The following is a 57,413-nucleotide window of genomic DNA, read 5'->3' on the forward strand; positions in this document are numbered from 1 at the left end:
GTCAGGCACCGTTGCTTGCTCCTACGTCGCGTACGCAACGGCACCTGACCGGCGGGACGGCCGCGAACCGCCGCTGACGCGGCGGCCCCTCCTCGAGGTCGGGGCGTGCGGGGCCGGGAAGGTGCTAGGCGGATTCCTGTGGCCGCAGGCGCAACGCGATCGAGTTGATGCAGTAGCGCTGGTCGGTGGGGGTGGCATACCCCTCGCCCTCGAAGACGTGGCCGAGATGGCTGTGGCAGTTGGCGCACAGCACCTCCACCCGGCGCATGCCGAGGCTGTCGTCGGCGCGCAGGATCACCGCGTCGGAATCGGCGGGGTCGAAGAACGACGGCCAGCCGCAGTGCGAGTCGAATTTCTCTGTGCTGCGGAACAATTCGGCATCGCAGGCGCGACAGGTGTAGACGCCTTCGGTTTTGGTGTCGGTGTATTCGCCGACGAACGGGCGCTCGGTGGCGGCCTCACGAAGGACGGAGTATTCCTGCGGATCCAGTTTCGCCCGCCACTGCTGCGGCGTCAGCTGGATGCGCGGCGTGGGCAACGATGAACTCATCACTCCACGCTAATGGTTTCGGCCGGTGCGCGCCGCGAGCGTCACCGGCCGATCCCTACTTCAGCGCGGGCTCCCGGTTGTCGGCGGGTTCTTCCGGCGCGACCGGATCGTCGCGATCCGGCGCGGGGGAGACCGCCGCCTGCTGCTCGTCCTCGGTGCCGTCGCGGGAGTCGGGCGCGCTCGCCATCCACGCCGGGTCGATCCCGAACTTCAGCCTGCCCTCGCGCCGGGCGGCCAGGTAGCGGTCGCCGAGCACACAGAACACGACGAGGAGCAGCAGCCCCCAGCCGAAGGTCACCCGCAGGTACTCGAGGGTGCGTCCGGTGGCCTGCCAGCGATCCGACAGCCACTTGTCGTAGGTCATGAACCCGAAGATCGCCAGCCAGGCGGGCCAGTTGCGCAGCACCGAATTACGCAGCACCACCGACATCAGGAACGGGAACAGCATCATCGAGTAGTACATCTGGCCCAGCGAGAGCAGCAGGAACGACGCGGTGAGCAGCACACCGGAGAAGGTGGTGACGAAGAAGAGCTCGTCGTGACGGTAGTAGCGCCACAGCAGCCACAGCGTCACCGCGACGACACCGATCATCAGACCCTGGATCAGCAGGATCATCCAGTGCGGCAGCCCGAAGTAGAGCCCGTTGCCACCGACCGAACTGTTGAAGTAGTCGCGCGTCTCAGCCAGATACGGCACGACACGGGTGAAGAATTTCTCGGGGTCCGCCGACAGCGGCCAGGCGATCGCGGTGAGCGTCAACGGCACACCGAGCGCGGTGATGAAGACCTTCCACTGGCCGCGAACGGCCGCGACGAGCAGCAACGGCGCCAGCGTCGGTTTCACCGAGATACTCAAACCGAGTGCGACACCGGCCCACAGGTCTCGACGCGCCAACAGCAGGTGGATGAACACCAGCTCGGCAAGCAGCAGACAGCCGTTGACGTTGGTGAAGACCAGCGTGTTGGTCACCGTCTCGGAGGCGAACATCGCCAGCAGCAGCGCGGGCGCGGCGATGGAGCCGAGACCGAACTTGAACAGGCGGAGCAGCAGGTACCAGGCGAGCAGGATCGCGACGGCGTTGAGCCCGATGAACAGCCAGCGCGACAGTTCGTATTCGATGATCGCCACCGGCGCGATCAGCAGTGTTCCGCTCGGGTAGTAGAGGTAGTGCGGATCGACCGACGAGAAGTCGGCGGTGTACAACGGCCTGCCGTTGAGGAATTCGAACGAGGCGTTGTAGACCGGACGGTAATCGTCGGTGACGAATCCGTTGATCGCCTTGATGAAGACACGATTCAGCACGGTCATGACCGCGAACGGCCACAGAGCGAACTTGATCACATCCGCGGTCGTGCGCGCGGTACGGGGCTCGAGCTGTCGGAACAACACTGGGGCACGGTACACCGGATCCGGTAGCGATGGTGTCGCCGGACCCGTCGGACGCGCCGCGACCACCTGGTCGTCCGACCGGGATCAGGCGGGGCAGGCGCCGCCGTCGGCGGGCAATTTCGCCTCGGCGAGGTAGTCGGCGACGGCTTTCTGCGCGCACCCGGAGTGGGCGACGACCGGATGCCCCCAGCCCTGCCAGGTCATCGTGGCGTGCCGGGCGCCCGCCGCGCCGAGCGCACCGGTCACCGAGGCAGCGGCACCGCCCACGATCGGGTCGGCGGCGCCGGCGAACACCAGCACCGGCAGCTCGAGCTCGGTCGGCAGTGGTGGGGCGGTGGAGACCGGCCAGGCGGAGCACACCATCAGGTCGATCGCGGCGGTCCGCCCGAAAACCGGATATTTGCTCGCCCAGGTTCCGGTGAGCTCGCGCGCCTTGTCCGGCGTCGGTGGCTGCTGGCTGTCGGTGCAGCGGTTGACGAACTCGCCGTCGGAGTTGATCGCGGCGGTTTCGCGGGTGACCAGCGTGGCCAGCGGTGCGCGATCACCGCGGTCGGCGGCGGCGAGGATGTCGGCCAGCGCGGTCACCCGGCTCGCCTGGTCACCGCGCGGGCTGGACAGGAAGCCGGTGAGCGCGGTGGCGAGGTCGGCGGCCGAGATGTCGCCGAGCGCGCCGGTGGTGGCCTTGTTCATCAGCGCGATGACCGCCGCGCGCGGGTCGGGGCCGAGCGCGCAGTTGGCGGCCTTGCAGCGCTGGGCGAAGGCGGTCAGGGCGGCCTCGGCGCCGGTGACGGCGGCTTCGGCCATCGTGGTCGCGTCCGCGCCGACCGGCTCGGGGGCGTCGAGCACGAGCCGGGCCAGGTGGTCGCCGTAGCGGCGGGCATAACTGAGCGCGACCTTGGCGCCGTTGCCGGTGCCGATCAGGTTGATCTTCTCGACCTGCCACTGCTTGCGCAGCTGCTCGATGTCGTCGGCGGCGTGCGGGGCGTCGAAGGTGCCCTCGTAGGGCTGCAGGAAGTCACGGCAGGCGATGGTCGCGTCCTGGCTGTAGCCGGCGACCGCGCCGACCTGATCGTCGCTGCCGACCCCGAACTGGCCGAGATCGGCCATCACCGCGCGCAGCTGGGCGGGAATGCAGTCGATGGGCTGGGAGGCGCCGATCCCGCGCCGGTCGACGGCGACGATCGGCTGTGCGGCCAGCAACGCGCTGTTGGGGCCGACGGCCAGACCCGCCAGCGTCGAGGCCGACGAGCGGTCGGCGCCGGAGGTGAGCACCAGCGGCGCCGCGTCGGCGGGGGTCTGCGGCAGCCGGGCCCGCAGGGCGCCCGCCCGGAACGTGCCGAGCACGGTGCCCGCGGTGTCGATCGGGGTCGCGAAGTCGGCGCACTCCAGGACCAGGCCTGCCGGAGCCGCGCCGAAATCGAGCGAACCCAGGGTCGACGCGGTGCAGTCCTTCCAGGCCAGGTCGGTTTTCGGGACCTCGGCCTTGGCGAGATCCGGCACAGCGGGTTCCTCGGTCTGCCCGCCGCCAGCCCCGGGGCGCTCGACGGCGACGACGGGCCGATCCGACGGTCCGGCTCCGCAGCCCGCGAGCATGATCGACAGTGTCGCGGCCGTCGCCGCGGCCCGAGTCCAGCGCATGGGCTACACACTGCCAGGTTCGGCGCCAGGTTTCATCGACGGGCCCACCGGGCCAGCACGGTGCCGTCCTCGGCGAGCACCAGCTGTTTGCGGCTCATCGGGGTGTCGAAAGTGGTCGCCGACAGCGAGATTCGCCCGCCGGCCCCGCCGACCAGCATCGGCGCGGTGCTCAGGCACAACTCGTCGACCAGATCCGCCTCGGCCAGCTGCCCGAACAGATGCGGCCCGCCTTCGCACAGCACCCGGTGCAGGCCGCGCTCGGCGAACACCCGCACCAGCGCGGACGGCATGATCGCGGCCTCACCGGCGATGACCACCTGCGCGCCCGCCTGCTCGAGCGCGGCGACCTGGTCGGCGCCGGCGCTGGCGGTGGTGATGACCAACGGCGCGACCTCGGCGTCGGTGAAGAACTTCGACGCCGGATCCAGCCGCGCGCTCGCGGTGACCACCGCGATCGGCGGCGGCGTTCCGTCGGCCGATCCGCCGATGCCGTGCCGGAAGTGCGCGCGGCGCCGATCCGGATCCGGGTGCGCGCCGCCGTAGTTCTCCGCGCGCACCGTGCCCGCCCCGATGACGATCACCTCCGCCAGCTCACGCAGCAGCGTGAATACCCGGTGGTCGGCATCGGTGCCGAGCCCGGCGGACACGCCGTCCACGGTGAACGCGCCGTCGATACTGTTGACGAAGTTGGCCCGCACCCAGGGACGCTCCAGGTGCCGGGGATAGGCATAGCACCTGGCCAGTGCGTCGTCGTCGAGGTCTGCGAGCTGGGTCACATTGTGGATACGCTGCATAGGAACCGATGCAACCACGTCCGTACGATTTGTCCATGCAAGAACGCCTCGTCGATCGCCATCCGGAGGTCCCGGCCGACCAGCTCGTCGCGCAGATGGTGCCCCCGCCCATGTTCGACGAGGTCAGCTTCGCCTCCTACATTCCCGACCCCAAGGAACCGAGCCAGGCGGCCGCGGTCCGCAAGGCCGAGGAATTCGCCGGTCAGGTCGCCAAGATCCACAAGGCCGGCTCCAAGAAGAGCCTCTTCGGCAAGAAGAAGGCCGTCACCGGCGCGGGCCTGTACCTCGACGGTGGCTTCGGCGTCGGCAAGACCCACCTGCTCGCCTCGACCTTCCACAGCGCGCCCGCGCCGAAGTCGTTCGGCACCTTCGGTGAGCTGACCAACCTGGTCGGCGCGCTGGGCTTCGTCAACGCCGTCGAGCGTCTCTCCGGCAACAGCCTGCTGTGCATCGACGAGTTCGAGCTCGACGATCCGGGCGACACCACCATGGTCTCGCGCCTGCTCACCGAGCTCTCCGCCGCAGGCGTCTCCATCGCGGCCACCTCGAACACCCTGCCCAGCCAGCTCGGCGAGGGTCGTTTCGCCGCCCAGGATTTCCTGCGCGAGATCAAGAAGCTCGGCTCCATCTTCGAGCCGGTGCGCGTCGACGGCCCCGACTACCGCCACCGCGACCTGCCGCCCGCCCCCGAGCCGACCTCGCCCGACATCCTGGCCGAACGGGCCGCCACCACACCGGGTTCCACCCTCGACGACTACGACGCGCTGCTGAAGCACCTGAGCACGCTGCACCCGTCGAAGTACGGCGCGCTCATCAACGGGGTGTCCTCGGTGTTCATCTCCGGCGTGCACCCGGTCACCGATCAGGCCGTCGCCCTGCGCATCGTCGTGCTGGCCGACCGCCTCTACGACGCCAGCATCCCGGTGACCGTCTCGGGTGCCAAGCTCGACGAGATCTTCTCCCAGGAGATGCTCGACGGCGGCTACCGCAAGAAGTACCTGCGCGCGATCTCGCGTCTGCTGGCGCTCTCGCGCTTCGAGGCCGCCGCCGCGTAGGACGCGGGCGCCGGGTACGTTCTGCCGTGACCCGGCGTCGTCGAAGGAGTTTCACCGTGACCCGTAGTCGTGCCGCGCGCGCGAGCCTGGCCGCCGCGACCGGAGTGGCGGTGCTGCTCGGTCCGGTCGTCGGCCAGGCCGCCGCCGCGCCGGCGCCCAGCAGTGACACCGGGACCGTCGATCGGCTGATCGGCCTGTCCGGTGTGCAGAACGCCAGGGACGCAGGCGGTTACCGCACCACCGACGGACACCGGGTCCGCACGGGGCTGGTGTTCCGCTCCGGCGCGCTGGACAAGGCGACCCCCGATGACCTGGCCAGGCTGAGCGCACTCGGCGTGCGCGTCGTCGACGACCTGCGGACCGGCTACGAACGCGACCTCGCCGCCGACCGGCTCCCCGCCGGCGCGACCGGCAACGCCTACGACGTGATCGGCCAGGCGCCGCCACTGGTCCTGGCCGGTGCCCTGTTCGGCGGCGAGGGCATGTACCGCGCGTTCATCGCCCCCGGCGCGAACGCGGCGTTCGCCGCGGTGCTGCGCGACATCATCGCCGCCGACGGCGCCGGCGTGCTCTATCACTGCAGCGCGGGCAAGGACCGCACCGGCTGGACCTCGGCGGTCCTGCTGACGCTGCTCGGCGTCGACCGGGACACCGTCACCGCCGACTACCTGGCCTCCAACGCCTACCGCGACGCCGCGCCTGCCGACCCGCTCAACGGCGTGCAGCAGAGCTGGCTCGACGCCGCCTTCGACCAGGCGACCCAGTCCTACGGCAGCTTCGACGGCTACGTCCGCGACGGCCTCGGCCTGACCGGCACCGAGGTCGCCGCGCTGCGGTCCGCACTGCTCAGCTGAGCAGCTTCCGCTCGAACACATAGTCGGCGTGCACCTGATTGCCGACGGTATTGGTCTTGGTGCCCACCCGCACGAATCCGTGCTTGGCGTAGAAGTTCTGCGCGCGCTCGTTGACCTGGTTGACGCCCAGCCACACCGCGCCCGCGCCCGACTCGCGTGCCGTGGCGACCGCGGCCTCCATCAGCGCACCGGACACGCCGCTGCCGTGATGACCCGGCAGCACATACATCTTGCTCAGCTCGACCACCGCACCTGCGCTGACCTGGGCCGCGACCTCGGGATCGCTCGGCCTGCCCGCGACGAGCATGGCGTAGCCGACGATCTCGTCGCCCTCGACCGCCTTGAGCACGATCCGGTCCGGGTCCGACAGGTATTCGCCGAACCGTTCGCCCGAGAGCATCTGGTCCAGGAAGATCTCGATGTCGCCCGGGGTGGCCTCAGGGGGACAGGCCAGCGGAAAGGTGGCCGCGGCGACATCGCTGAGCTCCTCGGCATCCCAGAGCCCGGCCCGATCGACGACGACGGAACTGTTGGTCATCTTTCCAGTACAGCACGGGTCGGCCCGGCGGCGGTGGCAGGTTTACCGCGGTGCCGAGTACTCTCCTCGCCATGACGAGCGGTAGCCGCATCGGGATCGTCGGTGCGGGAGTTGCGGGTTTGGCCTGCGCGAAAGTGTTGAGTCGGGCGGGATTCCCGGTCGAGGTGTTCGACCGGGCCCCTGATGTCGGAGGTGTGTGGAGCGCCACCCGTCGCTATCCGGGTCTGCGCGCGCAGAACAGCAAATTCACGTACCACTTCAGCGATCACCCGATGCCGGACGACTTTCCCCGCTGGCCCGACGGTCAGCAGATCCAGGCCTACCTCGCCGGGTACGTGCACGAGTTCGGCCTGGCCGAGCACCTGCGCCTCGGCACCGAGGTGATCGCCGCCGACCCGGTTGACAGCGGCTGGCTGCTCGAGGTCCGCGACGGCAACGGCGTGCGGCGCACCTCCTGCGATCACCTGATCGTCGCCAACGGCGTGTTCAGCGACCCGGTGATGCCGACGCTGTCCGGCGCGGCGGCCTTCCGCGCCGCGGGCGGACGGCTGTGCCACGTCTCGGAGTTCCACGACCTGGAACAGGTGCGTGACCGCTCCGTGGTCGTCATCGGCTACGGCAAGTCGGCCACCGATGTCGCCGAGGCGATCAGCCACTTCGCCGACGACACCAGCGTGGTCGCGCGCAGGCTCACCTGGAAGATGCCGCGCACGTTCGGCGCGGGCATCGACTACGAGCGCCTGCTGCTGACCCGGATGGGCGAGGCGCACTTCCGGTCGAGGGAACCGCGCCGGGCCGAACGTCTGCTCGACCGGCTCAGCCTGCGCGAGGCCGATATGGACCTGGTGCAGGAACGGGTGACCCGCAAGCTGCGGCTGCGTGAGCTCGGTCTGCTGCCGGAAGGAAAATTCGAGGACATCGCCACCAGCAGTGCGAGCCTGGCGACCGAGGGCTTCGCCGAACAGGTCGAGGCGGGCCGGATCACCGTGCACCGCGATACCGACGTCACCGATCTGATCGGCGGGCAGCACGGGCCGGCGGTGCGCCTGTCCGACGGCACCCTGAAACTGGCCGAGGTCGTCGTGTGCGCCACCGGATACCGCCAGGAGGTGCCGTTCCTGACCCCGTTCGTCCGGCGCGGCCTCACCGACGAGGTCGGCGACTTCCGGCTCTACCGCAACATCCTGCCGGTGGAGATCCCCAACCTGACCTTCGCTGGCTACAACAACTCGAACGTGAGCACCCTCAACGCGGAAGTCGGCGCGCACTGGATCGCCGGACTGCTCACCGGGAAGTTCGTGCCGCCCATGCCCGAGCAGATGAACTCCGAGATCGACGAGCGGCTGTCCTGGTCGCGGGAACGCACCGGGGGCAACCACGCCCACGGCGCGACGGTGATCCCGTTCTCGCTGAGCAATATCGACGAGATGCTCGATGATCTGCGCACGCCGCTGCCGTTGGCCAGCAGGCTGGCGCAGTGGGTGCGTCCCGTACGTCCCGCGTCCTACCGCCGGGTCCTGCGTGATCGCCCGCTGGCCGTCCCCGCGGCGCCGGCGCCGGTTGCCGAGGGGTAGCCGACACGCCGGAGCGGTGCCGTCGCGACACTTGGCGGCGATCATCGCGTTGGTGATAATCCTGGCGTGGATGCGCTGGATCTGAACCTGCTGCTCGCCCTCGACGCGCTGCTCGACACCAACAGCGTGACCGAGGCGGCCCGACGTCTCCACACGTCGACCTCGGCGATGAGCCGCACCCTCACCCGGTTGCGTGCCGTGCTGGGCGATCCGTTGCTCGTGCGCTCCGGCAGGCAGCTGGTGCCGACACCACGCGCACTGGAGTTGCGCCACGATGTCGCGGGCCTGGTCGATCAAGCGCGGTTGCTGCTGACCACCCGCGACGGCAACGGGGCAGGGCGGCATCGGGATTTCGTTGTCCGGGTGGCCGATTCGGTGGTCGCGCGGCTGACCGGTCCGCTGCTGGCCGCGGTCCGTGCCCAGCTACCCGGCGTGACGGTGCGGCTGCTGGCGGCCGACGCGGGCGATGCCGCGGTAGCGCTGCGGGACGGGCGCGTCGACGTCGAGGTCGGCATGATCGGCCAGACCGATCCCGAGACGGTCGTCAAGCGCCTGTTCGCCGACCGCTGGGTCGGCGTCGCCGCCGCGGGCCACCCGTTCGGCGCCGACCGGCCCACCGTCGCCGCCTACGCCTCCGCCCAGCACCTGGAAGTCTCGGCCACCGGCCGCACCCACAGCCCCATCGACGACCGGCTGGCGCTGCACGGGCGCACCCGGCGCGTGCTCGCCACGGTGCCCGACCTGGCCACCGCCCTGTTCACCGTCGGCTCGACCGAACTGGTCTGTCCCGTACCGGAACTCCTGTCCCGGCCCGCCCGCACCGCCCTCGGCCTGACGATGTTCGAAATCCCCCTCCCGCTGCCCGCCCCCGTCGTCGCGATGGCCTGGCATCCGCGCAACACCGCCGACGCGGGTCACCGTGCCCTGCGCGACCTCATCGGCGCCGTCCTGCACGACACACCGAAACCCGACCCGGTGCCCGTGGCGGCACCGGCCTAATCGGCCTCCGTCGTCGGCGGACCGAACACGTCCCGCCGCCCCGGCGGCAATCCGGCCGACCGCTTCAATTCGTCGAGCATGGCCTGCAACTTGTCGACATGCGCGCGCTCGATATCGAACGCACGGAAAGTCCCGGTCACCGTGATCCCCGCGGCATCGGTCGCGGTCGGCGGAGCCGGATCGGCGACCACTCGATCGAGCGGACTCGTCGCCGGCGCGACATCACCCGCGCTCGCCGGGAAACCGGACGGCGCACCGTGGTTCACCGTGGGATCGAAGGACGCGCGCCCGTTGGCGGAACCATTCGGGCTCGTCGGTTCGCCGAAGCCGGTGCGCGCACTGTGCGTGAGCTCGCCGTGGCCGTTGGTGGTAGCGCCGAGGTTGGGCGGTGTGCCGAAATCAGCGGGTGTGCTGGGAGCGGCCGCGGGGTCGAGGCCCGCGGGCCGCCGGTCGTCGGCGGTCGCGTCGAATCCGCCGTGGTTCGACGAGCGGCCGATATCGGCGAGTCCGCCGATATCGGTAGGTGTGCCGTAGGTGGGTGCGGGATCGAGGGCAGGTCCGCGGCCGTTGGTGGCAGCGGTGACACCGGCGGGCGTGCCGAGGTCGGGGAAGTTGCCGTGGGGGAGAGTGGAATCGGGGCCAGGGGTCGCGGCGTCGACACCGCTGGTGCCGGTCTCGGCGTGGCTCTTGGGCGCGGATAGGCGGGCCGGCGGGCCCGCGGGGGTGGGCGCTTCGTCGCCGGACGGGCCGGTGGTGAGGTGTTCGCGGGGAGTGAAGTCGTCGAAGATCGACTCGGTGCGGTGCGCGGCGTCACCACCGGTGAATCCGTTGCGGGCGTGCCCGTTCCGGCTCGGAGGCGGGAGTGTCGCGTCCTCGTCGGTGAATGTCCAGTGGATGCCGTTGGCGGTGGAACCCGAGGTGGGGGTCGGTGCCACGGTCGCCGGCGCACCGAATCCGTTGGCCGAGTAACCGTTCGTCGCGGGCTCGGTACGGCCGCCCGCGGTGAGACCGGCCGCCCGCGGGTCACTCACTGCCCGGGTGGTTTCGCCCCCGGTGGCGTCGATGCCGGTGCCGGACTGGGCATCCGACGACCCGGCCCGCGCTCCGGCATCCCCGACCGGTGCGGCCGTGGCCTCGGCGGGCCTGCCCACCGGCCGCGCCCGCTCGACGTCGGGGCGCTGTCCGACGCCGTCCCGTCTCTCCGGCACCGCATGCATGGCAGCGGTATTCGCCTGATCGGCGGTGATGCCGGACAGCGACACGTCACCACCGCGCACGACGTCACCGACCTCCGCGCTGCCAGGAAGCGAGGACGATCCGAGCGTCGCCGAATCGTCGGACCTCGTTCCCGAGGAGGTGCCGTCACGCCCGAGCGCCGAGATCGACCCGGCACGGTCTCCGGAGTCGGCATCGCGCCCCGCACCGGCCGTCCGGTCACCCCGGCCGGACCCAGTGCTCGACAACCGCTGCGTGACTTGCCATTCGAGAGCCTGGATCACACTGTCATCCGAGACCTCAACACCCTGACGTCCACCCACCGTCCCCGACTGCGCGGCAACCCTGCCGGGCACGGTGATCTCGGCATCGTCGAGTTCCCGTCCGCCATCCACCGGATTGCTCTCGGCCACTCCGATGCCGTTCCCCGATGTCGAATTCGCCGTGCTGTCCGCTGCGGTGGAAGTCTCAACGCCGTCGGCCTCCGCCACCGGTAGGCGGCCATGCTGCGCGGCCGAGAGCTGGTCGGCACCCGCCGACCTAGTGCCCATGGCCGCTGGCGCGCCGGTCGGCGCTGGAACGCCGACAGGCGATGACGCCGGGACGGGGGTGGCACTCGGCAAAGAGGCGCCGACCGGACCCGATCGGTGACCGAGGGACTGCCCGTTCCGGGTGTGCCCGGCTTCTGTGGAGTCAGCCCCGCCGACTACGACCGACTGTGTGCCGCCGTCCTGCGCCGACACCGCATCGCGGGCGGGGGAGGACACCGCATCGCCGATCTGGCTCGGCGCATGGTTCAGCGACTGCGCCTCGACCGCCTCAGCGCCGTCGATCGCCGAAACGCCATTCACCGCTCCTGCGCCGTTCGCAGCCTGCGTATTGCGCAGGGGCGCCGCACCGTTAGGCCACGGGGCGCCGTTGGACGCTACGCCGTTCAGTGCGGAGCGGTCCGCTGCCTGCGCGCCGTTCATGGCGGCGGCCGCGGAACGTGCTCCATTCAGCCGCTGCGCGCGATCGCCAGCCTGCGCGCCGTTCGTCCGCGCATCAGCTCTGTCGTCCGACACGGCGACCTGCGCGGCCACACGACCGGCACGCGACTCGACCTCCGGTGCCGTGAACGGCGATCGCGGAGCGCCCTCGGACCCCAGCAGTGCCGCGACCCCCGCGACCTCACCGGCCGGCTCGAACGCGGCCGAGGGCCGGGGAACCGGGGCGACGGAGATAGGCCAGGTCGGGTCGCCAAGGTGATCGGTGCGGGAGTGGCGGCGTTCCAGCGGGGGCCGAGGGGCGTCGACGGCGCGGTTCGGCTCGGCCACCCCCTCGTCCCGATCGGCGGCCGCGCGCTCGGCGGCTTCCGCGGCCTCACGGACTTCCCGGCGGCTGCGACCTGCCCGCGGCGGCGCCTGCTCGGTATCTCCGCCGTCGAGTGCGTCCAACCGGGAACTCAGGCGCGAAATGTCCTGTGACGCATGGAATGCCCAGGATTCGAGCCTGCGGATCCTGGTCTGGTCGGGGAGGTCCTCGTCGGCGGGGAAGGGCGGAACTTCCTGCTGCACCCGGGCGGCGACGATATCGAGCTTGTCACTGACCTCACGCAGCGCCGCGGCGATACTCGCCAGCATCGACCCGATGGATTCGTCGTGCTCAGCGTGGTTCATGCACACCCTACTTCCCGTGCTCGGCGAGCGTGCCCGCCCCGGCCGCAGCGATCATATCCACCGGTGGCCCCGATCGCGTCCCCGCGATGTCCCGGTGACCGGATCGGCGACGCGCCGAACCGATCGGTAATCGGGATGAAACGGACGGGCAACAGGCCCGGTTTTTGTATCGAAATGATCAAGATCTCAGCGACGTTCTGCGACGTTGGCACAATGAAATAGCTTGATATACAAGCAGAGTCGCTGGTGTGATCTCGATCACCAGCCGGTGACGCACCCGAGCGCGGGTCAAGGGGGCTGGCGGTGTGTCGGCGGCTGCGTCAACCTGGAGACCACGGCGTGGGCGCTGGTACACGTCAGGGTGCTCGGTGAGGAAGTGATGGTGTGAGGACGAAGCGGCGAAGTGACACGCAGGTGGTATGCGGACGACGGGCGCTGCTCGACGAACTCGGCATCTCCGAGGGCACCAGGCGCGCGGCACCCGAACGAACCGGGTACGGCTGTGGTTGCCCCGAATGTGTGGCGACGCAGTGGAATACCCAGCGACTCGAACACTGGATCTGCGGCAGGCTGACGGCGGCGGGCGCCGACGAGGCCGAGGTGGACGCCCGGGTCGGCGACATCCCCGTCGACATCTACTGGCGGCGCGGCGACCGCCGCTGCGTCGTCGAGGTGCACAGCGGTCCGCTCGACATCACCGCGGCCAAGGCGCACCGGAAACGACTGCAGGCCGCCGGAATCGATGACGTGCTGTGGGTGTGCCCGCAGGGCTACTGGGTGCCGCTGGTCCCCGCGGTCGGTATCGCCGACTTCGCGCCCGCGGCCGCCGACTACCGGATCGACCAGGGCATCCTCGCCGCGGGCGAGACGGGTTTCGCCGCGCCGACGCGGGCGAGCTGGGAATTGCGTGACTTCCTCGAGGGCTGGGTAACCGGCGAGATGCAGTGGGGTCACGCGGATCTGACGACAGGAGGGTGGGCCGAGGTGGGCACCTGGGAACGGCATACCGCGGCGCAGGCCGCCATGATCGAGCATCAGCGCAGGGAGCTGCGGGACCAGCGGGTGGAGCTGGCGGTGTCGCGCCAGACCGTGCGGGACAAGCAGAAGCTGGTCACCCGCCTGCACCACCGGATCGACCGGGCGGGCGTGAACGCCGACGCCGAGGCCATCACCATGGCCGGGGTGCGCAGCGAACTCCTCGCCCAGCAGCGGATCGCGATGGGCTTGCGCGCGACGATCGGGCGGATGGATCGCACGATCAATCAGTGGCAGTGGCTCACCTGCTGCGCGATGCTGCTGGTGATCACGGTGATGGCGGGCGCCCTGGTGACGCGCTGAGCCGCAGGGGCGTGCGGTCCCATTGCCAGTCGTTGCGCAGCACGAGCCCGGCCAGGTCGAGTAGTTCCAGGCCGGTCTCGGCGCGCACGGCTGCCAGCGCGCGCCGGTCGTAGGGACCTCGCGCCAGATCGGCGGCGATGCGCGCCTCGATCGCCGGGTCGGTCGCCCGCGCGCGCAGCCGGGCGGGGTCGAGGGCACTACCGGTCCAGGTCAGCCAGCCCCAGCCGTGCTCCTCGGCGTAGGCGCGACCCAGTTCGCTCTGGATTCGGGTGTGGTGGAAGGCGATCCGGCCCAGCGGGACGACGTCGACGAGCACGATCCGGCCGTCGGTGAGCTGGGCGGCGACCGCCGGATAGTGCACGTGGTCCTCGCCGCCGAAGCGGTAGGTGAGCGCGGCAGGCTCCTCTTGGAACGCGGTCACCAGCGGGTCGGCGTCGAGGGTCCGCAGCAGGCGCGCCGCCAGGGCGGAGTCGTAGGCGACGTCGCGTCCGACGGTGGCGAGGTAGAACCGGCCGCGTCCGTCGTCGTCACCGTCGGCGACGCGGGCCGACGCGGCCGGCAGGGGAGCCGCGGCGCCGGCCGACCACTCGACGTCGTCGAGCAGCGGCCCCAGCTCGCCTGCCTCGTCGAGTGGCTGCAGTTTGGCCAGGATGCTGGCGGTCTTCTTCTGCCAGCCCAGGATTCGCTGCATCACATACCCGGCGACGCGCTTGGCATCGGCCTGATCGTGCCCAGCCAGGCGCAGCTTCAGGTACGACCATTCCATCGCCACCAGATCGGTGTCGGTGGCATAGGTCTCGGCCAGCAGTTCCCGCACCAGGCGCAGATCACCCGCGTCGCGCGGGTACCTGTGGCCGAACACCTCGGCGCAGCGGTGCCCGGAGCGGGCCGCTTCCCGCACGATCTGCCCGATCGCCTTGGCGTAGAGCTGCCGGACCCGATCGCGGGCCAGGTCGTAGCGGGCGCCGATGCGGGTGAGGGTTTCCGGTCGCTGCCCGCCGATGCCGAGGCGCAGGGCGACGATCCGCGCGTCCCTGGCGGCGCGTTCGGCGTGCTCGGTGAGCAGTTCGGCGACCAGTTCGTCGAGTTCCTCGAGCTCGAAGGAGACATCGGCGGCGATGTCGTGATCGAGTTCCCGCCCGCTCCCGGCACTCAACTGGGCAACCTCCCGCTCGGCTCGCTGTGTCGGGTCAGCGTAGCGGGGCCCACCGACAGTCCCGGGCTAGAGCGCGGTGATGTATTCGCCGTAGAACAGGCACAGCCCGATCGCCGACGCGATACCGCCCAGCACCCAGAACCGGATGATCACCGCCGTCTCGGGCCAGTTGTTCAGTTCGAAGTGATGATGGAACGGCGCCATCCGGAACAGTCGCGTGTGGGTGGTGCGGAAGACGACGATCTGCAGCAGCACCGACATGATCTCGGCGACGAACAGCGCGCCGAGCACCACCGCGAGCAGTTCCGTGCGGCTGGTGATCGACAGCCCAGCCAGCAGACCACCCAGCCCGAGCGACCCGGTGTCGCCCATGAAGATCTTCGCCGGCGCCGCGTTCCACCACAGGAACCCGATGCAGGCGCCGGCCGCCGCGGCGCTGACCACCGCCAGGTCGAGGGGGTCGCGCACGGTGTAGCAGCCCCGGCCGGGACTGAGCTCGCACGAGTTCTCGAACTGCCACAGCGTGATCACCACGTACGCGCCGAGGGTCAGGCTCATCGATCCCGCGGCCAGCCCGTCGAGCCCGTCGGTGATGTTGACCGCGTTCGACCAGGCCACCACCAGCAGGCAGATGAACGCGATGAAGATCAGCGAGCCGAAGGCGATCGTGTTGATGTCGCGGACATAGGAGAGGTTGTTCCCGGCCGGTGTCAGCCCGGTGGCGCCGGGGAACCGCAGGGCCAGCACCGCGAACACCACCGCGGCGCCGATCTGCCCGAGATACTTCCCCGCCGCGGTCAACCCGAGATTGCGGTGTTTACGCAGCTTGATCGAGTCGTCGAGGAATCCGACCATGCCCAGCGCCGAAGCCAGCAGCAGCACCAGCACGCCGGACGCGCTGGGCCCCGGTGCGTCCCACAGCAATCCGATCAGATGCGAGCCGAGGAACCCGGCCCACACCCCAGCCCCGATCGCCAGCCCACCCATCGTCGGTGTGCCGCGTTTGGTCTGATGACTGGCAGGCCCGTCGATCCGGATCTCCTGCCCGAATCCGCGCCGCGCGAAAACCCGGATCAGCACCGGGGTGAGGGTGATGGTGACGAACAGGGAGATCCCCGCGGACAACAGGATCTGCCTCAACTGCTCACCCTCCAAACCGCCGGTCCGCGCCACCATTGCCGGCCCGGCGACGCCGAGTGCCGATCCTAGGGGAGCGCCGACGGAATCCGGGCCGTGAGTGACCTGGGTTACATCACCGACCGGCGCGTGCGGCAGGAAACGCAAGAAGGCCCCGGTCGAAACCGGGGCCTTCTTGTGGTGCGCGATACTGGGATTGAACCAGTGACCTCTTCCGTGTCAGGGAAGCGCTCTCCCGCTGAGCTAATCGCGCGAGGTGGAGACGGGAATCGAACCCGTGTGCACGGCTTTGCAGGCCGTTGCCTCACCACTCGGCCACTCCACCGCGCAAAGGAGGATGGCGTATTGCTTAGTGCCGAACCTACCTCTCGAGCGGATGACGGGATTTGAACCCGCGACCCTCACCTTGGCAAGGTGATGCGCTACCACTGCGCTACATCCGCATTCACACTTCCGGAGGCAGTCGGCCTGTCGGCTTGGCTGCTCTCTGTGGTGCGAGGAAAACATTAGCCGACGGTCGGCGCAGACTACAAATCGGCTGGTAGATAGGCCTAAATGTGAATTACAGACGTGTTGTTCGGGTGGTCGGCGGGGGAGTGTGGGCTCCAGAAGGGGCCTAGAGCCGCCCGCGCCGGCGACGGTGGACGGGCTTGTTCTGCAAGTGTGGTGCAGCCGCACAGGCATGAAACAACGTAGATATGCGCATTGAACGATGTATGCGCAAGTCGGCCCGGCTGGCCCGTGCGCGCACACGGCGGCCCACAGAACGGCCAGGGAACCCGAAGCCCCCATTCACAAGGCGATTTGGTGTCACCCCGGTCTACCGTGCTAATGTTCCATCTCGTTCGAGAGGCTCTCTCAAGCCCCTCGGCACAGTGTTCGGTCCCATAGCTCAGCGGGAGAGCGTCCGCCTCACACGCGGAAGGTCGCTGGTTCGAAACCAGCTGGGACCACACATAATGGCTGGTCAGACATGGTTTTTCATGTCGGCCAGCCATTTTTCGTGCAGAATGCGTGCAGAAACGTTGCCCCGTCAAACCAACGGTGCGCCTGGCAGCGTTGCCTCCATGATTGTGAAGTCGACGACCGGTCACGATCGCGCGCGTTCCAACGGATGGCCGGTATCTGCCGTGCTCGTGCGGCTACCTACTGTCCCTCGCGCTGAGGTGCTCCGGGCACTGGCAGGCAGAGGACTCCGCTAAGGCATGCTGGTTCGGGGCTGATGAACGGCGGGGCCAGTGGAGTGCCGCCACAGGAGACCAACGTGCATCCCGCTGGGGCGTATGGTCCCACGCCGAACGACGCCATCAGGACGTTGGGATCGAATACCCCGTGCGGGTCCAGATCAAGGTTCATACTCGGTCTGTAGGGCCCCGGATCGGCCAGGTCGACGTCGGTGACAGCACGCGCGAGGAGCCGGAGAAACTCACGGTAGAGCTCACTGTTGCTGTTGACGGAAAGCAGCGTGCTCGGGTCAGGTGAAACGTCGCCGAGAACACCGTTCCAGGTCACGAGCAAGTTCAGGCTCGGCACAACGAAATTGGTTTGGTGCAAGAATCCCACGGTTGCATAGGTATCCGGCGGCATCGGGTCGAACGCCGCAACCTCGACCGTCTTCTGCGAAGGCAAGGTGACGCCCGTGCAGGGAGTCTGATTGAGCCACACCAGGAAGCCATAGCAAGCGTTGGACTTGGACGGCTGCCGAAGCTGGTCGATGTAGGCAGTGTCGATCAGGCGCTTCCCGTTCCACTCCCCACTGTTGAGCAGAAGTAGCCCGATTCTGGAGAAGTCGTTCGGTGGAAGGAACAGATACGCGAACCCGTAGGTATTGCCTGCACGGTCGCGTTTCCAGTAGTAGTCGTTGACGTCTATCCCCAGCGGGTCGAACAGATGCTGCTGAGCGAACTCCTGAAGGTCTCGCCCAACCGCATGCTGCACCACGTAGGCGAGCAAGTCGGGACCGCGCTGGGAATACGCAAAGTGCGTGCCCGGAGGATGCTCCACCGGCAGAGCCAGGGCTTGCTGGGCAGTGTTGAGGTCGGGAACCAGTGCCGTGAGGGCCTCTGCCGCCAGTGACTGCCGCAAGCCTGATGACTGCGTCAGCAGGTCTCGTACGGTAATCGCGCGATGGGCGGCGTCCCCTTCGCCCTCGGGCAGATAGTCGCCGATCGGTGCGTCCAGGCGCAGCAGCCCTTGTGTGACAGCGACTCCGGCGACCAGCGCCGTCACCGCCTTTGTCGAGCTCCACAAATGCCATGCGACATTACCGGTTGTTGCGTTGAACGGACCGGTACCGACGAGACAGTTGTTGCGGAAGATCTGGATGTTGATCCGCATTCGCGACGACGCGAAGGCGATCGCCTCGTCCATTGCCTGCCGGTCGATATTCAGCTCTGCGGGGGCAGCGGACTGCGGCGCTGCGTCCCCCTCCGGAACTGTGCAAACCCGAGGTGCCGCGCTCGCGGCAGGAGCACTGATGAACACCCCAGCCCCGATGAGCAGCGCGAGAATGCTCGGCCAGCTGACCGCGATGTGTGCCAGCCTCGATCGACATCGTAAATCCATTTCGCACCACCTCGTTGTACTGCGACCATTTACGGAGCGATATAGGACTATCACGGTCGGTGTGGTCTGCGAGGTACTTCGCGAGGATGCCCGAAATGCGGAGAATTCCATGGTCAGGGCCCGTCGGCCTCTTGCCGGCCATGCCCAATCCGGCCGGTCGACAATGACCGCAAACGTGATTCCGCTACGTCGACGGTTCGGATATTCAGCTCGCCGAAGTCTCGAGCCACCACGCTGCCGATAGTCGGTGTGGTGAACGCTGGCCGGAGATGGCAGAGGGCGTTAGGTCGGGGTGGTGTGCCAACCGATCGCCGCATGAGTGGAACCGAGACAGTGCGACGGCGTTGCGTGAGAGCCACGCGAGGTCTGTCGCGGGCTTGTGCCGGCGGTAGGAGGCTATGTCGGCACGGTCGCGGCGACCGATCACCGCCGTGGACCTCACCCATGACCGATCGAGGTGAGGTCCACGGACTTGATGGCAGAGCGGCGGGTCGCTCCGGGCGAGCGCGTCACTGATCAGAGCCGACCGTGGATCTTCGCACTAGGCTATTTCAGGCCGATGCGAGTCAGGCGGTGGAGCTGACTCCGTCGGCCGCGGCGTACGTATCGCCCGCTGTGGTGACGGGTATCGCCTCGAGGGTGGCAGTGAGGTCGGTGCGCAACGTGGTCAGCGAGTCGAGGAGGTAGTTCTGTCGGACCTTCCACGGTCGTCGGTCGCCTTGACGGGGAAACTCGCCGATGGACCGCTGGACGTAGCCGGCGGCCAATTCGAGCAGGGGGCGTTCGTGCAGGGTGGGGTCTGCCTTGGGCGCGATCGCGGCCAGGTTGTTCCTGTCCATGTGGTTGAGGATTTTACAGACCAAACGTGAGGTGAGGTCGCCGCGCAGGGTCCATGATGCGTTGGTGTAGCCGATGCACATGGCGAAGTTGGGCACTGCGCTGATCATCGTGCCCTGCCAGACGAATTGCGATTGCAGGTCGACAGGGCGACCGTCGACATGGAGCTGAACACCTCCGAAGGCCTTGAGCTGCAGCCCTGTTGCTGTGATCACGATATCGGCTTCGAGCACGCGGCCGGATCGGAGGCGGATACCTTCGGGGAGGAAGGTCTCGATGTGATCGGTGACGACTTCGGCGGCTCCGCTCTTGATCGACTTGAACAGGTCGGCGCTGGGGACGGCGCACAGCCGTTGGTCCCACGGGGCGTAGCTGGGGGTGAAGTGCTGCTCGACCAGTTGTGCGTCGCCGAGGATGCGGGTGTTCATCTTGATGAGCAGTTCGCGCGCTGCGTCGGGCCGCCGGCGGCAGTACTGGTAGAAGGCTGTGCTGAAAAGGATGTTCTTCGTCCGGATGATGCGATGGGCGACAGTCGCGGGTAGGACGGCGCGCAACCGGTCAGCGATCTTGTCCCTGCTCGGGACGGCGCTGATCCAGGTCGGCGAGCGTTGCAGCATCGTCACGTGGCCGGCGTCCGGTGCCATCGAAGGCACCAGGGTCACCGCGGTTGCGCCGCTGCCGATCACCACGACGCGCTTTCCGGTGTAGTCGAGGTGATCGGGCCAGAACTGAGGGTGCACGACTGTGCCGGTGAAGGTCTCCTGGCCTGGGAAGTCGGGGGCGTGGCCACGGTCGTAGTCGTAGTAGCCTGCGCATGAGTAGAAGAAAGAGCAGGTCAGCGTGGAGGCGGTCGTAGTTCCGTCCTCGCTGCGCCGTTCGACAGTCAATGTCCATAGGGCATCGGCGGAGGAGAAGTTCGCTGCAACAACCTTGGTGTTGTAGCGGATGTTCCGGTCGATACCGAACTCGCTCGCCGTTTCCTGGATGTAGCGCAGGATGGAGGAGCCGTCGGCGATGGACTTGGCCTCGCGCCACGGCCGGAACGGATAGCCGAGGGTGAACATGTCCGAATCCGAGCGGATCCCGGGGTATCGGAACAGATCCCACGTGCCACCCAGCGAGTCGCGGGCCTCGAGGACGGCGTAGGACTTGGTCGGGCACTCGGTCTGCAGCCGGTAGGCCGCGCCGACACCGGACAAGCCTGCGCCGACGATCACGACATCGAGGTGCTCGCAGTCGGTGGCTGAGTGGAGGGCGTCTGTCATGGCAACCAGTATTTGCCGTCCCCGGTCGGCAGTTCTTGCTCTGAGGCGACAAAAATTTGATACTGGGCGACATGTCGATGATTCGTTCCGCGGCGTTGCGGGGTTTCCGCGCCACCGTCGCCGAGCTCGGCGGCAACGCCGATCAGCTGGCAGAGCGGGCGGGATTGCCGTTGGTCGCGCTCGACAGCGACGACATGCTCATTTCCGATCTGGTGGCCGCCCGGATCCTCGAACAAGCCGCCCGAGAACTCGACTGTCCCGATCTTGGCCTGCGAGTCGCCAGCCGTCAGGACTTGGGAATGCTGGGTCCGCTGTCGTTGGCGATCCGAAACGCGCCAACCGTGGCCGACGCGCTCGAGTGTGCTTCGCGGTATCTGTTTCTGCACGCGCAGGGAATGAGCATCGCGATGGAGGAAGACCCGGACGGGGCCCGTGGCGTCATCGCCCTGCGCTACGGGGTTTCCGCCGGTGGACGGGTCATCTCGGTCCAGGGCGTTGATCTCGGACTCGGCTTCCTCCACCGAACCATCGAGCTCCTGGTCGGTGGGCGGTACGGTTTGCGCTCAGTGGATCTGCCGTATCGACCGGTCGCCCCGATCGAATACTACGAACGGTTCTTCGGGGCGCCGGTGCGGGTTGCGCGTCCGACCGCGAACTTGCGTGTGCCGCGCAGCATCACAACCCTGCCCTTATCCGGGGCGGACGAGAGCTTGATGCGACTGGCGCTGACATTCCTGGCAGAACAGGCGCCTTCTCATCCTGCGCTCCCCACCAGGACTCAGGTGCATGCGGCCCTTGTGCAGTCGCTGGGTACTACGCCCGCGGAGATCGGTGTCGTCGCACGACTTCTCGCAGTTCACCCACGGACACTGCAACGCCGCCTCGCGGCCGAAGGTACGTCGTTCGCCGTCATTCTGGACGAGGTTCGTCGCAACCAGACTCACCGCTACCTCACCACCACGGACATGCCGATGAGTCAGATCGCGGCCTTGGTCGGGCTGAGTGAACAAGCGACTTTGACGCGATGCTGCCGACGCTGGTGGAACGCCACACCGCGCGCAATCCGCCGCGGCGCCGCTGCGACACCCTGACCGGCGATCCGAACGAGTCGAGGCTGATCCGCACACCACAGTAGTGTCGTGCAGGATCAAATAGTTGTCGTCTGACATCAAGTTCGCAGGGATGTTGCCCAACAGACTGGCGGTCGATCAAAAATCGCGCCACTGTTGAAGGAGATTCGATGTCACCGTCCTCGTACAAATTCATGGGGGCTACCGCGCTGGTGACCGGCGCCGCGAGCGGCATGGGCGAACAGATGGCATACGGTCTGGCATCGCGAGGCTGCAACATGGTGCTGGTCGACCGCGACGCCGAACGACTTGCCAATGTCGCCGAGACGGTGCGGCTGGGCCACCCGGACCGAGAGGTGGCAACCTACGTCATCGACCTGGCCGAGCTCGACAAGCTGGAGTCGACCGTCGAGGTGATCCTCACCAGGCACCCCCACATCACGCTGCTGATCAACAATGCCGGTGTCGCACTGGGCGGGAACTTCCGCGACCTCACCGCCGAGGAGTTCCAGTGGGTTCAAGACATCAACTTCCGCGCCCCGGTGGCATTGACCCGATTGCTACTCCCGACATTGCTCGCCTCACCGGGCAGCCACATCGTCAACGTCTCCAGCCTGTTCGGCCTCATCGCGCCACCCGGCCAATGCGCCTACGCCGCCAGCAAGTTCGCACTCCGTGGCTTCAGCGAAGCCCTGCGTCATGAACTGGCCGGTCACGGAATCACCGTCACGACAGTCCACCCCGGCGGGATCCGCACCAGGATCGCCGAGGGCGTCAGGATCGCCGACGCGGCCTCGGAAGAACAAGCGCGAGCAGGCAAAGCCGCATTCGCCAAACTACTCACCTACCCGGCGGACAAAGCCGCCGAGCAGATCCTCGACGGGGTCGCCCGCCGCAAGCCGCGCGTGTTGATCGCGGCGTCCGCCATGACAGCCGATATCGTCGCCCGCCTCTTCCCGACCTCGTACCTGTCGGTGTTGAAGCGACTGAGCCCCGGCAGTGGCCGCCAGCGGCGAGCGGCGGCGGCGCGATGAGTTTCCTCGCCGATCCTTGCGCTGGCAGTGATTCCACCGGGAGGGATGCGGAATGAAGATCCTGGGCGCGGTACTCGAACACATCGGACAGCCTCGACCCTACGCACGGTCGCGGCCGATCGTCATCGACGAGCTCGACCTCGACCCGCCCGGGCCAGGCGAGATCCTGGTGCGGATCGAAGCCGCCGGTATCTGTCACTCCGACCTGTCGGTCGTCGACGGAAATCGTCGCCGTCCTGTACCGATGCTGCTCGGGCACGAGGCTGCCGGCCGAGTCGAACTTCTCGGACCTGCTGTCGACGACATCGCCCTCGGCCAGCGCGTGGTCATGACCTTCCTCCCACGGTGCGGATGGTGTCCTGCCTGTAAGACCCGCGGACGACTGCCCTGCTCGCCGGGCAGCGCAGCCAACAACGAAGCCACTTTGCTCAGTGGCAGAGTGCGACTTCGGCGCGGCGGGAAGCCGGTCAACCATCACCTCGGCGTCTCGGGATTCGCCACTCACGCAGTCGTGGACCGGCGCTCGGTGGTTCCCGTCGACGACGACGTGCCGCCGGACATTGCTGCGGTACTGGGATGCGCGGTACTGACCGGCGGCGGTGCGGTCATCAACGCCGGCCGCCCACAGCAGGGCGACCCGGTCATGATCGTCGGGTTGGGCGGAGTGGGAATGGCGGCTTTGATGACCGCGGTCGCACTGGGCCTCGGTGAGGTCATCGGGGTGGATACGTTGCCCGACAAGCTCAACCATGCGCGAGCGGCCGGTGCTGCGGCCTGCACTCCGCAAGAGGTCATCGAATCAGGGATCACCGCGGCTGTGGTTGTGGAAGCAGCAGGCAACGCGAGGGCCTTCGAGACCGCGGTGGCAGCGACCGCGCCAGGTGGGACAACCGTAACCGTCGGCTTGCCGGGACCCGAGATCCGCGCCGCCATCTCACCGTTGGACTTGGTGTCAGGGGCGCGCTCGATCACCGGAAGCTATCTGGGCTCGGCCGTACCCGAACGCGACATTCCGATCTTCGCGCAGATGTGGCGCGATGGCGTGCTACCGGTCGAGCAGCTGATCACCTCGCGTATCCACCTGTCAGAGATCAATTCGGCCATGGACGAACTGGCCGACGGCAAAGCCGTCCGACAAATCATCATCTTCGATCAAGATTGAAGGCCATCAGGTGAGCACGAAACCATCCACCATCCGGGATATCGAGACTGTCGAAACACGGGTATACGAGGGCGGGAAGTGGCGGGATGCACAGGGCGCCAGAACATTTCAGGTGTTCGACCCCGCCACCGAGATCCCGCTGGCTTCGGTCGCCGACGCGACGCCCGACGATGCGCTCGCCGCATTGAACTCTGCGGTCGCCGCCCAACAAGACTGGGCCAGGACCGCGCCTCGAGCCCGGTCGGAGATCCTGCGAAGAACGTTCGATGCGGTGACCGCCCGTAGCGAGGAATTCGCTTCACTGATCACTCACGAGATGGGCAAGCCGCTGGCCGAGGCCCGCGCCGAGGTCGCCTACAGTGCCGAGTTCCTGCGCTGGTTCGCCGAGGAAGCGGTGCGGTCGACGGGCCGATTCGGCACCGCGCCCGATGGCAGGACACGACTGCTCGTCGGCAAATATCCAGTCGGGCCGACGCTGCTGATCACCCCGTGGAACTTTCCTCTCGCGATGGCCGCACGAAAGATCGCGCCTGCCATTGCCGCCGGGTGCACCATGGTCCTCAAACCCGCCGCGCTCACACCGCTGACCTCGCTCCTGCTGACCAGAGTCCTCGCCGATGCGGGTCTGCCGCCGGGGGTCCTCAACGTGATTCCGACATCATCAGCGGCCCAGACCGTGTCGGCGATCATCACCGATCCGCGACTGCGGAAGGTGTCGTTCACCGGTTCCACCGAGGTCGGCCGTTGTCTGCTCAGCCAGTCGGCGACGCACGTATTGCGGACCTCGATGGAGCTCGGCGGCAATGCGCCGTTCCTCGTATTCGACGATGCCGACATCGATGCCGCTGTCGACGGTGCGATCGTCGCGAAACTGCGCAACATGGGCCAGGCATGCACCGCGGCCAACCGCTTCCTGGTACACGAATCAGTGGTCGAGGAGTTCACCGACAAACTCACCGACCGGATGGCCGCACTCGTCGTCGGGCCCGGCATCGATCCCGACACACATATAGGTCCGCTGATCGATGAGGGTTCCCGCCGCAAGGTTCACGACCTGGTACTCGACGCAGTCGAACACGGCGCGGTCGTACGCACTGGTGGTGCGCCGCTACCAGGTCCCGGCCACTTCTATCCGCCCACGGTGCTGGCAGATGTGGACCCTGGCTCCTGTCTACTGCGCGAGGAAATCTTCGGCCCCGTTGCACCGATCATCCGGTTCGAAACCGAGCCGGAGGCAATAGCAATGGCGAACAGCACCGACTACGGGCTGGCCGCCTACGCCTACACCCGAGACACTGCCCGCGGACTTCGACTGATGGAACAGCTCGAGACCGGCATGTTGGGCCTCAACGTCGGCGTGGTGTCCAACCCCGCGGCGCCGTTTGGTGGCGTCAAGCAATCGGGCTTGGGACGCGAAGGAGGACTCGAAGGCATCGAGGAGTATCTGGAAATCAGATACACCGCAGTCAGCGACCCCTACGCGTGAGGGATAGCTGTGGCCGCGTGGGTCTTCCACGCGGCCACAGCGGTGTGACTCGGCATCTCGAGGACGCTGTCCTGCACTGAGTTACGGGGCCTGGGATCTCAGTGGTCAGATATCGGTGACCGCGTTGTGTACGCCTTCTACCACGCGGATCATGTCGATGACCGCGATGATCTGCCTGAGGGTTGAGCACGGTAAACCGTCGACGGTTTGTGCGAGGCGGCGCAAGGCGGGATTGCTGATCTGGGCGACGATCTCGGCATCGCTGCGGTCTCGGCGCCGGGCGCCGGTGCGATCACGTCGTGCTCGTGGCATCTGGACTCCAATTCGCGCGCAGTGCTTGTCGAGTTCTCGGTAGATCCCAGTGAGGTCCGCAACCGACGTCAGCCGCAGGGGAGATGGTGCGTCCTCGGAAGCCGAAATCAGCTTCCGAGGACGTTGGGTTGTGGCTGGGAGCCTCGGTCAGGGCAGCGAGGTGACAGTCAGATCACCGTCGGCGTACTGTGCGCGCAGCCGCTTCTTGTCGAACTTGCCGACGCTGGTCTTCGGCACCTCGGCGATGAAGGTCCAGCGCTCCGGCAGCTGCCACTTGGCGAACTTGTCGGCCAGGAAGTCGCGCAGCTCGACGGCCTCGGCGGTGGCGCCCTCGGCCAGCACGAGCGCGACGAGCGGGCGCTCGTCCCATTTCTCGTCCGGCACACCGATCACGGCGGCCTCGGCGACGGCCGGGTGACCCATCACCGCGTTCTCCAGGTCCACCGAGGAGATCCACTCGCCACCGGACTTGATGACATCCTTGGAGCGGTCGACCAGGGTCAGGTAGCCGTCGGTGCTGATCTTGCCGACATCGCCGGTGCGCAGCCAGCCGTCGTCGAACTTGTCCGGATCGATCACAGTGCCGTCGGGGGAGTAGTAGGACGCGGTGATCCACGGTCCGCGAACTTCCAACTCGCCCAGCGAAACCCCGTCGGTGGGCACGACGTTGCCGTCGTCGCCGACCAGCCGCGCTTGCACGCCGGCAGGGAAACGGCCCTGGGTGTAACGGAATTCCCATTCCTGCTCGCCGGTGACACCCGCGGGCGGGTGCGCGACGCTACCGAGCGGTGAGGTCTCGGTCATGCCCCACGCCTGGACGATGCGCAAGCCGTGCTGCTCCTGGAAGGCACGCATCATCGACGGTGGCACCGCCGAACCGCCCACCACGGCAGCGCGAAGGTGCGAGATATCCTGTGGCCGCGCGGCCAGGCCGGCGAGCACGCCGCCCCAGATGGTCGGCACGGCGGCGGCGAAGGTCGGCTTCTGGTCGGCCATCATCTCGAGCAACGGGCCCGGCTGCAGGAAGCGGTCCGGCATGAGCAGATTCGTGCCCGCCATCAGCGCCGCGTAGGGCAGGCCCCAGGCGTTGGCGTGGAACAGCGGCACGATCGCCAGCACGTTGTCGGATCCGGTGCAGCCCATGCCCATCGGCGACGCGACCTGCATGGCATGGAGCCAATTGGAGCGGTGTGAGTAGACGACGCCCTTCGGGTCGCCGGTGGTGCCGGAGGTGTAACACATCGCGGCGGCCGACCGCTCGTCGATCACCGGATAGTCGAACGTGTCAGGGTGTTCGGCGAGCAGTTCGGTGTAGGAGTGCACCCGAACGCCTTCGGGCGCCTGCAGGGCCGAGGAGTCGCCGTTGGCGACGATCACATGGCGCACGGTGGTGAGTTTCGGCAGGTATTGGCCGAACATGGACAGCAGTGAGCCGTCGACGATGACGACCTGGTCCTGGGCGTGGTTGGCGACGTAGACCAGTTGCTCGGGGAACAGGCGGATGTTGAGCGCGTGAAGCACCGCGCCCATGGCGGGGACGGCGATGTAGGCGACCATGTGCTCGTTGTTGTTCCACATGAACGTCGCCACCCGGTCGCCCACACCGATGCCGAGTCCGCGCAGTGCATTCGCCAACCGTGCCGCCTCGGAGCCCATTTCGCGGTAGGTCATGGTCCGAACGCCGCTGCCGGTCCAGGTGGATACGGTGCTGTCGCCCTGGAAGGTGGAGGCATAGTTCAGCAGTGTCGCGAGCGAGAGCGGCTCGTCCTGCATCGTGCTCAACATCGGTGCGGTGTCTCCTCTGGATATGGGTTGCATTTCGTGATCCTCGGTAGGTGGGGTGGGTCAGCCGAACACTTGCGGCAACTGATGGCTGGTTCGGCCGGTGAACTGCGGAGGCCTCTTGCCGAGGAACGCGTCGACGCCTTCTTTGCCGTCGCCGATGCTGGTGTAGAACATCGCCAGCGAATCGACTCGATGCGCGTCGATCGGGTGCGGCTGCGCGCTGTTGCGGTACATCATGTGCCGTGTGAGCGAGGTGGCTACCGGTGAACGGTCGGTGGTGAACTTTCTGGCGAGCGTGTACGCCGCCTCCAACAGGTCCGCAGCCGGTACCACTGTCCGGACGAGCCCGGCCTCGAAAGCAATATCGGCGCTGAGGATTTCGGCGGAATAGGCCCATTCCAGGGCGCGGCTGATTCCGACGATGCGCGGCAGGAACCACGTGCTGCACGCTTCGGGCACGATGCCGAGCTTGCCGAAGACGAACCCGATGCGCGCTTCACTGCTGGCGATTCGGATGTCCATGGGCAAAGTCATCGTGGCCCCGACTCCGATCGCGGCGCCGTTGATGGCGGCGATCACCGGTTTTGTGCACGCGAAGATGGCCAGAGCCACGCGTCCACCCGTGTCGCGCACGCCCTGCTGGATCGACGGATCGGTCAGTCGCTGCTGCATGTCCGCCGGTGTAGGTCGTGCGGTTTCGTCCAGGCCGAACACGTTGCCCTCGACCGACAGATCCATGCCGGCGCAGAACGCGCGTCCGGCGCCGGTCACCACGACTGCGGCGATCGTGTCGTCACGGCTCGCCTGTTCGAAGGCGTGCACGAGTTCGTCGGCCATGGTCACGGTGAACGCGTTGAGATTCTCGGGGCGGTTCAGCGTGATGGTCAAGATCGACTCGTCGACCTGGTAGCACAGTGTCTGATAGTTCACCGGCGGGCCCCGGGCTCGGCCGATCCCGGTGCCTGGTTTTGCCAGGTCGACTGCCGCATGAACCGTGTTCTCACTGTGTCCGTCCTCAAGAATGTGCGGTCGATGATCGGCCGGAATCGAAGTCGTCCGACCGGTCGCGCTTGTCCTTTCGCTCCCGACCGGCGATCGCTATGGGCAAGCGCGGTCCTGCCGGGTGTCTTCTCCAGCAGGACGGGACAAGCTGTAAGTCTGAGCAGCGTCAGCGAGGAGAACTTGCTTCTGCGCGACAACAATTTGACTTTTCCCGACAAATCGGTTCGTTGCCAATGGAGCTCTATCGAGGCGTGCACTTGGTGAACCGCTGCCCCGGCTTCGGCCTTGCAGATTCAGAACATCCCTGCTCGGGGTACTTTTTTGCGCCGACTCGGAGGTCGGATTGCGCCGTCTGGCTGGAGCGGGTTGCCGGCCTGAGCCGACGGCGGTTTGCAACAAAAACTTGATTCGTTGCTACATCTGTGAGTATGTTGCATTCATGAGTGGTACCGGTCACAGCAAGGCTCAAGCCGATCAGGCGGTCTCCGTCGCACGACGCAAGTTCCTCGAGGGCGACCGACTGGATATGCAGAAGCTCGCCACCGAACTCGGGGTCGATCGCACAACGCTGTTCCGCTGGGTCGGCAATCGCGATCATCTGCTCGCCACCGTGCTGTGGTCGCTGGCCGAGCCGACCCATCGCGCGGCGGTGGCAGCGACTACTCGTAGCGGTGCGGCCCGGATCGCTGATGCGACGCACACGTTCGGTCAGGCGCTGATCGACGCACCGTATTTCCGTGCATTCCTGCGTCGGGAACCCGAACGGGCGTTGCGCCTGCTCACGACGAAGGAGAGCCCGGTGTTGACCGAAATCGTCGGTGCCGTCGAGCGTGTGGTGCAGCAAGAACTCGACCGTGGCCACCTCATCCACCCGATGGCGGCACACGATCTGGCCTATCTCATCGCGCGGATCACCGAATCGTTCATCTACGCAGACCTCATCACCGGAGATGACCCGGACGCAGGCAAGGCCGCCATCGCGGTGGCGGCCTTGCTCGGCGACCCCACGTATACACCGAAGGGAACGTAAGTCATGACTGTTAGCGGGCAATGTCGCCCCGAATTCGACGAGCTCCGAACCGAGTTCGAGAAGAACATCGCCGCCGGAGAGGAGCTGGGCGCCTCGATCGTCGTCGATATCGATGGTGATGTCGTGGTCGATCTGTGGGGCGGATTCTGCGACGGTGATCAGACACGGCCCTGGGAAGCCGACACCATCACGAATGTCTGGTCGTCGACGAAGACCGTCACGAGCTTGGCAGTCCTGATGTTGGTGGACCGGCAACAACTCGATGTCCGGGCACCAGTCGCGGAATACTGGCCCGAATTCGGTGCCAACGGCAAGGACCGAATCGAGCTCCGTCATCTGTTGGCGCACACCTCCGGCGTCGCCGGGTGGGAGCCACCGTTCGACATGGATGATCTCTACGACTGGGAGCTGGCGAGTTCGCGCCTGGCAGCCCAGAAGCCCTGGTGGGAGCCGGGCACGGCCTCGGGCTACCACGCCCAGAACTACGGCCAATTGCTCGGCGAAGTCGTTCGCCGAGTCTCCGGGATGACCCTGGCGCAGTTCGTCGCCGACGAAATCGCGGGCCCGCTGGGAGCCGACTTCCACATCGGCGCACGCGAATCGGATTGGCCGCGCATTGCCGATGTGGTTCCCCCGCCGCCACTGCCGATCGACATCACGGCACTGCCCGAGGACAACTTGCTTCGCAAAGCCTTGGGAACCCCGCCGCTGGATGCGGCGGCCGCGAACACCGCCTCGTGGCGCCGCGCCGATCTCGGCGCCTACAACGGCCATGGCAACGCGCGCTCCCTCGCGCGCATCATGTCGGTCATTTCGCGCGGCGGAACCGTCGACGGCGTCACCTTGCTGTCCCCGGCCACGATCGAGCTGATCTTCGAGGAACAGAGCAACGGCCGAGATCTGGTGCTCGGTGTCCCGTTGCGTTTCGGCATCGGCTTCGGCTTGCCCGAACCTCGCACCCTCGCCTACATCCCCGACGAGCGGATCTGCTTCTGGGGAGGTTGGGGCGGATCGATGGTCGTCATGGACGTGGACCGCCGCATGACCGTCACCTACATGATGAACAAGATGGGCCTGGGCATCCTCGGTTCACCGCGGAGCGAGGCATACCTGCGCGCCGTCTACCAGGCGATCCACGCTCGAGCGGTCTAGCGCGCCTCGCCGCGATCAGGCCGGCACGATCGCCACCCCTGGGGCGAATCAACTGTCCGGAGCATCTCCGGTTCATTCACCAGCGGGTTCAAACGTCCACGGCCGCGCCGTGATTCGATTCGACAGCGGGAGTAGAACTATGCGAGCTCTTGTCCAAGGACCACTACGTTCCCTGGGAGAGTTCTTCTTTCTGTCGCTCGACGCGTTCCGTGGCATGGTGACCTGGCCGTTTCAGGGCAGAGAATTCCTCGATCAGTGCTGGTTCATCGTTCGGGTCTCATTGCTGCCCACCCTGTTCGTCGCACTTCCTTTCACGGCGTTGATCAGCTTTACGTTCAACATCCTTGCCGCGGAGTTCGGTGCATCGGACATCGCGGGCGCCGGCGCGACGCTCGGTGCGGTAACCCAGGTGGGTCCGGTTGTCACCGTGCTGGTGGTCGCCGGGGCAGGTGCGACCGCGATCTGCGCCGACCTCGGGTCGCGGACCATCCGGGAGGAAATCGACGCACTCGAGGTGCTCGGCATCGACCCGGTCGTCCGGTTGGTCGCACCACGGGTGCTCGCATCGACCGTGGTCGCGCTGCTGCTCAACGCGCTGGTGTGCGCGATCGGCATCGTGGGAAGTTTCTTCTTCTCGGTGTACTTCCAGAACGTGACACCGGGCGCGTTCGTCGATGGAATTCCGCTGTTGACCAGACTGCCCGAGCTGGTGATCTCCGAGATCAAAGCCGGAATGTTCGGCCTCATCGCCGCGCTTGTCGCGTGCTCACGCGGCCTCACTGTGCGAGGCGGGCCCAAAGGTGTCGGCCAGGCCGTGAACGAGACGGTGGTCTACGCATTCATGGCTTTGTTCTTCGTCAATATCGCCCTCACGGCGATCGGTATCAAGATGACAGCAGGTAGCTGAATGACGCTGGCAGTACCTCGGTTCACCTCGCGACCGGCTCGTTTCCTGTTTCTTCGCGCCATGGCGGTGAAGCGGGCAGTCGACGAGATCGGCAGGCAAGCGGTCTTCTATCGCAAGGCGATCGTCGAAATCCCGATTGCACTGGCCAAATACCGTCGCGAAACGCTGCGGCTGATCGCCGAAGTCGCACTCGGGTCCGGTGCCTTGGCGGTCATCGGCGGCACGATCGTCATCGTCGGATTCCTGACGATGTCGGCTGGGGCTGTCGTTGCCCTGCAGGGCTATACGACGCTGGGTGACGTCGGTGTCGAAGCGTTGACCGGATTCATCGCCGCCTATGTGAACGTGCGGGTAGCGGCCCCGGTCATCGCCGGGGTAGGCCTGGCGGCGACGATCGGTGCCGGGGCGACAGCCCAGATCGGTGCCATGCGCATCTCGGAAGAAATCGATGCCCTCGAAGTAATCGGTGTGCGATCGATTCCGTACCTGGCATCGGCGAGGATCCTCGCCGGCATGGTGGCGATCGTCCCCGTATACGGCGTGGCCGTCATCGCGTCGTTTCTCGCGAGCCGCACGGCAACGGTGCTCGTCTACGGCCAATCGGGCGGTGTGTACGACCACTACTTCTACACCTTCCTCGTGCCCACAGACCTGCTGTGGTCGTTCCTGCAGGCGATATTGATGGGACTGGTTGTGATGCTCATCCACACCTACTTCGGCTACACCGCCAGTGGTGGGCCCGCAGGCGTTGGCGAGGCAGTCGGTCGAGCGGTCCGCGCGTCACTGGCCGCGGTGGTGTTCGTGACGTTGGCTGTGTCGCTGGCGGTGTACGGCACATCCGGCAAATTCAACTTCGCCGGATGATCGGGCTAGTGCGGAAGGGGCCGCGGGAACCCCACGTCACCACGGCAGGAGTTCTGTTCACCGGATGCGTCATCGTGGTCGCTGCGCTCGTCGTCGCCCAGTTCCGGGGTGAGTTCACCGACAGCGTGACCGTCAGTCTGCTGGCGCAGCGGTCCGGGGTGAATCTCGAAGCAGGGGCGAGGGTGAAGCTGCTCGACGTCCAGGTCGGCAGTGTCGGAAGGATCAGGGAAGAAGACAAGTTCGTGTCGATCGAGCTCGATCTCGACCCGGAGCACGCACGGACGATTCCGGTCAACGTCGGCGCCGCGATCGAAAGCACGACCGTTTTCGGTGCGAAGTACGTAGCGCTGCAGATTCCGAAAGATCGGTCGGCCCAGATGATTTCGAGCGGCGATACGATCGACAACCGAGGTGTCACCCCCGAGATCAACACTCTGTTCGAGCGGCTGACCGCCGTCTTGGAATCCGTAGCACCGGAGAACCTCAACGCGGCACTCTCGGCGATCTCCGACGCGTTGCGCGGCCGGGGCAAGCAATTCGGGTACACGATCGATCAGGCCGATGAGTACCTAACTCAGCTACGTCCGAGCTTGGACAATCTGCAACGCGACCTGGCAGCAACGGCCGAGGTCGCCACCATCTACGCCGACGCGGCTCCGAACGTCATCGAGATCCTGCGCTCGCTGTCGACGACCGGAACGACGGTGGTCGACAATGCCGACGGACTCGACAGGTTCTTCTTGGCAGCGATCGGTGTGGGACGAGCCGGCGGCGAACTGCTCGACGCAAACGGCCAAGCCACCGAATCTCTGTTGCGGTCGATCCGCCCGACAGCCGAACTGCTCGACAGGTACGCACCCGGGCTGCCGTGCTTCTTTCAAGGCCTGGACAAGGCGCGGGCAGACATCGAGACCTTCGTCGGCGCTGCGGTGCCGGGAGTCAACATCAGCGCCACGCTTCTGGCAGGTGAAATGCCCTATCGATACCCCCACGATCTGCCCAAAGTCGCTGCCGGCGGTGGTCCGCGGTGTGGCGAACTACCTCACCTCGACATCGCCGAGGGACCGGCGAAATACCTAGTCACCGACACCGGCGTGAATCCGTACCGGCCCACCGATCGGCCGGCGCAGCTCAACGTCCTGGACTTCATGCTCTACGGCATCCCAGGAGCCCCACGATGAAGAACGCACTGAAGTTCGGCAGCTTCGCCCTCACGATGGTCATGGTTCTCGGACTTCTCGTGATGGTGCTCGGCCGAATTCGTCTCGACCACAGGACCGACTATCGCGCCGAATTCGCCGACGTGTCCGGCCTCACCGAGGGCGACGTCGTCCGGATAGCAGGCGTCGACGTGGGACGAGTGGGCGATGTCGAGCTGCGCGGCAGAAACGTCGACGTCGTGTTCGACGTCGCTCGCGACATCCGGGTCACCCGCGACGCGCGCCTGAAAGTTCGCTACGCGAACCTGCTCGGAGACCGATATCTCGAGCTCGTCAACGGCGATCAGGTCGACGACCCGATGCCGGCTGGTGCCACCATTCCGTTCGCGCAAACTGCGCCGGCCCTCGACATTGATTCGCTCCTCGGCGGTTTGGCCCCACTGACCCGCTCGCTGGACCCCGATCAGATCGATCGCTTGACCGGTGAGCTGCTCCGCGTCCTGCAAGGGCAAGGCGGAACTATCACCGGCATCCTGCAGGAGATCGCGGTGCTCACCACCTCCCTCGCCGATCGTGACGCGCTCATCGGGTCGGTCATCACCAACCTGGGTGCGGTACTGGCCACCGTCGGAGAGGACAGCGGCGCGCTATCTCGCGTGATCGACCACCTCCAGCAACTGGTCTCGGCCCTGGCCGAGAAGGGAACTTCGGTCGCGGACGCGCTCGCGGACGTCGAATCGGCATCCACGACGCTGACGGACCTGCTCGTCGCGGACCGTCAACCCCTACGAGACTCCATCGCCCAAGCCAACCGCGCGGCAACACTTCTCGACGACGGCAGCGCACAAGTCGAAGCCGTCCTTACCGCCTTGCCCGATGCCTACCAACGGCTGACCCGGCTGGGCGCCTATGGCAGCTTCTTCAATTTCTACCTCTGCGCAGTGACGTTGAAGATCGACGGCCCCGCAGGCGCCCCGATCGTCACGAAACTCGTGCAACAGAAACAAGGCAGGTGCGTGACACCGCAATGAGGCGATACGAGAACCGAAACACACTGCGAGCCGGTCTCGTCGGCGGAGTACTCGTCCTGGCGACCGTCGCGACCGTCGCGAGCTATGACCGGCTGCCCGTGCTCAACTCCGACAACGAGATCCGCGCGATCTTCGCCGACGCGGGTGGGTTGAAGACAGGCGATCGCGTCGAGTTCGCCGGCGTGAACGTGGGGTCCGTGCGTGACATCACGCTGCGTGGCACCGACGTCGAAGTGACGGTGCGAGTCCGCGCCGATCTCGCCCTCGGAGCCGCTCCCAGCGCGCAGACCCGGACACGAACCGCGCTCGGACGCAAAGCGATCGTGCTCACGCCGAGTGCCGACAGCAAGCAATTCGACCACACCTCGGCGATTCCCCTGGAACGAACGAGATCGCCCTACGACCTGCCCACAGAGCTCGGAAGACTCACCGACAACGTCGCCGGAATCGACACCGAGCAGCTGTCGGAAGCTCTGCACACGACATCCGGTGTGCTCGAGGAAGCCGCGCCAGAACTCGACGATGCGCTCGACGGCGTCGCTCGATTGTCGGCAAGTTTGGCCTCTCGCGACGAGACACTGAGGCAGCTGTTCGCCGACGGATCGAAAGTGACCGGCGTGCTGGCCGAACGCAGCCGACAGATCAACACCCTGGTGATCGACGGCAACCGTATCCTCGCCGAGCTGGACGCCCGACGAGCGGCGATCGCGAAACTGTCGAACGCGTTGTCGGCCGTCGCCCAGCAGATCAGCGGCCTCGTAGACGACAACCGCCACCAACTCGCACCGACACTGGCGCGCCTGAACAGCGTGCTCGACCTGCTCGAGCGGAACAGGAGCTCCATCGATGCCGCGCTGCCCGGCCTCGTCAAGTACATGGGGACTCTCGGCGAGGCGGTCGGTAGCGGCCCGTTCTTCAACGCCTACGTCGGAAACCTGATTCCCGGCCAGTTCATTCAACCGTTCGTCGACGCCGCCCTGGGCGACGGCCGGGTTCCACCTCCGGAGGCGCCGCGATGAAGAAGAACCGAAAGGTATCGGTAGGCAGTACGATCGCCGGCCTTCTCGTCGTGATGGCGGTCATCAGCTACGGGATCGTTCCTCGGCTCAACGACAAGACGATCGTCGCCTACTTCCCCGCGGCAGTTGGACTGTACCCGGGTGATGACGTGCGCATTCTCGGCGTCACGGTCGGTGTCGTGGACAGCATCGAACCTGAAGGCACCCGGGTCGCTGTCCACCTGACCCTGGACCGACGCCGGCGACTGCCTGCCGACGCGCAAGCTGTCGTCGTGTCACCTACACTGGTCACCGCCCGATTCGTACAGCTCACCCCTGCCTATGCCGGCGGGCCGGAACTGCCCGACGGTGGTTCTATCCCCGAAGAACGGACAGCGGTGCCGGTCGAATGGGACAAGATCAAAGAACAGCTCACACGACTGGCGAAACGATTGGGTCCACAGCCCGGAGAGCCCGGAAGCCTGGGCGCCTTCGTCACCGATGCCGCCGACACCATGCGAGGCAACGGAGCCACGTTCAATCAGACACTGGCAGATTTGGCGCAGGCGATCACCACCTTGTCCGACGGACGGAGCGACCTCTTTGCCGCCGTCCGGAACCTGTCGGTGCTCGTAGACGCGCTTGCGCAAAGCCACGCACAGATCGTCGCGTTCGGAGATCGACTAGCAACGGTGTCCGAAGTTGTCGCGACCAGCGAGACCTCCCTGGGTGATGCCATCACAGATCTCGATGCCGCGGTGGCCGACCTGAGTGCCTTCGTCGATGACAACAGGGCAGGAATCGGCGACACCGTCGACAAGCTCGGCGGAGCCACGCAGGCCCTGGTGGACCGGCGACGCGACCTCGAACAGGTCCTTCACTCCGCGCCGACCGTGTTGGCAAACCTCGAGAACATCTACCAACCAGCACAGAACTCTCTGACCGGGGTGTTGGCGATGACGAACTTCGCCAATCCGGTCCAATTCATCTGCTCGGCCATCGCCGCCGCCGGAGAACAAGGCGCCGAGGAAGCAACGAAACTGTGCATCCACTACCTCGGGCCATTGCTGAAAACCCTCTCCTTCAACTACCCCCCGGTCGGTGCGGTAGTCGGGAACTCGGTCGGTGCGCTGCCCGACCAGATCGACTACAGCGACCCCGCCCTCGCCCAGGGGCCGCCCGTACCGAACCACACTCCCGAGCCCATCCAGACGCCCCCACCGGCACCGTCGCTTCCCGGCTTCCCAGGACTCATGCTGCCCACGCTTCCCCTGCCAGGAGGTCCACGATGAGCATCTGCGCACGTCTGGTGGGCCTGCTCGGAACAGCATCCATTCTCGCGGGATGCGGATGGACCGGACTCAACCAACTACCACTGCCCGGCGCCGCCGGAACAGGGGAAGGCTCGTGGTCGCTCGACATCGAGATGCCTGACGTTGCCACCCTCACCGAAAACGCGCGGGTACGCGTCAACGATGTGACAGTCGGGACCGTCCGGTCGATCAGGGTCGAAGGCAAGCATGCACTGGTCACGGTTTCCCTCGAACCGCAAGTCGCATTGCCGGACGGCACAACCGCCAAGATCGGTGCCACGAGCCTGCTCGGCTCTGCCCACCTGGAACTCATCCCGCCCGAAACAAGCTCAGCCACAACCGCTTTACACGACGGTGACCGTATCGCACTCGACCGTGCCGACGCCTATCCCACCACTGAGCAGACCCTGTCGACCCTGTCGTTCCTGCTCACCGGCGGCGGCGTCGGCAAACTCGCCGAGATCAACCGCGAAGTGGGTGACGCATTGTCCGGCAGAGAGGACACCGTCCGCAGCCTGCTCGCCAACGTGCGCGACTTCACCACGCGACTCAACCAGCAACGCGACGATATCGTCGCGGCACTTCAAGGGCTCGACCGCTTCTCGACCATCGTCGCCAACGACCGCGACACACTCGACCACGCACTTGTGACGTTGGACCCGGCGTTGGCGACACTCGATGCCCAGCGCGAGAACCTCATCGGCGCGATCGACGCCATCGGCCGATTCGCGCGATCGGCCGACGCCCTCATCACCGCCAGCCGCGCGGACCTCGATGCCGACCTGCGGGCGCTCGAGCCGGCGCTCCGCGCGCTGGCCGACTCCGGACCATCGCTGACTTCTTCGCTCTCTCTGCTGGCCACCTTGCCCTTCCCGATGAACACCTATCGCAACGCGGTACAAGGCGACTTCGCGAACCTCTTCCTGAACCTGGACCTGACGACGGCCCGGCTCGACCGGGCGTTGCTGACCGGGACACCCGCGATGGGTCAACTCGCCTCGCTCGGCGGCATCATCGGCCAGCTCCCACCCTTCCCACCGACCCCGGGAAACCCACTCATCACCCCACTGAACCTGGGCAACCCCCGGCCAACCGAACAAGGCGGTAACTGATGCTGCTGTCGCGACTCGTCAGATACCAGCTGATCGCCTTCGCCACCATCACCGTCCTGGCCGTCGCGTGGATCGGGATGAAGTACCTGCGCGTCCCAGCGATGCTCGGAATAGGCCGCAACACAGTCGAACTGATCCTCCCCGCAGGCGGCGGGCTGTACGCGAAGTCCAACGTCACCTACCGCGGCATCCAGGTCGGGGTCGTCGACAACTTGCGCGTCGACGCCGACACCGTCGTCGTCACGATGTTCCTCGACGCCGCCATCGACATCCCCAAGACCGACATCGTCGCGGAAGTACACAGCCGATCCGCCATCGGCGAGCAGTACATCGAATTGCTCCCACAAACCGGCTCCGGCCCCTACCTGAACGACGGCGACACCATCGTCGGTGGTCAATTGCCCACACCCACCTCCGAACTCATCGACACGCTCGATTCGGCACTTCACGACGTCCCACGCGATGACCTGCGCGTCCTCATCGACGAGAGCGGGACGGCTTTCCGCAACAGAGGCAACGAGCTTCAGCAGATCCTGGATGGAACCGGCGCCTTCATCGACGAAGGACTGCAGAACATCGGCCCGACACGATCGCTCATCGACGGCGCGGGGCCACTTCTCGCCACCCAAGTCGCCAGCGCGGAATCACTCCGCGCATGGTCGGGATACCTCAGTTCCATCACCCGATCCGTCGCAGAAAGAGACGCCGCGCTGAGTAGCTTGATCGACAACGGTGGGCCGGCAGGGGAGAGCGGTACCGCCCTGTTCGGCGACATCCGAGTGACGCTTCCCCGCGCACTCGGCAACCTCGATTCCCTCGCTGAGGTCTTGCGCATCTACAACATGAGTGTCGAGCAGGTCCTCGTCATCTACCCGGCGGTCGCAGCCGCGATCCAGAGCATTACCGCCGGCTCGGAACCGTCGATGGGCAACCTCGACTTCAACCTCAACATCAACGTGCCCCCGCCGTGCACGACAGGATTCCTTCCTCCCAGCCAACGGCGTTCAGCGGAGGACTCGGAACCGATTCCGCTGCAGACCCCCGCGTTCTGCGCTGTCCCACAGAACGATCCGACCGTCGTCCGCGGCGCGCGAAACCTGCCGTGCATCGAAAACCCCGGCCGACGCGCACCCACGGTCGAGCAATGCAAGGACCCGGGCGGCTACGTCCCGCTCGGCGAGAACACCCCAATCGAGACGGGAGAGAATTGATATGGCCGACCATATAACCGCCCTCACGCGAGCGCTGCGCCGCCTCGACCGGCTCGTCGCGGCGACCCTCGGATTGGCGATCTTCGCTGCGGTTTTCACCGGACTCGCGGCAACAACGCTGCGTGACCATCGCGGTATGGAGCGACAGCGTATCGAGGACGCAGAGATTCTCGACGCCGCCCGCTCGGGGATCCTCGCGATGATCTCGATCCGGGACACCTCGGCCCCAGACGACGTGAAGAACGTCCTCGACCAATCCACCGGCGCGTTCAGAAAGGACTTCGAGGCCCGGTCAGCATCGTTCGTATCCGTTGTCCAGCAAGCAAAAGTAGTCACCACCGGCGAGGTCGTCGCCCAAGGAATCGAATCCCGGGACGCAGGATCAGCAACGGTGCTGGTGTACGCGACATCGTCGGTCACCAACGCAGCCGGCGCCCAGAACGAAACCAGAAGCTGGCGCCTGCGCGTCACGATGACCGACGACCACAACCGCTACAAGATGTCGAAAGTGGAGTTCGTGGCATGAACATCCTCCGGCACGTACCGCCTCCTTCCCGGCGACGAACCGCGCTCATGCTGTGCGCGGTTGCGGCACTCGTGGCCGTATTCGGCTGGGCATACCTGGCATTCGTCATCGCACCACGCGATACCGCCGCGGGGCCGCCCCAACAGCAGGCAGCAGTCGACGCAGCCACTCATGCCACCGTCGCGATCCTCAGCTACGGGTCGGACACCGTCGACACCGACCTCCAACGCGCGAGCGACCTGCTCACCGGCTCATTCGCCGACTACTACAGCTCCTTCACACGCGACGTCGTCATCCCCGCGGCGAAGGAGAAGAAGATCGACACCTCCGCGACCGTCGTCGGGAAAGCGATCACCGAATTCAGCGAAGACCGGGCCGCCGTCTTGGTGTTCCTGAACCAGTCGACGAAAACAGTCGACGTCGCTGAGCCGACAACGACGAGCACGACGGTCCGGATCGAAATGAAGCGCCACGGAACGACGTGGCTGGTAGCGAAATTCGACCCTGCATAGACGGGAGCAACCGATGCACATCGACCTGGTGGACCCGATTCGACAGATCGTGACAGCGATCGCCTACCTGCTGATTCGAGGTCAGTTGCCGGGGTGAGACGACCGTTCACTGTGTGGTGCGGTGAAGCTCTTCGCGACCGCAGCGCAGATTCGAGTCCCTGCACCGAGCCGCGGTCTAGCAACCGAGTCTCGACCCGATCCCGCAAACCTCCATCCGAATACCACCATCCGAACAGGAGTGAAAATTGACCACAGTCACACCCAGGACCGCCGTCGTCACGGGCGCAGCACGCGGCATCGGTGCGGCAATTGCGCTGAGACTGGCCGGTGACGGCCACGCCGTTGCTGTCGTCGACCTGGACGAGTCGGCCGGCAAACCGATCGTCGAGACGATCGAGCGAGCCGGCGGCAAGGCGATTGCCGTCGGCGCCGACGTTTCCGACGAGCTCGGTGTCCGATCCGCTGTCGAGCGGGTTGCCGACGAACTGGGCCCGCCGACCATCCTGGTGAACAACGCCGGTGTCCTCCGCGACAACCTGCTGTACAAGATGACCACCGACGATTGGGACGTGGTCATGAGGGTCCATCTGCGCGGGTCCTTCCTCATGGCCCGTGCGGTGCAAGCACATATGACCACCACCCGGTGGGGTCGAATCGTGAACCTGTCGAGCACGTCCGCGCTCGGCAACCGCGGACAAGCCAACTACGCCGCAGCGAAGGCCGGCCTACAAGGCTTCACCAAGACGCTGGCCCTGGAATTGGGCAAGTTCGGTGTCACCGCGAACGCGATCGCACCAGGATTCATCGAGACCGAGATGACAGCAGCGACGGCGGCGCGCATCGGGATGTCGTTCGAAGAATTCAAAAGCGCTGCCGCTGCGGAGATCCCAGTCGGCCGCACCGGCACGCCCGCCGATATCGCACACGCCACCTCGTTCCTCGTGAGCGAGGGTGCGGGGTTCGTCTCGGGTCAGGTGCTCTACGTGGCAGGAGGGCCACGCTCGTGAAATATCTCGATGGCCTCTACGGACTCCAACAGGCCGTAGGTACTCATCTGGGGTACTCCGAGTGGCACCCCATCACGCAGGAACAGATCGACAGATTCGCCGATGCGACCGGGGACCACCAATGGATCCACGTGGATGCCGAGCGAGCGAAGGATGGTCCGTTTGGCGGCACAATCGCACACGGCTACTTGACGCTGTCGCTCGTCCCGATGCTGACTTGGCAGATCTACACGGTCGAGGGCATGCAAATGGGTGTCAACTACGGCGCCAACAAGATGCGATTCCCCTCGCCAGTGCCGGTCGGCTCGGCAGTCCGGGCGGGCGTCGAGCTGGTTTCGGTCTCCGAGACAGCATCTGGGTACCAGATGGTCACCAAGGTCACCATCGAACATAGCGGCAGCAGCAAGCCGGCGTGTGTCGTCGAAGCTGTCACCATGTTGGTGCCAGCCGAGGCCAGCCGACCCCGTTGAAGTAGTCCACCGCCGTCGCCGAGGACACGCCTCGGCCGCGGCGCCCCGTTCCCTCCGGGAACACGGCGGTCTCGCCCCGTGAACATGCCCGGCAACTACTCCCAGTTGGCCCACTATGCCAGAGAATTGCACATCACAGTTTGCGGAGCCGGATGTCATCGTCCAGATCCGCTGGTCCGACATCGGCGGCGACCGCCTAGACCTGTTCTACGAGGCGTGTGTGAGTGCAGCATGCCGATTTGTGGCCGCTTTCAACGCCACTCACACGAACGCAGTGGCCACGTTGCTCGCCGACACTGCTGCGCTGTTGTTGCCGCGCCTGCCCTGCGAACAAAACTGGATGATTCCCTAGACAGCGCGAAACGCGTCATTTCGCTCGTTCACACCATGTGTGGAGCGAAGATCGACCCGGCCTCGGCGCTCGCAGCTACCGCCGGGGGGTGACTCGCAGCTTGAAGCCTCGTGGCTTGAGGGTGATCTGCTCGGCGATGTCGAGCGCGTAGTCGGGCTCGTGCTCGAAGTCGAACTGATGAAGGATGTAGGTCAGCGCGAGCATGATCTCGTGGTAGGCGAATTGGCGGCCGACGCAGGCGCGCAGGCCGGTGCCGAAGGGTTTGTAGATTCGACGGTTGTCGGTCTCGGCGAGGTTCGTCCTGAGCCAGCGGTCGGGCTCGAACTGGTCCGCGTCCTCGCCCCAAGCGCTTTTATCGCGATGGGCTTGCAACGTGAGGACGAATACCCAATTGCCGGGCTTGAAGTGGTAGCCGTCGCCGATAGTGACGTCGGTGATCGCCTCCCGGAAGTATCCCGGGGCCACGGGCCAGAGCCGGAGTGTCTCATCGACGACGCGACGGACCGACCGCAACTTGGCCACGTCCTCGAACGCGATCGTCGGCCGGTCGCGGCCGGGGAAACGTTCGTCGATCTCGGCGCGTACCTTCGCCGCTGCCTCCGGGTTTCGCGCGAGTTCGTAGAGCGCGAACGCCAGGGCTCCGGCGCTGGTCTCGTGGCCTGCGACCAGGAACGTGAAGATCTGATACCGGATGTTGGTGTCGGAGAGCCGCTCGCCGGTTTCGGGGTCCTCCACCGTGAGCATGCGATCGAGCAGGTCGCCGTGTTCACCGACGGTGCCGCTGGCTTTGCGGGCCGCGATCACCTCGTCGACGATCGCGTGTGTCGTGGCGATGTCGAGCTTGTGCTGAGCAGCTGCCCGGCGCCCGACGGTCTTCTCCAGGAAGGTAGGCAGATTGGCATAGCTGTTGATGTAGCGCAGCGAGCGCAGCATCGCGGCGACGAAGGGGTGAGGGGTGTCGCGGCCGAAGGACTCGAAGTCGTAGCCGCCGAAACCGGCTCGAGCGATGACCTCCAGAGTGAAACGGTTCATGTCTTCGGCAGTGTCAACCCACTGGCCGGCGCGATCGCTCCAGTAGTCCACCAGCTCGTCGGCTACTCCACACATCGTGTCGTGGTAGCTGCGCATCGACTGCGCGGTGAAACTCGGCGCGAGGATGTTGTGCGCTCGGTGCCAGTTCGGCTCATGGTTGTAGGCCGTGAACAGGCCGTCACGAGCGATCGGCCGCAGCTTCTTGAACAGGACCCCGACGTGCTTGGTCCAGAACTTCTCGTCGTTGACCTCGTTGATCAGGTCGGTGCCTGAAACCACGACCATCGGCCAGTTCATGATCTTGCGCTCGAAGATCTCGCCGAGGTTCTGCGCGTCCCGCCACGACATCTGGACAGGCTTGACCGGATCGGTGGTCAGCAAGTCGCCGAACCACGGAAGCCGGAACTTCGGGTGGGGGAGAGCGCGGTGGGGCGCCGGGGCCGAGGTGGTGGTCACCATGGCGTAGCTCCTATCTGGCCACAGACAGATCGAGACGTCTGCGGTCATCGGTGGTAAGCATGCCGCGGGCGCGCGGCCATGCTTCGGCCAGCGCCAGCAGGTCCACAAGCTCTGCAGTGAGGTCGTGGGTCCCTGGCTGGATTTCGGTGCGGAATGATGTGAGGCCGATCCGCGGTTCGCGGCCTCCGGCTTTGGCGGCCATCGCCACCGCGATCCGCCGTGCGTTGTCCTGTGCACCGCCGCTGCCGGGCCGAAGAGTCTCGCCGGCATCGGTGTAGCGCTCGAGGTCCAACAGGCTGTCGCGGATCTCCACGGTCATGCGATGCAGAAGAACCGCTGGGTCGATGTCGCTGCCCCGGCCCCGCGGCAGATCCAGCACGACCTCGGGTACCGCAGCGGTCAAATCCGCCCACAGGGGGTGCAGGCGTCGCCGGTACCGGCTGACGCGGTCCCAGCCCAGCCTCATGATGAGAGTGCTGACCAAGGGGACTACCGTGACGCCGACCAGGAAGACCGTCGCGGCCACGAACGTCGCTGCGTCTCTCCGCATCTCGGGATCGGCGATCGGCTGGTCGGTCAGGACGCACGTGATCGCCTCGACCACGCTGAAGGTTATGTCGGCGCAGAGCCCGACGCCGGTGATCAAGATGACAGCGAAGACCGCGCGTTCGTAGACGGTGGTGTCCTCATGGCGCATCTCCCGGATGCAGATCCGGACGAGCAATATCATGGCGGCCGCGATGGGAAGGCAGTAGACGATCAAGAAGACGACCGCCGGCCAGCCCAGAAGCTGATCGACGAGCAGGTTCGCTCGCCGCGCTGGTGTGCCGGCGATCATGAGGATCACGGTGCAGGCGACAACGAAAAGGTCGTATCTGCGCTGTCGTTTCCATGCTGTTGCCGGGTCGGCGCCGCCCCACAGTTTGGCGATCCCGTAGAGGCTGGACACGATCAGCAAGACCGGTCCATGCGACATCTGTCTAGCCAGATTCACGACGTTGTCGTCGTCTCCCGGCAGCATCCAGGCCAGGGCGTGTTCGACCCATGACTCGCGTAGCAGCATGCCGACCAGCGCGGCAGCGATCGCGCGGTTGATCAGCCGGTCCACCGTGGTCTCGTTCAGCAGCAGTGCGCGCCCGGTCAGGGTCGCAAAGATGCCTACGATGATCGGCACGCTCAGATACAGCGGAATGTGGGAAGTCATCTCACCGGTGCCGAGCGCGGAACAGCGTCGAGCGGATCCGGCTCGGCGTCCGTTGGGGAAGCATGGCGTGGACCATCAAGAGGTCGGCGAAAGTCTCGGCGTCACGCTCGCGGTCGCTGCCGTAGTCCTGTCTCCGCAGTACGCTGCGGATACTTTCGGCTGTCAGGGACGGCATCAAGTCGTTCAACGGCAGAGCATCGGCAGCCTCGGTCGAGCCAGCCCCCGCCTGGTCGTGGCCGAGCAGCATGTGCCCGATCTCGTGGGCGATGATGTGGTAGGCGTGCGACTCGGTCGCGCCGCCGTACATGATCACGTCGTCGTGTTCGCGCGCGATCCACAATCCGCTGCCGGTTCCGCATCCGGTACCTGCCAGCGCTTGTGGATCGATCGGGCACAGCACGATCGGACGTCCGCGGGCTTCGGCGACGCGGTTGACGTACTCGGTCGGATCCCATGGGTAGGGGATCGGCGCCGTGCGCGTCAGTTCGTCGAATTTCTGTTGGTCCATCGTCCCCCCGTCGGCCCTGGCCGACTTAACGCTTCTCGTCGATCTCTGCAAGATGGGCCAGCGCCGCGGCGAGCTGTCCGGCATCGACATTGGCACCTCGCAACGCGATGTGCTTGACACCGGCATCACGCGCGGCGGCCAGCAATCGTAGGTCCTGGTCGATACCGGCTACGACATGCGGCTCGGTGCCCAAGTAGATACCAGACACCGAGAAATGCTGCGCAATGCCGGAAAGCAGCTCGGGGTCGGCGCTGCCGTCGTCGTGATCGCCCGCCCGGAGTCGGACGATCTCGGTCTCCTCGACAGATCTGCCGATGAGGTGGCTGATGGACCGCGCGACGATGGTCACGGATTGTTCGGGTTCCGACCTTGAATGGAAGGTCCTGAACAGCTGGTTGACCCTTGCACTCAAGGGAGGCAGCAGTGGGCTGTCACTCGGCATGCGTGTCACCTCCTCTGCTGCTTGGCCCGACGCTCGAACTTCTGCCGCAAGTCCGCAGAGAGATTCTCGGCGTACCTACCGCCGGCGAGGTATCGCCGATACAGCCGATCCTCAGCGTTCGGGTCGTCGCTCGCAACGGGAGCCGACAGCGCCTCCCCGAGAACAACCTCCAGTCCTGCGTGGAGAGTTCCCTGAGATCGGTTGCGCGCCATCATATCTGAGACCCATTGCCCGACAATCAGGTTGACCTCGTAATCGAGGCGCTCGGCGAGTCCGCGTAAGCTGCCAAGTTCGGGATCACCATCGAGGGCAGTGTGGAAATCGGCTTGGATCTCCATCAACCTCGAGACCCGTTCGAGCGGAACCTCGATTGTCCCGCCGGTCAGCCTGAGCGGCTCACCGCCTCGACACTCATCCTCCAGCCCGACCGGTGTGGCCGCATACCAGTAGGCGCCCGCCGCCGAGCCGGGCACCCATCGCAGGGACGTGTCAAGGCGGTTGAAGGTCGTCTTCTTGGGGCTGGTGATCTCCCCGGCCTCGATCTTGACCATCGTCGGCTTCGACGGCCCACCGGCATCGGCCACATCGGCGAAGGACATGTTGAGCTTCTTCTCGCGGCGGTCTCGGACGAACCCCGCGAGGATCTCGGCATGTCCTCCTGGCATGGAACACATCGTAGCGATAGTTGACCGATTTTTCTCCTTTACAGCACTGTTTGTGCGCGACACCAAAGGATCTTTGGTCATTTTTGACCGAAATTTCTTGCCGGTAGCCGTTGCTGTGACTAGGCTCGGCGGTGTCGCCTCCGGGCTGAGCTCGAAGGTCGAAGAGAGACAACAAGAGTCGAACGTTCGGGGGCGAGATACCGAGGAGACGGAACAGGGTCAGCCGGTCTGGTCCGCGCCGATGTGCGCGACAGGCCCGACCCATTGCGTGTCTGAGGACCGGGCCACGCGAGTCGTGGTGCGCGGGCAGGCCGTGGACGCAGGAGGGGGGCGTCCACGGTTCTGCCGCACGGGATGTCGACACGGTTCATCGGCGAGTGGGCGGCTACGAGCATCGGCCTCCGCCTGGGACCTGCTCGACCGATCGCAGGTCGCGGCCGGCCCGCCGGGAGAGAGAACTGAGTACTGATGCCACCGCCCCGGCCGAATCCGTTATTCGGCAAGTACATCCGGCTGATGCGGACGCGTCACAAGGTGATCCAGGGCAAGACCAGGCTCGGCCACTGATGTGACTCACAGCAGTGGATGGCGGTGTTCTCGCACCGTCAGATGGCGCCGATGAGGCCGAACGTGGGCTCTGTGGCCTGTATTTGAACGTCCCGTAATGCCGATGAGCGTGCATCTGGACGGCTCCCACTGCGATGCGAGGTCGAGGCCGTAGGAGCCATCATGACTGTGTTCGCCTCGTGGCAGGATCTGGCATATGTGGAAGGACCTGATCGGAGGACTCTATGCGGATGCCGAATTCGCACCACCGGCCTCCGACACCGAGATCGATCAGATCGAGGGGCAACTCGGCCAGCCGGTGCCGAACGAATTGCGGGATCTGCTGCGGCGCACGAACGGTGTGCAGGCCGAGTGGGGGTCCGGGCTGGTGTGGTCAGTGCAGGAGATCATCGATCAGAACATCGAGTTCCGACGCAACGCCGAATTCGCCGAGCTGTACAAGTACTTCGACCAGCTGATGTTCTTTGGCGACAACGGCGGTGGTGACCAGTTTTGCTACGTCCGGCTGCCACCTGGACATAACACCGGGGTGCAGGTGTGGGATCACGAGTCCGATGACCGCAAGTGGGTCGCCGGTTCGTTGACCGACTACCTGCAACTGCGGGCAGGCGCTGAGGGCGACGACTGGTATAAGTGACCGCGTCATCGTTCCGCACAATGACCGCCCGCGAAACATCCTCAATTGCCGCATGGCGCGCGGCATCGTGGATCAGAAACGATCGTTTACGAACGCCTCCTTAGCGGGATCGCCGACCGGCCGGCCTCGCGCACGATGCGGTCAATGCTGTCGCTCCGGCAGCCGGGTCGGCCGCGTGGAGCCAATGAACAGCGCTCGCGGACATCGGTCGGCTTCCGTTTGCCGATCTGCGCGACGACGAACCGGCACCGCTATGGTGTGACGTGATCGCGAGGTGGGCTCGTCGGCGTGCAATATACCTGCAATAGCGCAGCCCAATCCTGCCCATGGATGCATATGGCTGCTATTGCCGGGTGGCGCACGATCGCCCAGGTAGGAGCCTTTCTTTCGAGGTAGTGGCCGATTTCGGTGTCCATGCTTTGGCGGGTTCGAAACCAGCTGGGGCCCCGCATAGTGGCTGGTCAGACATGGTTTTCATGTCGGCCAGCCATTATTCGTGCGATATGTGCAGAATCGCTGCCCGTTCTGTGCCACGCCGGTGGACGTGCGCCTTCGGGAATGGCCGGCCGGTGCGTTCGGCAATCGAACTATGTCCGCTCTGGTGAACGGTTGTCGCCGCCGGCGACCCCGAATCGATGCTTGCGGGACTATCGCGAGACTGACGAAGGGCGATGGACCCGGTCGCCCGCCACGCCGACTCGACTGGTCATAGTCCCAGTTTGGGCGAGGTGTTGTCGCGCCATGCCGGTGGACCGAAGGTTGGTTAGCTGAAAGTGTGCTGTGTGTATTGTTTGCGCGTTCTGGTCGACAGAGACGAGCGGGTGTCCGTTCGCCTCATGAGGGTCGGAGGTTCGCGCGCACATGGTTCGGTACAGCTCGGTTCCGCGTCCGGCGGTGCTCACGCCCGGCGCTACAACATCGCATTTCCGTCCCGTGCTGCTCGATGCGTCGAGCCCGGAAGGACTGCGTGGCCTGGAAAGGCTGGCAGCGTCGAGTTCGGTCAGTGCGGTGCACGACACGATCGAAGATCAGCTCGATGAACTGATCCGCTGCGAGGACCCTGCTGTCGCGCATTCCGCGGGCTCGCTCGCGGCGTCCCGTAGCCGGATCTGTGGCGGGACTCCGCTGTGGCGGTGGGGGACGTGGGTGTTCTATCCGTGGAGCGGCCGGTTGGTGCATGTGCTGCCGCGCGCGGATTTCCAGCGGGTGCGATCCGATCGGAATCGCGACAAGATCGACCGGGGGCAGCAGCGAGACCTGCGCGAGCGGCGGATCGGTGTGGTCGGGCTGTCGGTGGGCAACAGCGCGGCGGTGACGCTGGCGATGGAAGGGATCGGCGGATCGTTCCGATTGGCCGACTTCGACACCGTCGGGCTGTCGAATCTGAACCGGCTGCGGGCAGGGGTGGGTGATCTCGGGGTCTCCAAGGCTGTGCTGGCGGCGCGTCAGATGTTCGAGATCGACCCCTATCTCGACATCGAGGTGTTCGTGGACGGGATGACCGAGGAGTCGATCGGGCCGTTCTTCGATGGAGTGGGCGGCACCGGGCCGCTGGATCTGCTGATAGAGGAATGCGACACGGTGTGGGCGAAAGTCGCTGCCCGTGAGTACGCCCGCCGCCGGGCCATCCCGGTACTGATGGACGCCAACGATCGCGGCTTGCTGGATGTGGAGCGTTTCGATCTCGAACCCCATCGCCCGCTGTTCCACGGCCGCACCGGTGGGTCGACCTCGTCCGATGTCGCGAGGATGAATTGTGGCGAGCTGCTGTCGTTTCTGCTGACAGTGGTCGATGAGCCGCGGCTGAGCCCGGCGATGCGGGACGCTGTCCGTGAGATCGGCCGGAGCCTGTCCAGCTGGCCGCAACTCGCGTCCGGGGTGATGCTCGGCGGCGCTGTGGTGGCCGACACGGCCCGCCGGATCCTGCTCGGCGAGCTGATCCCGTCGGGGCGAACCTATATCGACCTCGACGAGCTCATACCCGCGACAGGTCTACGGATTGCTCCGGAATTCGGGCGCGCGATGGAGGAAGTCCGTTGACGATCGACTTGCGCAACGTGGAACTGGTCGGCACGCGGCTGCGGTTGCGGGATCTGCGTGCCGGTGATCTGGGCGTATATCAGCGGATCTTCACCGACTCGCACCTGACCCGATACATGGGCACCGACAGCATGGGTGTCCGGGCGGCCGCCTCGTCGTTCGACGCCGCCCTGCGCTCCCGCGGCGAGAGTCCGCGGCGCAAGTTCACGCTGGCGATCACGGCACCGGGTGCGGACATCATGGTCGGCACCATCGGCCTGCTGGTCGAGGATTTCGGCAGCAACGCCATGATCGGCGGTCTGGTCGTGGTTCCGGAAGGGGCGCTGCGTGCGGGTGGTATCGAGGCGGGGAGGCTCATGGCGGCATTCGCCTTCGGGCCGCTCGGGATTCATCGAGTATGGGCGGGGCACCGGCACGATCATCCGGTGATGGACACGGTGATGTCGGGAGTGGGCTTGACGCCGGAGGCGCGGCTGCGGCAGCTGTACCGAACCCAGGGTCGGTGGCGCGACGTGTGCACCTATGCGGCTTTGCGGCCGGAATGGGCTGCGACGGCGACACCTGCCGAACGTCGAATCCTGGCGTTACGGCCAACCGCGGCAAGGGAACACGCCATCGCAGGCCGGTGAAATAGGTGTGCGGAACCCTGCCGAATCGGGCTCCGGGCGCGCCACGGCGTTATAGCATCGCCGACTACAGGCCCCGGGCAATTACCTCGGCCCGAATGACCACCACCCGAAACGCGTAGCGGCCGGTGACGGGAGGGCCTCCACCGCCCGGCGAAAATCCGAAGTGGAGATCGCCCATGGCAGTGCTGATCGACTCCGACTACTTCGCGCCGGGGGACCGGCGGGAGGCGGTCACCGCGATCCTGCAGGAAGCCGATCTAGGGGCGAACCTGCAGATGTGGGATTCGCCCGCCGAGGTGGTCAGCCGGCACCAGTCCTGGATGCTGGGCCCGATCGCGCTCACCCGCTCGGAGGTATCCGGTCACCAGGTCCGCCGAACCAGTCGGCACGAGCGATCCACACCCAGCGACACCCTGACGGTGACCGTTCAGAACGGACAGCTCCGCAGGCACGAACAATTCGGCGCGCAAACGCTGATCGAACCCGGCGCCTGCGAAGTGATCGACCTGGCCACCACGTTCGCCTCCGGGTGGCACGGTCTCGGCGGAACGCTGTGCCTGCAGCTGTCCAGACACCGCCTCGGCATTTCCGTGGAAACGGTCGCTGCGGCGCACGGGCGGCTGGCGGCATCGCCGCTGTACCCGATGGTCACGGCGCAGATCCAGCATCTCGTCGGGGTCGCCGACCAGCTCGAAACCGATCCGGCTGCCGCCTCGGTGGGCGAGGCGTGCCTGGAAATGGTTCGGGCGCTACTGATCTCGGCGGCCGGTCGCGGGCCGGGTGACGGCGCTGCCATCCCGGACCAACTGCTGATCGAGCAGGTCCTCGGGTATGTGCGGACACACCTGTCCGATTCGACCTTGAAGATCCCCGATATCGCCGCCGCCGCCAACATCTCCGTCCGGTACCTGTACAAGGTATGCGCACAGTCGGGTATCAGCCTCGAGCAGTGGATCATCGAACAACGCCTGGCCCGGGCCCGCGACATGCTGATCGACAGAGGCTACGCTCACCGGTCCATCGCTGCTGTGGCCGGTGCCGTGGGTTTTCGCGACCCCGCCCACTTCACCCGGCGATTCCGCGAAACATTCGGGATGACGCCACGTGACTGGCGCCGCAGCGCCACCGATGCGGACAACCCACCGAAGTAGCCGGGGTTCCGCGCCCGGCGGCGCGAAAGTTGTGCGTGCACAGTCAGTTGCCGTGCAGTCACAGCCTCCTCCGGAGGCCGATTCGCCCTTATCGTTCGAATGTGGCTGCGCGAGACCGCTTCAGGAGTGCGAGTGTTCACCCGACGGGCACCCGCGCCGATGCAGTCCGCGCCGAGGCATCGAGAGAGAGGGGAGACCATGTCCACGATCGGCAAAGCCATTCGGGCGGCGAGGACGGCCTCCGGATTCACGCAGGCGGAGTTGGCTGACTGGATCGGAATCAGGGACGGAAACCAGATCAGCCGTTGGGAACGCGATGTGGTGACACCCAGTGCCGACAGTGTCGGCGAGTTGAAGAGGGTCCTGGGGGTGCGTCTCGACAACTCGTCCGGAGGTGCGGTGTCGTGCTGATCGCTTTTCAGTGCGATGGCCTGTTATTCGGTCCGGCCACTCCGAGCTGACGTATCAACCGGGCCAGCCAGGCCCGGGCTGCCTGCTGATCGTTGTCGAGCAGCAGTTGCACGGTGACGCCGTCGTAGGCGGCGACGACCGCGCGCGCCGCCTCGCTGATCGAGCCCAGCTCCGCGGGCAGTCTGAACCGGCTCTCGGCGAGCTTGTCTTCGAGGGCTGATCGCAACTGCGCGCGATGGGTGATCAGCCGCGCCGCGGTCGTCGGCCTGCGCGCGGCGTGGGTGAGGAAGTCGGTCTTCACCAGCAGCCAGTCGCGATCGAGCAGCAGTGTCGCCGAGAGCCGGTCGACGAACGATTCGAGGTCCGCCGGGTCCGCGACGGCGTCGAGTGCGGCTCGCACCTGTTCGTTGATCAGCGTTGCGCGCTGGTCGTAGAGGACGAAGAACAGCTCTTCGAGGCTGTCGAACTGGGAGTAGAACGCTCCGCGGGTATATCCGGCCGCGCCGCAGACGTCGTCGATGCGCACCGCGCCGAAACCCTTCTCGGCGAACACGCGGAACGCGGCGTCGAGCAGCCGCGCCCTGGTCTCGGCGCGGCGCCGCGTGATGCGCGGCGCCTTGCCGGGGCTCCCGGCGGCAGCGGTCGGCGTCGCGGATTCGGTCGAGCGGGGCGAGTTCACCCGAGAAGAATACCCGGCCGCATCGGATGCATTAATGTATCGGATGCAAGTATGAATTCTCTGGGGTTGGAAGTGGAGGTCGTCCGGATGGATGCCGATGTGATCGTGGTGGGCGCGGGCCTGGCCGGGCTTGTCGCAACCCATGAGCTGACCCGCCGTGGCAAGCGCGTGCTCGTTGTCGATCAGGAGAACTCCGCCAATCTCGGCGGCCAGGCCTTCTGGTCCTTCGGCGGGTTGTTCCTGGTCGACAGCCCCGAGCAGCGCCGCCTGGGCGTCCGGGACTCGCTCGAGCTGGCATGGAACGACTGGTCGGGCAGCGCGGGTTTCGATCGGCTCGACGACGAGGACGTCTGGGCGGCTGAATGGGCGCGCGCGTACGTCGAGTTCGCGGCCGGTGAGAAGCGCTCCTACCTGCACGACCTGGGACTCCGGTTCCTGCCCTCGGTGGGCTGGGCCGAGCGCGGTGACTTGCGCGCCGACGGGCACGGCAACTCGGTGCCCCGATTCCACGTCACCTGGGGCACGGGAACCGGTGTCGTCGCCCCGTTCACGGAGTCGGCGTTGCGGGCCGCGGCCACGGGGCTGGTGACCTTCCGGCACCGGCACCGTGTCGACGAGCTGGTCTTCACCGACGGCGCGGTCACCGGCGTGCGCGGCGTGGTCCTGGCCGACGACGACGCCGAGCGAGGCGCGCCGTCCAACCGCGACGTGCTGGGCGAATTCGAATTGTCCGCCGGCGCAGTCGTTCTCGCCACGGGCGGGATCGGCGGCAACCACGACATCGTGCGCAGGCACTGGCCCGAACGGATGGGTACGCCACCGGCGACCATGATCACCGGCGTTCCCGCCTACGTCGACGGCCGCATGCTCGACATCGCCGCCGACGCGGGCGTCCGGCTGGTCAACCGCGACCGCATGTGGCACTACACCGAGGGCATCCAGAACTGGGCACCGATCTGGCCCAGCCACGCCATCCGCATCCTGCCCGGCCCCTCCTCGATGTGGTTCGACGCTCTCGGACGGCGCCTGCCCGAACCGTATCTTCCCGGCTACGACACCCTCGGCACCTTGCGCTACCTGCGCACCACCCCCGAACTCGCCCCGCACGACCACTCCTGGTTCGTCACCACCCAGCGCATCATCGCCAAGGAGTTCGCTCTCTCCGGTTCCGAGCAGAATCCCGACATCACCGCGAAGAACCGGAAGGCGATCGTGACCGAGCGCGTCTTCGGTAAACACGCACCCGGACCGGTCGAAGCGTTCAAGCGACACGGCGCCGACTTCGTTGTCGCCGACACGATCGAAGACCTCGTGGCGAAGATGAACACATTGACCGACGAGCCCCTGCTCAGCCCGGACGGCCTCCGTGCGCAGATTCGGTCCCGGGATCTCCAGGTGGACAACGCTTTCAGCAAGGACGCCCAGATCCAGGGCATCCACAACTCCCGCCGCTACCTCGGTGACAAGCTGATGCGGACGGCCGCACCCCATCGCATCCTCGACCCCGCGGCGGGTCCGCTGATCGGCGTCAAGCTCCACGTGCTGACCCGCAAAACCCTCGGCGGTATCCAAACCGACCTCGGCTCGCGTGCCATCGGCGCCGACGGCGATGTGATCGCCGGGCTGTACGCCGCGGGTGAAGCGGCGGGCTTCGGTGGCGGTGGAGTGCACGGATACAACGCGCTCGAGGGCACCTTCCTCGGCGGCTGCATCTTCTCCGGTCGTGCCGCCGGTCGTGCGATCGCCGACACCCTCTGAGCGGGATGCCGCCGACGGAGGGTTCGGGTCAGCCGTGGCGGTGGAAGTCCGGTAGCTGCCAGGTGCCGTCGAAGGCCTGGCTGGTGGGACCGTAGATGCGGAAGTAGGTGAACCAGCCTGTGCCCGGCGTGGTTTGGATCCAGCGATCGGTCGGGGTGTTCGGTGGTGGGGTCGGCCCGAAGTAGAGGGTGAGGGGGACGGCGGTGTCGATGTCGGCGAGTTCGTACAGGGAGCGAAGGGCGGCTCGGTTCTGCGGTGCTTTCAGCTCGCTGCGGGTGCGCGCGTCGTAGGCGGTGATGGACCAGAACAGACTCGCCGGGACCGGCTGCGGCACGGTGAGGCTGTAGTAGCCTGCGCCCTCGAGGTAGGCGCCCGCTGAATCGCGCAGGCCGAGCCAGTACAGCGATCCGGCGCCGGGTTCGCGGGCGAACATGGCGGGGGATTCGATCTGGGCTTGGTAGAACCATTTCTCGCGCGCGTACAGGTCGGTGTAGCCGGCGGTGTCGAAGGTGCCGTTCTCCGGGCGCAGCACAGCCCACTCCCACCGGCTGTCCGGCCACACGATCCGGTCCGGGCGGCGGTCGGCGAACGACTGCACGCACAGGTGCAGGTGACCGCGCCGTGCCGCATCGGTGAGGATGGCCTCCATCCGCCGGTCGGGGTAGAACGGAGCGTCGCGCACGATGCCGAGGGCAGCGAGTTCTCCGTACTGGTGGCGGTAGGTGGGATTGGGCGGTTCGGTCTGCAGAATCTCGTGCAGGACCCGCCAGTATTCGAGGTTGTCCTCCCAGCGCACGGGGGAGAAGTCGAGGCCCTGCTGCACCGACAGGTCGACCCAGTCGACCGGATTCGACTCGGCATCGGCGCCCAGCGGATAGACCTTGACCTGCTGCATCAGCGCGATCGCCGCGTCGACGTCGGTGCCGTGGGGCAGCGCGCGCACGAGGACAAGGACCCGGTTGGTCGTGGCACTGCCCGGGAAATATCCCTCGGGGACCGGACCGGCGTAGCCGGGTGGCAGCAGCAGGTGCTTACCGCCGTCGGCGCCGGCGGGGCCGGGCAGGCCCAGGTCGAGCACCCAGAGCTGGTTGAGGTCGTTGGCCGTGCCCATGAGGGTGCCGGGCGGTATCTCCACGACCATCGGCCCGGCGGACAGGTCGACGGTGAGTCCGGAGTACGGGGTGTCGGAGTTGGCCGTGAACACGTACTGGTCCGGCGAGCCGACCAGCAAAGCCATCACGGTGTTCGGTACTGCTCCCGCGCTGAGATTCCCGCGCCAGGTCGCTTCCAGCGAGACGGTGGGATAGAAGAACCGATACATGGCCAATGCCCGGTTGTAATCGAGTTCGTCATAGGCTCGACGCACAGCCGCGCTATGCGGAAAACCTCCGCGGATGTCCTGCGGTGCAGTCATCCCGGTCACGCTAGGTGGTCGAATACCGGTCTGCCTCACCTGAAACGGGTGAACTGCGCTTCTGTCCCTGCACCGTATGCGAGCTCTTCAGATATCACCGCAGTTGCAGTGGCGCATCATTGCGACGACAGCGTTCGTGCCGGGCGAATTCGGGGGCGGTGAGGTCCTAGGCTCGGTCTCGCCGAGATCGTCTCAGCTGAGGAGGTTGGTAGGTATGCCCAAGTACATGTGGCGGGTCAGCTATCTCCAGGAAGGGGCACACGGCCTCCTCTCGCAGGGCGGCAGTGCGCGCCAGGCGGCCATTACGGAGATGGTCGAGAGCGTAGGGGGAAAGGTCGAATCCTGCTATTTCGCGTTCGGTGAGGATGATCTGTTCGTCATCGGCGATGTGCCCGACGAAGTCGCCGCCGCGGCGCTCGCGATTCGTACCGCCGCCGCAGGCGCTGCCGTTTCGCATACCGTCGGGTTGCTGACGCCCGCGCAGATCGACGAGGCCGTCGCGTTGGAAGTCACCTATCGGCCGCCGGCGTAGCTCCTGGCTGTCATCGAGGGCTCGGCGTCGGTTGATCGTTCAACGCGCACAGCGCCTTGTCGACGAGCACGGCCGGCTCGAATCGGGCGGCGTCTGCGAGGCGCGGCATCTGGTTGAAACTGATCGTCACGGCGCTGGTCGCGGTCGCGGCGACGAGCACCGAGAAACCGTAGATCGCGCCGTTGTGGCCCCACGCCTCCAGTCCGCAGCTGCTGGTCCGTCGAAACAATCCGAGCCCGGCACCGGTGATTCCCGCGAGCCCGACGGCACTGGTCTTCGACATCTCGGCGAACTCGGCCGCCGGTACCAGCCTGCCGGAGACCAGCGCCGTGAAGAACCGATTCAGATCGCGGCCACTCGACACCATGGCACCATCGGGTAGTCCCCAGTTGGGGTCGATATCGGTGACGTCCACGCGCTCGTCGCCGAAGAAGTGGTACGCCCTGGGGTGCGGTCCGCGAATCGTTTGTTCCGCGGGTTCCGGCCAGTAGGTATCGGTGAGGTCGAGCGGGCGGATCACCCGTCGGGTGACCTCGTCCGCGATCGACGCACCGGTGATGCGTTCGACGACCTGCCCGAGCAGCAGGTAGTTGGTATTCGAGTAGCGGAATTCCGCACCAGGTTCGAACATCGCCGGACGAGCAAGCGCCATGCCGATCAACTCGTGCACGGGGTGTGATTGCCGCAGATCTGCCTCGGAGCGCAGTCCGAGCAACGGCAGATAGTCGGGTACGCCGCTGGTATGGCTGAGCAATTGGCGCAGGGTGATCCGGTTTCCGTCACCACCGGGGCCGGTGACCACCCCGGGGAGATAGTGCTCCACCGCGACGTCGAGTGCCGCGCGGCCTTCGCTGACCAGTTGCATGACGACGGCCGCGACGAAGGTTTTGGTAGCGCTGGCTATCCGCACGCGCGCCGCATCCGGGAACGGTGTCTCGGCGGTGAGGTCACCGAATCCGCCGTCGAGCTGGATCTCGTGGTCACGGTCGGTCGCCACGAGTTGTGCGCCGGGCACGTTGCCGTCCCGGAGGATCTGGTCCAGTTCGGACTCGAGCTCGGCGCGAGGAAACTGCACGGGTGCGGGCGCGCAGGACGTCACGAACGCCGACATCATGACCACGGTTGCCGCGGAAAGCGCTGCGGTGAATCGCATGGTGCACCTCGCTGTGAACGTCCGCCCACCGGCCGCGGTGACATCGCGTCGGTGCACCGCGCTGCTGGCGCCC

Annotated in this window: 51 protein-coding genes and 4 tRNA genes; 31 read left to right on the forward strand and 24 right to left on the reverse strand. The window is 66.3% G+C overall.

Annotated elements, in window-relative coordinates; genetic code table 11:
* Nucleotides 1-124 precede the first annotated feature (124 nt).
* From msrB to ACWF82_RS21090, 4 genes are all read right to left on the reverse strand, one after another.
* The gene (gene msrB / locus ACWF82_RS21075) at nt 125-550 is read right to left on the reverse strand and encodes a peptide-methionine (R)-S-oxide reductase MsrB (protein ID WP_452503520.1); all 426 of its coding nucleotides are present in this window, start codon (nt 548-550) and stop codon (nt 125-127) included.
* Nucleotides 551-605: 55 nt separating this feature from the next.
* Entirely contained in the window at nt 606-1,940 is a 1,335-nt protein-coding gene (locus ACWF82_RS21080; RefSeq protein WP_452503522.1) for a glycosyltransferase family 87 protein, read from the reverse strand.
* Between the two features lie 84 nt (nt 1,941-2,024).
* Entirely contained in the window at nt 2,025-3,578 is a 1,554-nt protein-coding gene (locus ACWF82_RS21085) for an alpha/beta fold hydrolase (RefSeq protein ID WP_452503524.1), read from the reverse strand.
* Between the two features lie 32 nt (nt 3,579-3,610).
* A complete protein-coding gene (locus tag ACWF82_RS21090) occupies nt 3,611-4,372 on the reverse strand; it encodes a pyrimidine reductase family protein (protein ID WP_452503526.1) in 762 nt (253 codons plus the stop codon).
* A gap of 35 nt (nt 4,373-4,407) precedes the next feature.
* On the opposite strand from ACWF82_RS21090, the gene zapE reads away from it, so the two are divergent.
* Together zapE and ACWF82_RS21100 are read left to right on the forward strand one after the other, a co-directional pair.
* A complete protein-coding gene (gene zapE / locus ACWF82_RS21095; protein ID WP_452503527.1) occupies nt 4,408-5,427 on the forward strand; it encodes a cell division protein ZapE in 1,020 nt (339 codons plus the stop codon).
* Nucleotides 5,428-5,483: 56 nt separating this feature from the next.
* A complete protein-coding gene (locus ACWF82_RS21100; RefSeq protein ID WP_452503529.1) occupies nt 5,484-6,281 on the forward strand; it encodes a tyrosine-protein phosphatase in 798 nt (265 codons plus the stop codon).
* Here ACWF82_RS21100 and ACWF82_RS21105 read toward each other — a convergent pair.
* Nucleotides 6,274-6,819: a GNAT family N-acetyltransferase gene (locus tag ACWF82_RS21105; RefSeq protein ID WP_452503531.1), complete on the reverse strand. Its 546-nt coding sequence runs from the start codon at nt 6,817-6,819 to the stop codon at nt 6,274-6,276. The two genes, ACWF82_RS21100 and ACWF82_RS21105, sit on opposite strands and share 8 nt — an antisense overlap.
* A gap of 71 nt (nt 6,820-6,890) precedes the next feature.
* On the opposite strand from ACWF82_RS21105, the gene ACWF82_RS21110 reads away from it, so the two are divergent.
* A complete protein-coding gene (locus ACWF82_RS21110; protein ID WP_452503533.1) occupies nt 6,891-8,393 on the forward strand; it encodes a flavin-containing monooxygenase in 1,503 nt (500 codons plus the stop codon).
* Nucleotides 8,394-8,459: 66 nt separating this feature from the next.
* The gene (locus ACWF82_RS21115; protein ID WP_452503535.1) at nt 8,460-9,392 is read left to right on the forward strand and encodes a LysR family transcriptional regulator; all 933 of its coding nucleotides are present in this window, start codon (nt 8,460-8,462) and stop codon (nt 9,390-9,392) included.
* Here ACWF82_RS21115 and ACWF82_RS21120 read toward each other — a convergent pair.
* The gene (locus ACWF82_RS21120; protein WP_452503537.1) at nt 9,389-12,265 is read right to left on the reverse strand and encodes a hypothetical protein; all 2,877 of its coding nucleotides are present in this window, start codon (nt 12,263-12,265) and stop codon (nt 9,389-9,391) included. The two genes, ACWF82_RS21115 and ACWF82_RS21120, sit on opposite strands and share 4 nt — an antisense overlap.
* 384 nt (nt 12,266-12,649) lie before the next feature.
* On the opposite strand from ACWF82_RS21120, the gene ACWF82_RS21125 reads away from it, so the two are divergent.
* The gene (locus tag ACWF82_RS21125) at nt 12,650-13,603 is read left to right on the forward strand and encodes a hypothetical protein (RefSeq protein WP_452503539.1); all 954 of its coding nucleotides are present in this window, start codon (nt 12,650-12,652) and stop codon (nt 13,601-13,603) included.
* Here the strand turns inward: ACWF82_RS21125 and ACWF82_RS21130 are convergent.
* The 5 genes from ACWF82_RS21130 to ACWF82_RS21150 all read right to left on the reverse strand — a co-directional run bounded on the left by ACWF82_RS21130 (nt 13,569) and on the right by ACWF82_RS21150 (nt 16,339).
* On the reverse strand, nt 13,569-14,759 hold the full coding sequence (locus ACWF82_RS21130; protein WP_452503541.1) for a hypothetical protein: 1,191 nt from the start codon (nt 14,757-14,759) through the stop codon (nt 13,569-13,571). The two genes, ACWF82_RS21125 and ACWF82_RS21130, sit on opposite strands and share 35 nt — an antisense overlap.
* A 66-nt stretch (nt 14,760-14,825) precedes the next feature.
* Nucleotides 14,826-15,899 (reverse strand): phospho-N-acetylmuramoyl-pentapeptide-transferase, encoded by a 1,074-nt coding sequence (mraY, locus tag ACWF82_RS21135; RefSeq protein WP_452503543.1) that lies wholly within the window; start codon nt 15,897-15,899, stop codon nt 14,826-14,828.
* Nucleotides 15,900-16,074: 175 nt separating this feature from the next.
* A tRNA-Val gene (locus ACWF82_RS21140) sits at nt 16,075-16,149 on the reverse strand.
* Between the two features lies 1 nt (nt 16,150).
* Nucleotides 16,151-16,221, reverse strand: a tRNA-Cys gene (locus ACWF82_RS21145).
* A gap of 46 nt (nt 16,222-16,267) precedes the next feature.
* Nucleotides 16,268-16,339, reverse strand: a tRNA-Gly gene (locus tag ACWF82_RS21150).
* Nucleotides 16,340-16,777: 438 nt separating this feature from the next.
* Between ACWF82_RS21150 and ACWF82_RS21155 the strand changes: the two genes are divergently transcribed.
* A tRNA-Val gene (locus tag ACWF82_RS21155) sits at nt 16,778-16,849 on the forward strand.
* 193 nt (nt 16,850-17,042) lie between these two features.
* On the opposite strand, the gene ACWF82_RS21160 is transcribed toward ACWF82_RS21155, so the two are convergent.
* The gene (locus ACWF82_RS21160) at nt 17,043-18,266 is read right to left on the reverse strand and encodes a serine hydrolase domain-containing protein (protein ID WP_452503545.1); all 1,224 of its coding nucleotides are present in this window, start codon (nt 18,264-18,266) and stop codon (nt 17,043-17,045) included.
* 761 nt (nt 18,267-19,027) lie between these two features.
* Nucleotides 19,028-20,563, reverse strand: coding sequence for a flavin-containing monooxygenase (locus tag ACWF82_RS21165; RefSeq protein ID WP_452503547.1), 1,536 nt, complete (start codon nt 20,561-20,563; stop codon nt 19,028-19,030).
* Nucleotides 20,564-20,634: 71 nt separating this feature from the next.
* Between ACWF82_RS21165 and ACWF82_RS21170 the strand changes: the two genes are divergently transcribed.
* The 4 genes from ACWF82_RS21170 (at nt 20,635) to ACWF82_RS21185 (ending at nt 25,315) form a co-directional block, all read left to right on the forward strand.
* Nucleotides 20,635-21,654 carry an AraC family transcriptional regulator gene (locus tag ACWF82_RS21170; protein ID WP_452503549.1) on the forward strand — a complete coding sequence of 340 codons (1,020 nt, stop codon included), beginning with the start codon at nt 20,635-20,637 and terminating at the stop codon, nt 21,652-21,654.
* 149 nt (nt 21,655-21,803) lie between these two features.
* Nucleotides 21,804-22,667, forward strand: coding sequence for an SDR family NAD(P)-dependent oxidoreductase (locus ACWF82_RS21175; protein ID WP_452503551.1), 864 nt, complete (start codon nt 21,804-21,806; stop codon nt 22,665-22,667).
* Between the two features lie 52 nt (nt 22,668-22,719).
* Entirely contained in the window at nt 22,720-23,829 is a 1,110-nt protein-coding gene (locus ACWF82_RS21180; protein WP_452503553.1) for an alcohol dehydrogenase catalytic domain-containing protein, read from the forward strand.
* Between the two features lie 10 nt (nt 23,830-23,839).
* Entirely contained in the window at nt 23,840-25,315 is a 1,476-nt protein-coding gene (locus ACWF82_RS21185; RefSeq protein ID WP_452503555.1) for an NAD-dependent succinate-semialdehyde dehydrogenase, read from the forward strand.
* Nucleotides 25,316-25,420: 105 nt separating this feature from the next.
* Here ACWF82_RS21185 and ACWF82_RS21190 read toward each other — a convergent pair whose 3' ends face one another.
* The 3 genes from ACWF82_RS21190 to ACWF82_RS21200 all read right to left on the reverse strand — a co-directional run bounded on the left by ACWF82_RS21190 (nt 25,421) and on the right by ACWF82_RS21200 (nt 28,342).
* Nucleotides 25,421-25,627: a hypothetical protein gene (locus ACWF82_RS21190; RefSeq protein WP_452503557.1), complete on the reverse strand. Its 207-nt coding sequence runs from the start codon at nt 25,625-25,627 to the stop codon at nt 25,421-25,423.
* Nucleotides 25,628-25,774: 147 nt separating this feature from the next.
* Nucleotides 25,775-27,412, reverse strand: coding sequence for a long-chain fatty acid--CoA ligase (locus ACWF82_RS21195; protein ID WP_452503559.1), 1,638 nt, complete (start codon nt 27,410-27,412; stop codon nt 25,775-25,777).
* Nucleotides 27,413-27,472: 60 nt separating this feature from the next.
* Nucleotides 27,473-28,342 (reverse strand): crotonase/enoyl-CoA hydratase family protein, encoded by an 870-nt coding sequence (locus ACWF82_RS21200; RefSeq protein WP_452503561.1) that lies wholly within the window; start codon nt 28,340-28,342, stop codon nt 27,473-27,475.
* A gap of 415 nt (nt 28,343-28,757) precedes the next feature.
* On the opposite strand from ACWF82_RS21200, the gene ACWF82_RS21205 reads away from it, so the two are divergent.
* From ACWF82_RS21205 to ACWF82_RS21270, 14 genes are all read left to right on the forward strand, one after another.
* Complete coding sequence (locus ACWF82_RS21205; protein WP_452503563.1) at nt 28,758-29,444, forward strand: QsdR family transcriptional regulator; 687 nt, start codon at nt 28,758-28,760, stop codon at nt 29,442-29,444.
* A 3-nt stretch (nt 29,445-29,447) separates the two neighbouring features.
* The gene (locus tag ACWF82_RS21210) at nt 29,448-30,596 is read left to right on the forward strand and encodes a serine hydrolase domain-containing protein (RefSeq protein WP_452503565.1); all 1,149 of its coding nucleotides are present in this window, start codon (nt 29,448-29,450) and stop codon (nt 30,594-30,596) included.
* A 139-nt stretch (nt 30,597-30,735) separates the two neighbouring features.
* On the forward strand, nt 30,736-31,503 hold the full coding sequence (locus tag ACWF82_RS21215) for an MlaE family ABC transporter permease (protein ID WP_452503567.1): 768 nt from the start codon (nt 30,736-30,738) through the stop codon (nt 31,501-31,503).
* Between the two features lie 60 nt (nt 31,504-31,563).
* Nucleotides 31,564-32,367 (forward strand): MlaE family ABC transporter permease, encoded by an 804-nt coding sequence (locus ACWF82_RS21220; RefSeq protein WP_452503708.1) that lies wholly within the window; start codon nt 31,564-31,566, stop codon nt 32,365-32,367.
* A gap of 8 nt (nt 32,368-32,375) precedes the next feature.
* Nucleotides 32,376-33,548: an MCE family protein gene (locus ACWF82_RS21225; protein WP_452503569.1), complete on the forward strand. Its 1,173-nt coding sequence runs from the start codon at nt 32,376-32,378 to the stop codon at nt 33,546-33,548.
* Nucleotides 33,545-34,558 (forward strand): MCE family protein, encoded by a 1,014-nt coding sequence (locus tag ACWF82_RS21230; protein WP_452503571.1) that lies wholly within the window; start codon nt 33,545-33,547, stop codon nt 34,556-34,558. The genes ACWF82_RS21225 and ACWF82_RS21230 overlap by 4 nt, the downstream gene beginning before the upstream one ends.
* A complete protein-coding gene (locus tag ACWF82_RS21235) occupies nt 34,555-35,577 on the forward strand; it encodes an MCE family protein (protein WP_452503572.1) in 1,023 nt (340 codons plus the stop codon). Before ACWF82_RS21230 ends, ACWF82_RS21235 begins: the two co-directional genes overlap by 4 nt.
* Nucleotides 35,574-36,848, forward strand: a complete 1,275-nt coding sequence (locus ACWF82_RS21240; protein ID WP_452503574.1) for an MCE family protein — start codon at nt 35,574-35,576, stop codon at nt 36,846-36,848. The genes ACWF82_RS21235 and ACWF82_RS21240 overlap by 4 nt, the downstream gene beginning before the upstream one ends.
* Nucleotides 36,849-36,865: 17 nt before the next feature.
* On the forward strand, nt 36,866-37,981 hold the full coding sequence (locus tag ACWF82_RS21245) for an MCE family protein (RefSeq protein ID WP_452503576.1): 1,116 nt from the start codon (nt 36,866-36,868) through the stop codon (nt 37,979-37,981).
* The gene (locus ACWF82_RS21250) at nt 37,981-39,192 is read left to right on the forward strand and encodes an MCE family protein (protein WP_452503578.1); all 1,212 of its coding nucleotides are present in this window, start codon (nt 37,981-37,983) and stop codon (nt 39,190-39,192) included. The genes ACWF82_RS21245 and ACWF82_RS21250 overlap by 1 nt, the downstream gene beginning before the upstream one ends.
* A 136-nt stretch (nt 39,193-39,328) precedes the next feature.
* Nucleotides 39,329-39,718 carry a hypothetical protein gene (locus ACWF82_RS21255; protein WP_452503580.1) on the forward strand — a complete coding sequence of 130 codons (390 nt, stop codon included), beginning with the start codon at nt 39,329-39,331 and terminating at the stop codon, nt 39,716-39,718.
* On the forward strand, nt 39,715-40,230 hold the full coding sequence (locus ACWF82_RS21260) for a twin-arginine translocation pathway signal (protein ID WP_452503581.1): 516 nt from the start codon (nt 39,715-39,717) through the stop codon (nt 40,228-40,230). The genes ACWF82_RS21255 and ACWF82_RS21260 overlap by 4 nt, the downstream gene beginning before the upstream one ends.
* 245 nt (nt 40,231-40,475) lie before the next feature.
* Nucleotides 40,476-41,237, forward strand: coding sequence for a 3-oxoacyl-ACP reductase FabG (gene fabG / locus ACWF82_RS21265; protein WP_452503583.1), 762 nt, complete (start codon nt 40,476-40,478; stop codon nt 41,235-41,237).
* Nucleotides 41,234-41,707 carry a MaoC family dehydratase gene (locus tag ACWF82_RS21270; protein ID WP_452503585.1) on the forward strand — a complete coding sequence of 158 codons (474 nt, stop codon included), beginning with the start codon at nt 41,234-41,236 and terminating at the stop codon, nt 41,705-41,707. The genes fabG and ACWF82_RS21270 overlap by 4 nt, the downstream gene beginning before the upstream one ends.
* Nucleotides 41,708-42,134: 427 nt before the next feature.
* Here the strand turns inward: ACWF82_RS21270 and ACWF82_RS21275 are convergent, their stop codons facing one another.
* From ACWF82_RS21275 to ACWF82_RS21295, 5 genes are read right to left on the reverse strand one after another with little or no spacing between them, the layout of a single operon-like run.
* Nucleotides 42,135-43,550, reverse strand: coding sequence for a cytochrome P450 (locus ACWF82_RS21275; RefSeq protein WP_452503586.1), 1,416 nt, complete (start codon nt 43,548-43,550; stop codon nt 42,135-42,137).
* A gap of 10 nt (nt 43,551-43,560) precedes the next feature.
* Nucleotides 43,561-44,754: an MAB_1171c family putative transporter gene (locus ACWF82_RS21280; RefSeq protein ID WP_452503588.1), complete on the reverse strand. Its 1,194-nt coding sequence runs from the start codon at nt 44,752-44,754 to the stop codon at nt 43,561-43,563.
* Between the two features lies 1 nt (nt 44,755).
* Nucleotides 44,756-45,262: a hypothetical protein gene (locus ACWF82_RS21285; RefSeq protein ID WP_379032148.1), complete on the reverse strand. Its 507-nt coding sequence runs from the start codon at nt 45,260-45,262 to the stop codon at nt 44,756-44,758.
* A 25-nt stretch (nt 45,263-45,287) separates the two neighbouring features.
* A complete protein-coding gene (locus ACWF82_RS21290) occupies nt 45,288-45,704 on the reverse strand; it encodes a hypothetical protein (RefSeq protein ID WP_452503590.1) in 417 nt (138 codons plus the stop codon).
* A 5-nt stretch (nt 45,705-45,709) separates the two neighbouring features.
* Entirely contained in the window at nt 45,710-46,369 is a 660-nt protein-coding gene (locus ACWF82_RS21295; protein ID WP_452503592.1) for a hypothetical protein, read from the reverse strand.
* A gap of 763 nt (nt 46,370-47,132) precedes the next feature.
* Here ACWF82_RS21295 and ACWF82_RS21300 point away from each other — a divergent pair.
* From ACWF82_RS21300 to ACWF82_RS21320, 5 genes are all read left to right on the forward strand, one after another.
* Nucleotides 47,133-47,573 carry an SMI1/KNR4 family protein gene (locus ACWF82_RS21300; RefSeq protein WP_452503594.1) on the forward strand — a complete coding sequence of 147 codons (441 nt, stop codon included), beginning with the start codon at nt 47,133-47,135 and terminating at the stop codon, nt 47,571-47,573.
* A gap of 861 nt (nt 47,574-48,434) precedes the next feature.
* Entirely contained in the window at nt 48,435-49,613 is a 1,179-nt protein-coding gene (locus tag ACWF82_RS21305) for a ThiF family adenylyltransferase (RefSeq protein WP_452503596.1), read from the forward strand.
* A complete protein-coding gene (locus tag ACWF82_RS21310) occupies nt 49,610-50,242 on the forward strand; it encodes a GNAT family N-acetyltransferase (RefSeq protein WP_452503598.1) in 633 nt (210 codons plus the stop codon). Before ACWF82_RS21305 ends, ACWF82_RS21310 begins: the two co-directional genes overlap by 4 nt.
* A 176-nt stretch (nt 50,243-50,418) precedes the next feature.
* Complete coding sequence (locus ACWF82_RS21315; protein WP_452503600.1) at nt 50,419-51,393, forward strand: helix-turn-helix transcriptional regulator; 975 nt, start codon at nt 50,419-50,421, stop codon at nt 51,391-51,393.
* Nucleotides 51,394-51,591: 198 nt separating this feature from the next.
* On the forward strand, nt 51,592-51,804 hold the full coding sequence (locus ACWF82_RS21320) for a helix-turn-helix domain-containing protein (RefSeq protein ID WP_452503602.1): 213 nt from the start codon (nt 51,592-51,594) through the stop codon (nt 51,802-51,804).
* 7 nt (nt 51,805-51,811) lie between these two features.
* Here ACWF82_RS21320 and ACWF82_RS21325 read toward each other — a convergent pair whose 3' ends face one another.
* Nucleotides 51,812-52,483 carry a TetR/AcrR family transcriptional regulator gene (locus tag ACWF82_RS21325; RefSeq protein WP_452503603.1) on the reverse strand — a complete coding sequence of 224 codons (672 nt, stop codon included), beginning with the start codon at nt 52,481-52,483 and terminating at the stop codon, nt 51,812-51,814.
* 87 nt (nt 52,484-52,570) lie between these two features.
* Between ACWF82_RS21325 and ACWF82_RS21330 the strand changes: the two genes are divergently transcribed.
* The gene (locus ACWF82_RS21330) at nt 52,571-54,241 is read left to right on the forward strand and encodes an FAD-binding dehydrogenase (RefSeq protein ID WP_452503709.1); all 1,671 of its coding nucleotides are present in this window, start codon (nt 52,571-52,573) and stop codon (nt 54,239-54,241) included.
* Between the two features lie 28 nt (nt 54,242-54,269).
* Here ACWF82_RS21330 and ACWF82_RS21335 read toward each other — a convergent pair whose 3' ends face one another.
* Nucleotides 54,270-55,655 carry a DUF1214 domain-containing protein gene (locus tag ACWF82_RS21335; protein WP_452503605.1) on the reverse strand — a complete coding sequence of 462 codons (1,386 nt, stop codon included), beginning with the start codon at nt 55,653-55,655 and terminating at the stop codon, nt 54,270-54,272.
* A gap of 214 nt (nt 55,656-55,869) precedes the next feature.
* On the opposite strand from ACWF82_RS21335, the gene ACWF82_RS21340 reads away from it, so the two are divergent.
* Complete coding sequence (locus tag ACWF82_RS21340; protein ID WP_452503607.1) at nt 55,870-56,187, forward strand: GYD domain-containing protein; 318 nt, start codon at nt 55,870-55,872, stop codon at nt 56,185-56,187.
* Nucleotides 56,188-56,197: 10 nt separating this feature from the next.
* Here ACWF82_RS21340 and ACWF82_RS21345 read toward each other — a convergent pair whose 3' ends face one another.
* The gene (locus tag ACWF82_RS21345; RefSeq protein ID WP_452503609.1) at nt 56,198-57,340 is read right to left on the reverse strand and encodes a serine hydrolase domain-containing protein; all 1,143 of its coding nucleotides are present in this window, start codon (nt 57,338-57,340) and stop codon (nt 56,198-56,200) included.
* Nucleotides 57,341-57,413 lie beyond the last annotated feature (73 nt).

The sequence above is a fragment of the Nocardia sp. NPDC055053 genome (assembly GCF_053608285.1).

Coding starts and splice junctions, on each gene's coding strand:
- msrB (WP_452503520.1), bottom strand. CDS start 550: ATGAGTTCATCGTTGCCCACGCCGCGCATCCAGCTGACGCCGCAGCAG.
- ACWF82_RS21085 (WP_452503524.1), bottom strand. CDS start 3,578: ATGCGCTGGACTCGGGCCGCGGCGACGGCCGCGACACTGTCGATCATG.
- ACWF82_RS21090 (WP_452503526.1), bottom strand. CDS start 4,372: ATGCAGCGTATCCACAATGTGACCCAGCTCGCAGACCTCGACGACGAC.
- zapE (WP_452503527.1), top strand. CDS start 4,408: ATGCAAGAACGCCTCGTCGATCGCCATCCGGAGGTCCCGGCCGACCAG.
- ACWF82_RS21105 (WP_452503531.1), bottom strand. CDS start 6,819: ATGACCAACAGTTCCGTCGTCGTCGATCGGGCCGGGCTCTGGGATGCC.
- ACWF82_RS21110 (WP_452503533.1), top strand. CDS start 6,891: ATGACGAGCGGTAGCCGCATCGGGATCGTCGGTGCGGGAGTTGCGGGT.
- ACWF82_RS21120 (WP_452503537.1), bottom strand. CDS start 12,265: ATGAACCACGCTGAGCACGACGAATCCATCGGGTCGATGCTGGCGAGT.
- ACWF82_RS21160 (WP_452503545.1), bottom strand. CDS start 18,266: ATGGACGAGGCGATCGCCTTCGCGTCGTCGCGAATGCGGATCAACATC.
- ACWF82_RS21165 (WP_452503547.1), bottom strand. CDS start 20,563: ATGACAGACGCCCTCCACTCAGCCACCGACTGCGAGCACCTCGATGTC.
- ACWF82_RS21170 (WP_452503549.1), top strand. CDS start 20,635: ATGTCGATGATTCGTTCCGCGGCGTTGCGGGGTTTCCGCGCCACCGTC.
- ACWF82_RS21175 (WP_452503551.1), top strand. CDS start 21,804: ATGTCACCGTCCTCGTACAAATTCATGGGGGCTACCGCGCTGGTGACC.
- ACWF82_RS21180 (WP_452503553.1), top strand. CDS start 22,720: ATGAAGATCCTGGGCGCGGTACTCGAACACATCGGACAGCCTCGACCC.
- ACWF82_RS21190 (WP_452503557.1), bottom strand. CDS start 25,627: ATGCCACGAGCACGACGTGATCGCACCGGCGCCCGGCGCCGAGACCGC.
- ACWF82_RS21195 (WP_452503559.1), bottom strand. CDS start 27,412: ATGTTGAGCACGATGCAGGACGAGCCGCTCTCGCTCGCGACACTGCTG.
- ACWF82_RS21210 (WP_452503565.1), top strand. CDS start 29,448: ATGACTGTTAGCGGGCAATGTCGCCCCGAATTCGACGAGCTCCGAACC.
- ACWF82_RS21215 (WP_452503567.1), top strand. CDS start 30,736: ATGCGAGCTCTTGTCCAAGGACCACTACGTTCCCTGGGAGAGTTCTTC.
- ACWF82_RS21220 (WP_452503708.1), top strand. CDS start 31,564: ATGGCGGTGAAGCGGGCAGTCGACGAGATCGGCAGGCAAGCGGTCTTC.
- ACWF82_RS21230 (WP_452503571.1), top strand. CDS start 33,545: ATGAAGAACGCACTGAAGTTCGGCAGCTTCGCCCTCACGATGGTCATG.
- ACWF82_RS21235 (WP_452503572.1), top strand. CDS start 34,555: ATGAGGCGATACGAGAACCGAAACACACTGCGAGCCGGTCTCGTCGGC.
- ACWF82_RS21240 (WP_452503574.1), top strand. CDS start 35,574: ATGAAGAAGAACCGAAAGGTATCGGTAGGCAGTACGATCGCCGGCCTT.
- ACWF82_RS21250 (WP_452503578.1), top strand. CDS start 37,981: ATGCTGCTGTCGCGACTCGTCAGATACCAGCTGATCGCCTTCGCCACC.
- ACWF82_RS21255 (WP_452503580.1), top strand. CDS start 39,329: ATGGAGCGACAGCGTATCGAGGACGCAGAGATTCTCGACGCCGCCCGC.
- ACWF82_RS21260 (WP_452503581.1), top strand. CDS start 39,715: ATGAACATCCTCCGGCACGTACCGCCTCCTTCCCGGCGACGAACCGCG.
- ACWF82_RS21275 (WP_452503586.1), bottom strand. CDS start 43,550: ATGGTGACCACCACCTCGGCCCCGGCGCCCCACCGCGCTCTCCCCCAC.
- ACWF82_RS21280 (WP_452503588.1), bottom strand. CDS start 44,754: ATGACTTCCCACATTCCGCTGTATCTGAGCGTGCCGATCATCGTAGGC.
- ACWF82_RS21285 (WP_379032148.1), bottom strand. CDS start 45,262: ATGGACCAACAGAAATTCGACGAACTGACGCGCACGGCGCCGATCCCC.
- ACWF82_RS21290 (WP_452503590.1), bottom strand. CDS start 45,704: ATGCCGAGTGACAGCCCACTGCTGCCTCCCTTGAGTGCAAGGGTCAAC.
- ACWF82_RS21295 (WP_452503592.1), bottom strand. CDS start 46,369: ATGCCAGGAGGACATGCCGAGATCCTCGCGGGGTTCGTCCGAGACCGC.
- ACWF82_RS21300 (WP_452503594.1), top strand. CDS start 47,133: ATGTGGAAGGACCTGATCGGAGGACTCTATGCGGATGCCGAATTCGCA.
- ACWF82_RS21305 (WP_452503596.1), top strand. CDS start 48,435: ATGGTTCGGTACAGCTCGGTTCCGCGTCCGGCGGTGCTCACGCCCGGC.
- ACWF82_RS21315 (WP_452503600.1), top strand. CDS start 50,419: ATGGCAGTGCTGATCGACTCCGACTACTTCGCGCCGGGGGACCGGCGG.
- ACWF82_RS21320 (WP_452503602.1), top strand. CDS start 51,592: ATGTCCACGATCGGCAAAGCCATTCGGGCGGCGAGGACGGCCTCCGGA.
- ACWF82_RS21330 (WP_452503709.1), top strand. CDS start 52,571: ATGGATGCCGATGTGATCGTGGTGGGCGCGGGCCTGGCCGGGCTTGTC.
- ACWF82_RS21335 (WP_452503605.1), bottom strand. CDS start 55,655: ATGACTGCACCGCAGGACATCCGCGGAGGTTTTCCGCATAGCGCGGCT.
- ACWF82_RS21340 (WP_452503607.1), top strand. CDS start 55,870: ATGCCCAAGTACATGTGGCGGGTCAGCTATCTCCAGGAAGGGGCACAC.
- ACWF82_RS21345 (WP_452503609.1), bottom strand. CDS start 57,340: ATGCGATTCACCGCAGCGCTTTCCGCGGCAACCGTGGTCATGATGTCG.